This is a genomic window from Polaromonas sp. P4_F4, from assembly GCF_056401355.1.
This window is the reverse complement of the sequence record NZ_JBFUJO010000014.1, coordinates 54420-110997: the sequence shown is the minus strand read 5'-3', so window position 1 is coordinate 110997 and position 56578 is coordinate 54420. Positions and strand designations below refer to the sequence as shown.

The following is a 56578-nucleotide window of genomic DNA, read 5'->3' as shown; positions in this document are numbered from 1 at the left end:
ACCTTGCTGTGGAATGCCGACGGCGAGATCACCGAGTGCACACGCGGCAATGTGGCGCTGCTGCTGGACGGCCGCTGGGTCACGCCAGCGCTGCGGTGCGGATTGCTGGCAGGCGTAGGGCGTGCCAATGCCTTGCGTGAAGGCCGTGTGACGGAGGCCGTGGTTCGCCTGGAGGATTTGCCGCGGGTGCAGGCGCTGGCTTTTGTGAACAGCCTGCGCGGTTGGCTGGCGGCGGAACTGGAGCCGCGCACCGCCTGATGCCTGCAATACCAATCTGCTGAGATACTCGCAGCCGGACAGTGAGAGAGAATTATTTATTAACTCTCAGTGCTAGCTCTTCTAAACGTCCAATGGCACGTCGCAAGCTATTTGAACGTTGCGCCGCTCTTTTGGGAGACCATTCGTTCCTAACCATTTCGCCAAGCCGCGCGTTGTATCCAATACCTTGGCTTGCAATGGCGCCCGCGCCACTCGTTAGATCTGATCTAACCTCTCGCTTAGCAAGCTTCGCCAATTGCAACAGCCGCTGCTTAGGATCTGGCAAAGCATCCGGATCATCAGGTAGCTTTCCTTTGTTGCCGAGCAAAGACCTCATTGCTTCATGATCAGCCAATAACCACGATTCAATCTCCCGTACAGCCACACGAATCAACAAGTTTTCGGGTCGAGATTTTTGACCGAACCAGTCGTCGATCAATATGGTCGGGCACTCTTTATCATCTAAGTCAGTCAATAGAACAACTGGCTGTTGGATAGCCAACTGACACCAACTATTCATCTTTGATCGCAGATAGCCAAATCCCCCTTTCCGGAGAAGTAGGGATGCCTCCATGGGGTGTTCAATCTCCGTCAGCAAGCGAATCCCGACGGCTTCGCTAAGCTCGTCCTCGGTGGCCAGAGCCACGGATGTCATCACCATAGTCCTAGCTGACTTACTGTGTTTGGCCTTGTTTTAGGTAAAACAACCTCTGCAATTGAAAGACCAGCATTAATAGCCTTCGTTTCTGCTGCGTCAATTGAACGGGCAGTCGTGCCATTTGGGCCACTTTCTAACAGAACTATGCCCCGCCCATCGATACCCTCGTTGCTCAACAAGGCTTCGCTGTGAGTGCTCACAATAATTTGTCGACGTGACTTCTTTTCACGTTGAAAGCGATTCAACATGACGGGAATTTGTTTGACAATCGCGTCGTTTAGCGAAATTTCAGGCTCCTCAAGTAGCAATGTAGACGTGCCGTCTAACAGTGCCCACAAAAGGCCCAAAAGTCGTAACGTCCCATCAGAGAAGTGCTCTTCTGATTGCCAGCCAGCGTTCGGGCGATGGTGTGAATACAAGGCTTGAAGGTGGGGGTGCCCCAAAACGTCTTTCTCGAAGCGCAGCTCTCTAAATTGCGGAACAGCCTGAGTGAGTGCCTTACCGATTTTCACGAGTCGGGAGTCTCGCGTCCTCTGCGGTGTTTTCGCCAAGCGCTCCAAAAATCCTTGACCAAATGGATCATCTTCTAAGCGCTGGCCTCTTATTTTTTCTGCGAACTTCAACAGTTGTGGAACGAGATGCAAGTAAGTTGTGGCGCCAAAAAACTGAACAAGCTCGCGGAACCTGCTATTTGCTTGAATCTGTTCTACGTAAGTCTGCGTCAGTAGCATCGGATCTTTTCGGTCCTCAGCGTTAGGACGATCAAGTATCAGCTTTGCGCCCTGATAGACCTGTTCCTTTGAAATCAGAATCCGCTGCGCGCCTTTGCCTTCAGGCTTAAAGGCAAGCACATAGCGCCATAAGGGCGGTGTGTTGGCCTCTTCTGCCACAGTTACGTCAATCAGTACTTCCGGATCGTTACGAGCATGCAAGCAGCGCAGCTTGGTGATGCCACCTCGGTCTGCCACTGCCGTTTGCAGGCCGCCGCCTTTTGCCTTGCTGATATCTCGCAAGAATCGAAATGCATCGAGCAGGTTGGACTTGCCCGATGCATTTGGACCCAACAAATAGGTGACTTCACGTAGAGGCACATCTATGGTCCGAAAGTTGCGCCAGTTTTTAAGTTTGATATTGGTCGTCAGCATTGGAGCCCTTCAAAAACTGCACATCTTGACAATACCGTGCTGCTCAAGATTCGCGGTTAAGCTTTCTTTGGTCGTGTCGTCTGCAAAGGCACTATCACGAAAAACGCGTGTCAGGAAACTGTCTCAAGGTCGGAGTGCACTATAGCTGATGGCCGTGTAGATACCGTTCGCTGCAGTTGTGTGTTTGAGGCTTATCAGACGCAAGCTATCCGCCACCGACAGTGAAAACGCAAGACAAGCCCTGATAAGCCTGCATACGTAGTCGATGTGGCTTGCTAAATTTTCGGTAGAGTCATCACGTTGTCAGGGCGTGGCGGTATCAGAATCGTCGGCTTGGCTGACGCGGCCATCTCCGGGTAGTCCCGGCTGAAATGCAGGCCGCGGCTTTCATGCCGGGCCTGGGCCGAGCGCACGATGAGATCGGCCACCTGCACCAGGTTGCGCAGCTCCAGCAAGTCGCGCGTGACGTGGAAGTGGGCGTAAAACTCCTGGATTTCACCCTGCAGCAAGGCGATGCGGTGCATCGCGCGATCCAGCCGCTTGTTGGTGCGCACTATGCCCACGTAGTCCCACATGAAGCGGCGCAGTTCGTCCCAGTTGTGCGAGATCACCACCGACTCGTCGGCGTCGGTGACGCGGCTGTCGTCCCAGGGGGGCAGGGTCTGGGCCGGTGTGGTGCCGTTGCTGGCCAGCTCGTTTGCTATTAAATCAGTAGCTGCTCGCGCAAAAACCATGCACTCTACCAGTGAATTGCTTGCCAGGCGGTTGGCGCCATGCAGGCCCGTGCAGGCGGTTTCGCCCACGGCGTACAGGCCGGCCACAGCGGTGCGGGCAGACAAGTCGGTGATCACGCCGCCACAGGTGTAGTGCGCCGCTGGCACCACCGGAATGGGCTGCTTGGACATGTCTATACCCAGCTCCAGGCAGCGCGCATAGATATTGGGAAAGTGCTCTTGAATGAACACCAGCGGCTGGTGCGAGATGTCGAGGTAGACGCAGTCAAAGCCGCCTTTTTTCATCTCGAAGTCGATGGCGCGCGCCACCACATCGCGCGGGGCCAGCTCGGCACGGGCATCGTGCTGGGGCATGAAACGGGTGCCATCGGGCCGCAGCAGGCGGCCGCCTTCGCCGCGCACGGCTTCGCTGATCAGGAAGGATTTGGCGTGCGGGTGATACAGGCAGGTGGGGTGGAACTGGATGAACTCCATGTTGGACACCGGGCAGCCGGCGCGCCAGGCGGCGGCAATGCCGTCGCCGGTGGCGGTGTCGGGGTTGGTGGTGTAGAGATACACCTTGCCCGCACCGCCCGTGGCCAGAATGGTGTGGGGCGCCTGGAAGGTGAGCACTTCATCGGTCTCGTCGTCCAGCGCGTACAGGCCCACGCAGCGGTTGCCGCCCTCCGCGCCGCGCTGGGCGGCTGGCAGCTTGGCGGTGGTGATCAGGTCCACCAGCGTGTGGTGTTCAAACAGCGTGATGTTGGGCGACTGGCGCACCTGCTCGATCAGCGTGCGCTGCACGGCCGCGCCGGTGGCATCGGTCACATGCACGATGCGCCGCGCGCTGTGGCCGCCTTCGCGGGTGAGGTGCAGTTGGCCATCTTCTTCCGAAAACGGCACGCCCAGTTTTTGCAGCCAGGCGATCGCCTCGGGGGCCTGCTCCACCACGAACTGGGTGGCTTTGAGGTCGCACAGACCGGCGCCGGCGATCAGCGTGTCGTCCACATGGGCGGCAAAGCTGTCGTCCTTGTCCCACACCGCAGCAATGCCGCCCTGGGCCCAGCCGCTGGAGCCTTCGCGCACGGCGCGCTTGGTGAGGATGGCCACCCGGTATTGCTTGGACAGCAGCAGTGCAGAACTCAGGCCGGCGAGGCCGCTGCCAACAATCAAGACATCAAAATTGTGCGGGCTGGGTGTAGGCAGGGTGGACATGAAAAAAGAAATTAGGCGGGGGTGTAGGCCAGCCGCACGTAAACCGGTGCGAAGGCCTCGGCCTGCGTGACTTCCAGCAGGCCCTCCTTGGATAATTCGAGCAGCGCGATGAAGGTCACCACCAGCACCGGCATGCCGCGTGTGGCGTCAAACAGGTCTTCAAATTCGAGGAACTTGCGGCCCTGCAGCTTGCGCAGCACGATGCTCATGTGCTCGCGCACCGAGAGCTCTTCCCGGGAAATGACATGGTGCTGCACCAGGCGGGCGCGCTTGACAATGTCGCGCCAGGCCTCCTGCAGGTCGACCACGTTGACGTCGGGAAAGCGCGGCTGCAGCGACTGCTCCACATAGACCTGCGCACGCAGGAAGTCGCGGCCGAATTGCGGCACCTCGTTGAGCCTGTGGGCGGCCAGCTTGATCTGCTCGTACTCGAGCAGGCGGCGTACCAGCTCGGCGCGCGGGTCTTCGGCTTCCTGGCCCTCGGCCACCTTTTTGGGCGGCAACAGCATGCGCGACTTGATCTCGATCAGCATCGCGGCCATCAGCAGGTATTCGGCCGCCAGCTCCAGGTTGGTGGCGCGGATCTCGTCGACATAGGTGAGGTACTGGCGCGTGACCGCCGCCATCGGAATGTCGAGAATATTGAAGTTCTGCTTGCGGATCAGGTAAAGCAGCAAGTCCAGCGGGCCCTCGAACGCCTCGAGAAACACCTGCAGGGCATCCGGCGGGATGTACAGGTCGTGCGGCATCGCAAACAGCGGCTCGCCATAGAGCCGGGCCAGCGCCACCTGGTCGATCACTTCCGGCATGTCCGGGTCCAGGTTGGCGGGCAGGTCCTGACCGGCTGCGGACGGCAGATCCTGGGGAGAGGGCAGGGAAGGATTCTTGGACATATTGCGGCAACCGCAGCCGGGGGTGACAAGGCAGGTTTGCTATAAAAAATATAGCTGCTAAAAATAGAGCTGCTTATTCCCGGTTTTTCGGGGTCGGAAGCCTGTTTGGCAATTACTTGCCGTTGGGGTGATTGCTCGTGCCGTACACATAGGGCTGCTGCGGGACACGGGCGTCGCTGTAATCGGCCTCGTCCTGCAGGCTCAGCTTTTTGTCCCACAGCAGGGCCCGGCCGGCCCGCTGTTCGGCCTCCAGTGTGGGCTTCTTCGCCTTGAGCTGGTCAATGAACTGGGTGACTTCGGAGGTGTAGTCGGGGCGGCGAAAGAAGGACATGGGTCTAAACTGCCTAAAACATGTAGTTGACTGATTTTACCGGGGGTCTGCCTTGCGCTCATTGTTACCTGTCTCCGCGCCTGTTCCGGTGGCCTTTTCACCGGTCGGCCCGCAGGGGCCCTCGCTGCCGCCAGCCACTAAAACTTCCAGAAGGACGATTGCTTGTATGGGCCTGCTGTCATTTGTTCTCGGGCTGGCCGGCTGCGACCCGCAGCGCATTGCCGAACTGGAGGAAGGTGTGTCCACCGAGGCCGATGTCCGGGCGCGTTTCGGCGAGCCCGAAAAAATCTGGGAGGCCTCCGACATGGCCGACACACCGTTGCCGGGTGTTACTGCCGAACCCGGCGCACGGACCTTTGAATACAACCGCCAGCCCGAGGGCCAGGTCAACTACATGATCACCATAGCCGCGGACGGCAAGATGAGCGCACTGCGCCAGGTGCTGACGCCGCGGACCTTTGCCAAGGTGCTGCCCGGCATGCGCATGGAGCAGGTGCGCAAGATGCTCGGCAAGCCAATGAAGATCACGCCTTACTCGCTCAAGCAGGAAACGCATTACGACTGGCGTTATCTCAGCGATCCCAATACCCCACGGATTTTTACGGCGGTCTTTGATCCTGATTTGCGGGTCATCAGGACCGGCTCGGTGGACGACCCCAAAAAGGAGTTGGGCGGCAACAGGTAGGTTGCCGCCGGGCAAGGCACCGGCCTTGCGGCAGGCGCAAAGCCAAGGCCTGCATGGGTAAAGTGTTGTTCACAAGACTGTATACAATTTTGAATTTTGGGCTATCATGCGCCCATGAAATTCTTTGCCGCCGACCTCATTGCGAGTGCAGACCGGGTAATTCGTGTGGGCTTTCAGTGCCCGGTGCGGTCCCTGCCCGGCTGCGTACGCTTGGCGAGGATCTAGCATGCTGCCGGGCCTGGTGCTGTTTTATGTGGGCGCGGTGCTCATTCTCAATGGGCTGTGGATGCTTGGCCGCTTCGGCGATCGCGAAGTTTGGGTCATCAACCTGTTCACCGGCGCAGTGACCCTGCTGGTGGCCTTGAAGTACGCTTTCGGCGCGGACGCCGACGCCGCGTCGATCAAGGCCGCCGCGCTGTCCCTGCTTTTTTCCTTCACCTACCTGTGGGTGGCCATCAACCGCCTGAGCGGAGCTGACGGCCGTGGGCTCGGATGGTTCAGCCTGTTCGTTGCCATCACCGCCGTGCCGGTAGCGGTCGATACGCTGCGCGGAGCCGTCAGCACCGGGGAGGTCTGGCTAGGCCTGTCCTGGGCCGCCTGGGGCGTGCTGTGGCTGCTGTACTTCCTGCTGCTGGCGCTGCAAAAGCCGGTGTCTCGCCTGGTGGCCTGCGTGGCGATCAGTACAGGCGTCCTGACCGGCTGGCTGCCGGGCTATCTGCTGTTGACCGGCGCCATGGTTTGACGCCCCCATGATTGACGACAGACATCTTCCCGGAAAGGACCGCATGACCATCTCCCCTGACGACCTCACGCCCATGCAACTCGCCATCGACGCCTCGCGGGCCGCGCTCCAGGCGGGCAACAGCCCTTATGGCGCAGCTCTCGTCTCGGCAGACGGGTGGGTGCTGCATGTGGCCGGCAACACCCAGCAAACCAGCGGCGATGCCACCAACCATGCCGAAATGGTGCTGCTACGCGAGGCCGAATCGCGACTCGGCCAGGCGACGCTGCGCGGCAGCACGGTGTACGCCAGCGGCGAGCCCTGCGCCATGTGCAGCGGCGCCCTCTATTGGGCCGGCGTGGGCCGCGTGGTGTACGCCGCTTCCAACGATGTCATGGCTGGGCTGATGGGCGCTGACACGGTGCTGCCGATTCGCTGCGCTGAGGTTCTGGCCAATGCCTCGCCTGCGGTGCAGGTGGACGGCCCGGTGCTGGCCGAGGCGGCGGCAGCGGTGCTGCGCGAGGCCGCGGCGCTGCGCGTCCGCAATTCCGTGCGCAAATAAAACTTCAGCTGTTCTTCGTACCCTTGACCTTGCCGGGAGTGGGAGTGGGAGCGGGCTGCGGATTCGCCTGCGTCACGCGGCGAGCAGCGTGCGACAGCAGGTCGCGAAACCAGCGGTGCGGCGGCGAATGCTGGGAGCGCTCGTGCCAGAGCTGGTAAAAGCGCATGCGCGGAAAATCAAACGGCGGCGTAGAGATGGTCAGCGGCAGTGTGCGCGCGAAGTGGGCCGCAAAATGCCGCGACGTCGTGAACACCAGATCCGTGTTCACCAGCAGGTAGGGCGCCAGCTCGAAAAACGGCACGACGACGCAGGCATCTCGCGACACGCGCAGGCTGGTGAAATGGGTTTCGACGACACCGCGCTGCGCCTGCGAATACGGCAAGGGCACGATATGGCGCGCTGCGAGGTACTGCTCGCGGGTCAGGCCGCGGGCAGCCCGCCGGTCATGGCTGCTCATCAGGCAGACCACCTCGTCTTCGAGCAGAACCGACAGGTGCAACTGCTGCGGCGGCTGGGGCCAGTTGCCAATGACCACATCCAGGTCACCCTGCGCCAGCGCGCGCTCGTAGTCGAAGTCGGCCCCGAGCGGCTGCACCATGAGCCGGGCGCGGGGTGCTTGACGCCGAAAATTCTCGACGGCTCCGGCCAGGAAAGGCGCCGCCATGAAATCCGGCGAACCGATGCGAAAGGTCTGCGTGCTTGACGCCGGATCGAACTGATCAGCGTCGGCGCGCATCGCGTCGATTTCGCCGAGCGCACGCCGGGCGTGTTCGCGCAGCACCAGCGCCCGGTCGGTGGGCGCCATGCCGCCCTTCTCGCGCACCAGCAAGGGGTCGCCAAAAATCTCCCGCAGCTTTTTCAGCGCGATGCTGATGGTCGGTTGCGACTGGTTGAGCCGGATGGCGGTGCGCGATACGTTGCGCTCGGTCACCAGGGTCACAAGCACGCGCAGCAGGTAGCTGTCGACGGGATCGGCGGGTCTGCTCATGGATGGGTTTTCTTATGCGTCGGGCTCCATGGTATTCGGATTCCGCAATTCTGCTTATAGCAATCCTCGTGCGCGGGGCACGCCGCTTCTTCGTAGACTGGCTGCTCCTCGCAAGGCGCGTGAATTGTGCGCCTGAATGCGAAGGCGCAAGCGAAAGCCGCAGGGTCCGACCGGCCCGTGGTTCACCCCAAACGACATTGGAGACAAGCATGAGTACAGCAAGCGTCACGCTACCCCTTGCCCAAGCCCCCGCAAAGACGGAGCTGGACAATGTGTACAAGAAAATTTTCCTGCGGCTGATCCCGTTTTTGATGGTGCTGTGGATCCTCGCCTGGATAGACCGCGTCAACATCGGCTTCGTCAAGCTGACCATGCTCGACGACCTGAAATGGAGCGAAGCGGTCTACGGCCTGGGCGCCGGCATTTTCTTTCTTGGCTACTTCTTCTTTGAAGTGCCGAGCAACCTGCTGCTGCAAAAAATCGGCGCCAAAAAAACCATCATGCGCATCACCATCGGCTGGGGCCTGACCAGCATCGCGATGATGTTCGTGAAGACGCCTGAGATGTTTTACTTCCTGCGCTTCCTGCTCGGCGTATTTGAAGCGGGCTTTTACCCCGGCATCATCCTCTACCTCACGTTCTGGTTTCCGAACGACCGCCGGGCCAAGGCTTTCGGCATGTTCATGTCGGCCTCGGCGCTGGCGGGCGTGATCGGCGGGCCGCTGGCGGGCTTCATCATGACCACTTTCAACGGTGTCAACGGCTGGCAAGGCTGGCAGTGGGTGTTTCTGCTGGAAGGCATCCCCTCGGTGATTGCGGGCTTCGTGACCTGGTTCTACCTGACCGACAAGCCCGAACAAGCCGGCTGGCTGACGCAGCGCGAACGCGATCTGGTGCACGCCGACCTGGAGCGCGACGCCAAGGCCCTGGGTCATCGCGAGCACAGCATGCTGGCCTCGCTGAAGGACTCGAAGATCTGGCTGATGATCCTCATCTATTTCTGCATCATCGCGGCGAACTCGTCACTGACCTTCTACGGCCCGACGCTGGTCAAGGAAGTCGGCTTTACCAGCCCGCTGGCGGTCGGCTGGATCATGGCGGGCGCCTACCTGTGCGGCGCGGCGGGCATGATCCTGAACGGATTCCATTCCGACAAGCACCAGGAGTCACGCTACCACTGCGGCATTGCAGCGGCACTCGGGTCTGCCTCGCTGCTGGTGATTGCCATGGTGCTCAAGACCAGCCCCTTGCTGACCCTGGCGATGCTCACGCTGGCCATCGTCGGCACCATGAGCGCCATTCCGGTGTTCTGGCAAATGCCCAACCGCTTCCTGTCGGGCGCGGCGGCGGCTGGCGGTGTGGCGCTGATCAACTCGGTGGCCAACCTGGCTGGCTTCGGTGCGCCCTGGATGCTCGGCCTCATCAAGACCTCGACGGGCTCGCTGTCCTCCGGCCTGTACGTGGTGGCCGCGTTCGAGATCTGCGCGACGCTGCTGATCCTGAAGTTCGTCCCGCGCATTCACAAGACCCATGCGGCCGTCAAGGCGAGCTTTCAAAAAGCCTGATCAACAAGGAACCGCCATGACTGAAGCGACATTCGCGCTTGATCTCGACACTGTCAACACCATGGAGCAGGACGACTTCGTCGCCGCACTGGGCAGAACTTTCGAGCATTCCCCGTGGGTGACGGAAAAAGCGTGGGCCTCGCGGCCGTTTGCCAGCCTGGACGCCCTGCATGCGGCCATGATGGGTGTTGTTCGCGCTGCGCCGCGGGACGCGCAGGTCGCCTTTCTGTGCGGCCACCCCGAGCTCGCCGGCAAGGAGGCGCAGGCCGGCACCATGACCCGTGAGTCGGTGGGCGAGCAGGCCAGCGCCGGGCTGAACGCGCTAAGCCAGGGTGAGATGGGCGAGTTGCGCGAGCTCAACGCCCGTTACCGTGAGCGCCACGGCTTTCCGTTCATCGTCGCCGTGCGTCGCCACAGCAAGACCGAGATCTTCAGCCTGTTTCGAAGCCGCCTTGTACGGGAGAGCGAGCTCGAACTCAACGAAGCGCTGGCGCAAATCGCCTGCATCACGCGGCTACGGGTGGAAGCCAGGATGGCGGCATGAAAGACGAAACGATATCGCCACCGGCCGACCCGATGCCGCGGCGCGGCGTACTGCGCGCCGGGTTGCTGATAGGGGGCGCGGCGCTGGCACCGGGGTTCGCGGCGGCCGCAGACGCGCCTGCCGCGGTTCCCGCCGGCCTGACTGTCGCGCCGAGTTCGCAGGCCGGCGTGTCGCCGCGGCTGACGGTCCACGCGATCGACACCTTCCACGGCGCGACCGGCGCCGGGCTGAGGCTGGATCTCTCCCGCTTCGACGGTGACCGCTGGCAGTTGCTGAAGACTGTGCGGGCCAACGCCGGCGGTCGCCCCGCCGAACCGCTGCTGATCGGCGACGCCTACCGTAGCGGCCGCTACGAGGTGTTGCTGCATCTCGACGAGTACTTCGCACAGATGGGCGCCCAGCTGCCGCAGCCTTCGTTCCTCATGAAGGTGCCGTTGCGCTTTGCGATCCACGACGCTTCCCGGCGCGTGCACCTGGCGGCGCTGTTCTCGCCCTGGGGCTATTCGTACTACCGCGGTAGCTGAAACAACACAGGACTCAGGAGCAACCACGATGGCAGGCATTTCTACCCATGTGCTCGACAACTTCACAGGCCGCCCGGGTGCCGGCATGCGGATCGACTTCTCGGTGCGCGGGCAAGACGGCAGCTGGAAGCTGGTCAAGACCATGACGACCAACGCCGACGGCCGCACCGATCAGCCAGTGCTCGTGCCGGAGGCTGCGGCGGTCGGCGAATACGAGCTGAGTTTTCACCTCGGCGACTTTTACGAGCGCCAGGGGGCGCGCCTGGCCGACCCCGTGTTCGTCGACAGGGTCGTGCCGCTGCGTTTCGCCATCTTCGATGTGAAGCAGCACTACCATGTGCCGATGCTGTGCACCCCCTGGAGCTGTTCGACCTATCGCGGCAGCTGACAGCCTGGGCGCTCCGAGCACTGTGAGCACTGTGAGCAAGTCTCTCACCCTCAGGAGCAATCCTTTTTAACCCCCTGCGTCCCAGGCCCCTGGTTTTTTACAGCGATTCGATCTTTTCCAGAAAACCTGAGCGCGCCATCACGGTTTTTGGCTGTGCATTGAGCCCGGCGACCACCAGCGGCCGCCGCGCAGCAAATGGCCTTGTGTAACTGCTCCAGCATATTCAGCCGGATTACCAGCCCTTGCGCGGCGCTTTCCGCGACCGTCAGAATCGGATCAATCTTGGCCGCAGCGCAGTGCAAGCCCTCTCTCGTTCCCCGATCCTCAAGATGTGCGCCCTCTTCTGGACGATTTTGAAGTCCCGGATGGCGTGAATTCGACGCCATGCTCGATCAGGTACTCGCGGATGAGCCTTCGTACGACTTGGGAGGGGGTGACGTCCTGTTTTGCACACAAGCCCTCGAACGCCAGTTTCTTTGCCGGATCAATCAGGACCGTCAGTCGCGCCGTCTTTAGCTCCATTGAGGCTCCTATATTCATGCTCATGCGCCCGCATTCACCTAATCGGGTGACATGATAATGAAATTATAATTGCAATTGAATTGAATGCACACTATATTCAATTTATGCGCAACGAGGTCGATGGGCTGGCAAAGCTCGTTTTTTTTACACCGGCAAACTTTCTCCACGGCCTGACCCATCGCGTCAGAACGCGACGGAGCAATCGCCAATTGGGCGGAATGCTTGCGTGTATTGCTGGCGCTATCAATGCTGGGGGGTTTCTTGCGGTGCAGCGCTATACCTCTCACATGACCGGAATTCTGTCTGCCATCGCGGATGACCTGGTCTGGGGTCACACTGTTTTGGTTTTCGCAGGAATTGCGTCGCTTGCCTCATTTCTTTGTGGCGCCGCAACAACCGCAGTACTGATTAATTGGGCGCGGCGGCGGCAGATGCATGGCGAGTTCGCACTGTCGCTCATGCTCGAAGCGGTCCTGCTTCTGATCTTTGGCTTGCTGGGGGCCAACCTTCAGCTTTTCAGTGAACTGTTTGTGCCGTCCACCGTGCTACTGTTGTGCTTCATCATGGGACTGCAGAATGCGATCGTCACCAAAATATCCAAGGCCGAGATCAGAACTACACACATGACGGGGGTGATCACGGATCTCGGCATTGAGCTGGGACGACTGATCTACTGGAACCGCACGCGGGAAACCAATATCGAGCACTTCGTGAAGGCCGATCGCGACAAGCTGGTTATCCACGCGGCCATTCTCGGGTTGTTTTTTGTTGGGGGCGTGATCGGCGCTGTGGCGTTCAAGGCTTTGGGCTTTGCGGCAACAGTGCCCGTGGCCACCCTGCTCATGGTATTGGCCGCACCTCCGCTCCTGAAAGATTTCTGGTCACTCGGCAAGAAAATCCAAAGGGAAATGCCATGAGCCGCCGGGCCGTTCCCAAGGCGAATACCGCAGCGCGCAGCGCGGAGGTTACCCAATGAGCCGCCGGGCCGTTCCCAAGGCGAATACTGCAGCGCGTAGCGCGGAGGTTGCCCAATGAGCGCTGGGCAATCGAACAAGCCGACGGATCCCGTGAACCGGCACATCAAGCTGCTGCGGTACACGCCGCGATCGGGAGGCTTCAGCCGTGTATTCGGTGCGGTTTGGAAACGCCGCGATGAAGTTCACTGGGCGTCGCCGATTGTGCGAAGAATCGATGACGTGTTTGATCCGCAACCTTTCGTTGCCCGTTTCCCAGACGCTGCTTATGAATTTGACCACTTCGTCGCAGCTGTCGCATGGCTGGAATCGGTTTGCTACGCGGCGCGAGAACCATTTGAAGTTGCTCGTGCCTGCGAGACAGAAACTGATCTGGGGCTGAGCTGTATTCGGTATAAAGGCCCGGATCGCGGAGAAGATCTCGCCAGCCTGCTCGGAGGAGAGGGGGCCCAGGCGCAGTTGCTGGACGTCGAGTTGCTCAGGACTGCTGTCAGCCTGACGCTGGAGCACCTTGTCAAAGAGCATGCAGTGCTCAAGGGCCTTCCGCTGGAACTGATCTCCCAAGGCACCGATGAATGCGCGCGCCTTCACCTGCCTGGTGATCAAATCGTACGCATCTACTTTGATCGCGACACCCCGCCGGGTGATGTGTTGCCGAAATTGCTGGTTGAGAGCGATCGATTGGACCGCGAGGCTCCCACATCGGAAGTATCGTTCCTGGTCTTTGCCCAACTCAAGACGGCACTGCCCATCACGCCGACCACCAGAGTACTCGCGACTGGCATGAGGCTGCCACACATAGCAAACGGCCTGGTTCGGCTGGTTTGGTCTACACCGCTGTCGCCATGAAACGGCCCCGCAAGCCTCGGGGAGAAATGCAGCTGGGTAATCCCGGGTGCACCTCGCCTCAAAACGAAGCCTTGAACTTTTCCTGCAGGAGCCGTGCAGCTGATCGGCTGCGCCGCGCCTGAATGGAGGTGCACGGTCCATTCATATCCGGACTCCGTCCACCGCCATGTGCATGACCACCAGCACGACCGCCTTGGTCGTCACGGAAATTCAAGGTGACAAGTTCAGTCAACTGTTTTGCGAAACGACGCTGTTCCGCCCATTCATTCGAGCCACCCATGCCAGACCATCCTGAGTACCACCAGCATCTGCGGCCATTCGTCGACGAAACGCTGACCTCGAAGACTTTGTACTTCTCGGACTGCGACATTCAAAGCAGGATGCAGATCGGCCGGCCAGACCTGCTGTTGCTGGAGTACACGCGACTCATGATGGGGTTTTTGCTGCTGGTTCCCCGTCCCGGCAGTATCGCGATGGTGGGTCTTGGTGGTGGCTCGCTAGCGAAGTTTTGCTACCGGTACCTGCCCAAATCGCGAATTGAGGTGATTGAAATCAACCCCCATGTCATCGCCCTGCGCGATAAATTTGAGGTTCCCAAAGACGACCATCGCTTCCATGTTCATGAGGCGGATGCGGCCGACTTTGTCCGTACAGCCCAGTGCCGATACGACGTGATTCTGGTCGACGGATTCGACAGTGATGGGCTGCCAGCGTGCCTTGCCTCTCGCACCTTCTACGACAACTGCTTTGACCTGCTTGAACCCCATGGTGTTCTGGTGGCGAATTTTCATTCTCACCACCAAGACTCCGCAGTCTGCATGGATCGCCTGAAAAGAAGTTTTGAGGAACGTATGCTGACCGTCATCCATGACCACGAGCGCAGCAATACCATAGCCTTTGCATGCAGGGGCGCGCTCACAGGCACGCTATTGCACAGCCCGTTGCATTGCCCGCCGCATCTGCCCCCTGAGGCGTGGGCCCAGCTGGTGCCCGACCTGGCGAGGGTCAAGGACGCATCAGGATGGCAACCTCGAGAAACCCTGTAACAGCCGGTTCAGCAGAAAAGATGCCCAATACCTTCGAAGCCCTGCAGCATGCGGAGCCCTTCGTGATCGAGACACCGGGTACCCGGTCACTGCATTTCACCCGCCTGGAGATGCAAAGCCGGATGTTTCTCGACCAGCCGGACTGGCTGAGCCTGGAATACACGCGCTTGATGATGGGATTCCTGCTGTTCATGAGCCAGCCCGAGCATATCGCCATCATCGGGTTGGGCGGCGGCTCGCTGGCCAAGTTCTGCCACCGGTACCTGACGGAATCGCGAATCACCGCGGTTGAGGTCAATCCGCACGTCCTCTCGCTTCGCGACAAGTTCCATGTTCCACCGGATGGCGAGCGCTTCTCCGTGGTTTTGGGCGACGGGGCGGACTTCGTCAGGACAGCGGAGGACTTGCTCGATACCTTGCTTGTAGACGGCTTTGCGGCAGAGGGGATTCCGCATCAGCTGTCATCGCAGAGCTTCTACGATGACTGCTTTGCAGCATTGCGCCGCGGCGGGATCGCGGTTTTTAATCTGGACGGAGATGACAGCGATTCTGGGCAATACATCGAAAGGATCGCCCGAAGCTTTGACGCTCCCATCTTGCGAGTCAGCGCCGCTACTTGTACGAATGTCGTGGCGTTCGTGTGCAAAGGCGATCTGATGCTCAATCATTCCGTATGCACGGAAGCATTGCCGCAAGAATTCAAGTCCGATGTGCGCGCGCATCTTCTTCCGGCATTCAATCGCATTCGTCTGGCGCTGAAAGACCTGCGACGTTAGGCGTTTGTTGATCACATGGCATTCATGTACGATGTGACGCATGTAACCATCGCATTGTCATGCCGAGGATGTATGGAGCTCAAGACCGCGCGGCTAACGCTGCTCATTGATCCGAACAAGAAGGCGGCACTGGAGCGCCTTTGCGCGCAACAGGATCTGACGGTATCGCAGGTGGTGCGACAACTTATCCGCGGCTACCTCGCGCAGCATGGTGTCCAGTACACGCCGGGCAGGTTACCTGTGAACGACTCCGAGCCGGTTGATCATGTTGCCCCGGCCCTGGCAACGCCAGCCTTGACAAGCGGTAAACCACCTCCTGTGAAGCGACGTGTAGCGCGCCGGCCTGGTTCATGAGCAGCCTGCTCCCCGTCGCGCATTGGCTCATCCTCGACTGGATGCTCGTGGTCATGCTGGGCTGGCTGATCGTGGGGGCCGCAGGGGTCATGGCCCTGCATCGTCTCGTCCTGGTGTCCCGCGTGCTTTTCCCGGTCGGCGGCCTGCTCGGGCTGGCGCTTTTCGGCCTGGCTTTCGGTGCGGTGCTTGGCACGCCTGAAGTCGCCGTGCTGCCCATCGGTCTGCCGGCATTGCCATTCCATCTGCGACTGGACAATCTTTCCGCGTACTTCCTGATGGTGATCGGCGCAACATCGGCTGGCATCTCAACGTTCGCGGCAGGCTACTTCCGCAAGGGCGAAGGCACGTTGCCGGGCCTGTTGTGCCTGGAGTACCACGTGTTTCTGGTCACCATGGCGGGAGTCGTGCTGGCCGACGACGCCTACTCGTTCATGGTGATGTGGGAGACGATGGCGCTGGCGTCGTTTTTCCTGGTGACCGCGAACCACCGCATCCCGGAGGTGCGCAGCGCCGGCTACCTCTACATCACGATGGCGCGCATCGGCGCGATCGCCATCCTGCTGTGCTTCGGCGTGCTGCAGGCCAACACCGGCGACTACACCTTCGCCAACATGCGGGCGCAGGCCCCGACACCCTTATGGGCTTCGGTCGGTTTCTTGCTCGCCGTATTTGGCTTCGGCGCCAAGGCCGGCATCCTGCCCCTGCATGTATGGCTGCCGGAGGCCCATCCGGCTGCACCCTCGCCGGTGTCGGCCCTGATGAGCGGTGTCATGCTCAATACGGCCATTTACGGTCTGATGCGCGTGTCTTTCGACTTGCTGCACATGCGCATGTGGTGGTGGGGCGGGCTGCTTCTGGCCGTTGGCCTGGCCACGGCCCTGTTCGGCGTGGTCTTCGCGGCGGTGCAGACCGACATGAAGCGGTTGCTGGCCTATTCGTCGATCGAGAACATGGGCCTGCTGTTCGTCGGCATCGGCCTGACGCTGATCTTTTCGGCCTACGACATGAATCCGATGGCCGCACTGGCCCTGACGGCGACGCTCTACCACGTCGCCAGCCATGCCTGCTTCAAGAGCCTGCTCTTCCTCGGCACCGGCAGCGTCCTGCACGCCACGTCCGAGCGAAACCTCGGCAAGCTGGGCGGGCTGATCCGCACCATGCCCTGGGTCGGCTGGCTGACACTGATCGGCGTGCTGGCCAGCGCCGGCCTGCCGCCGCTCGGCGGGTTCGTATCGGAGTGGTTGCTGCTGCAGAGCTTTCTGTTCACGCCGAGCCTGCCGTTGCCGCTGCTGACCATGCTGATCCCGGTGGTCGCCGCGCTGATCGCTCTGGTGGCCGCACTGGCCGGCTACACAATGGTCAAGTTCTTTGGTGTGATCTTCCTCGGCCAGCCGCGCGAGGGCAAGCTCGCCGGTGCCCACGACGCCGGACGTTGGGAGATCGCGGGCATGGTGTGGCTGGCGCTCGGCTGCATCGCGCTCGGCCTGCTGCCGACCCAGTTCATTCAACTGATCGACCCAGTGACGCAGCAGCTCGTCGCGTCGGGTCTCGGGGCCAAGGTGGCGGCCGGCGGCTGGCTGTTGGCGCCGAACAGTCTCGAGCAGGCGAGCTACGGGCCGGTGATTTTCCTGCTCGGCATCCTGGGCAGCTTCGCACTGGCTTACCTGCTGGTGCGCTGGTTCTATCACGGTCGCGTGCGTCACGGACTGCCTTGGGCCTGCGGTTTTCCATGGGGCAACGCCCGCATGCAGGATACGGCGGAAGGCTTCGGCCAGCCGATTCGCCAGATTTTCGAGCCCTTTTTCCTGATGCAGCGCGAGCTGCCGTCGCCCTTCGACGAACAGCCGCGGTATCGCGTCAAGGTCGAGGATCACTTCTGGCGCTGGCTCTATGTACCGATTGCCCATCTGGCCAAGTACCTGGCGCGACTGATCGGCCTGATGCAGCAGGGGCGCATCGCGGTGTACCTGCTGTACAGTTTCCTGACCCTGATCGCCACGTTGCTGGCAGTGATGCGATGAGGTCATCATGAGCACAGTGCCGGGCCGGTTCCATGCAGTGCTGCGCCCCCCGGGAGCCGGGCGCGCAGTGACCTGGGGGCAGACATGACCTTCTCCGGCTTTCTGTCGCAGTTGCTCGAGATCATCCTCGCGATCTCGATGGCGCCGTTGCTGACTGGCTGGGTCAATCAGTGGCATGCCTGGCTGCAGAACAAATCCGCGCCCAGCCTCTGGCAACCGTACCGGATGCTGCACAAGCTGTTCAACAAGGAATCGATGGTGGCCGACAACGCATCGCGCCTGTTTCGCATCGCGCCTTACGTGGTGTTTGGCTGTATGGTGCTGGCATGCTCGATCATCCCCACCGTCTCCACAGACCTGCCACTGGCGACGGCGGCCGATGCGATCGCGCTGGTCGGCCTGTTTGCGCTGGCGCGCGTGTTCATCTCGCTGGCTGCAATGGACATCGGCACTGCCTTCGGCACCATGGGTGCGCGGCGCGAGATGCTGATCGGCTTCCTGGCCGAGCCGGCGCTGTTGATGGTGCTGTTCTCTGCATCGCTCATCTCAAAATCGACCTCGCTCACCACCATCGTCGAGACGCTCGCCCATCGCGAACTGGCGATCTACCCTGGCCTGGCCTTTGCCGGTGTTGCATTCACAATGGTGTCGCTGGCGGAGAACGCGCGCGTGCCGGTCGACAACCCCGCCACGCACCTGGAACTGACGATGATCCACGAGGCGCTCATCCTGGAATACTCGGGCCGCCACCTGGCGTTGATCGAGTGGGCGGCCAGCCTGAAGCTGTTCGCCTATTCCTGCATCGGTTTGGCCTTGTTTTTCCCCTGGGGTGTGGCCGAGGCTCGGGCCCCGCTGGCCATGCTGCTGGCGCTGCCCGTACTGGTGTTCAAGCTCGCGATCGGCGGCTTCCTGCTTGCCGTGCTGGAGGCGTTTTCCGCCAAGATGCGCATCTTCCGCGTACCCGAGTTCCTGGCCACCGCCTTCCTGCTGGCGGTGATCGGGATGCTGGTGCAACTGCTACTGGGGCAATGATGCGATGCCTCCAGGGTCAATTCGATCGCCGCCCCCCAGGGGGCAACCCAGTGCCCTTGATGCGGCCGGACGGGTACTGAGATGAGCGCCTTGCTGACCCAGTTCGTCAATCTGCTCGGCGCGGTGCTGCTGATGCTCGCGTTTGCGATGATCGCGCAGCGGCGCATCCTGTCGCTGATTCACCTGTTCACGATGCAGGGCGCGACGCTGGTGCTGGCGACCGGCGTGGTCGGCTACGTGACGAACCAGCCGCACCTGTACATCTCGGCCGGCGTGACTTTCGTGCTCAAGGTGCTGTTGATCCCGTACCTGCTGCACCGGGTCATCGACCGCCTCAATATTCGCTGGGACGTCGAGACGCTGATCAACATACCGACGACCATGCTGATCGGCATCGTGGTCGTGATCTTTGCATTCGACCTCGCGATGCCGATCGCGCGGCTGTCGTCGGCGCTGGCCAGCGGCACGCTGGGCATCGCACTGGCCTGCGTACTGCTGTCCTTCCTGATGATGATCACGCGCGCGAAGGCGGTGCCGCAGGTGATCGGCTTCCTGGCGATGGAAAACGGCCTGTTCTTTGCCGCCACTTCAGCCACCTACGGCATGCCTATGGTGGTGGAGCTCGGCATTGCGCTGGATGTGCTGATCGGCGTGCTGATCCTGGGTGTGTTCATGTTTCAGATCCGCGAGCAGTTCGACAGTCTGGACATCAGCCATCTCGAAAAACTCAAGGATGACTGAGTTGCTTGCCCTGGCCTTCCTCCTCGCAACCCCGCTTGTCGGCGGGCTCGCGCTGGCGCTGGTCGGCCACCACGACAACGCACGCGACGTCAATGTAGCCTTCAGCCTGGGTACCTTCATCGCCGCTTGCGTGCTCACGATACAGATCATCGACGGCGGGCCACTGCTGGTGTGGGGCAATGAGTTCTACATCGATGCGCTCAACGTGTTTCTCGTCTCGCTGACCGCGTTCGTCGGCTTCACCACCTCGATCTTCTCGCGGCCCTACATGCGCATCGAGCGCGACCACGGCAAGATGACCCCGCCGCGCCTGCGCCTTTATCACAGCATGTACCAGCTGTTCAGCTTCACGATGCTGCTGGCACTGACGACCAACAACATGGGAATTCTCTGGGTCGCGATGGAGGCCGCGACACTGACCACCGTTCTGCTGGTCAGCGTCTACCGCACCGCGGCCAGCCTGGAGGCCGCGTGGAAATACTTCATCCTGTGTGGCGTGGGTATCGCCCAGGCGCTGTTCGGCACGGTGCTGCTCTATATGGCGGCCGAGAAGGTTATCAGCGCCGAGGCCGGTGCCTTGCTCTGGACCAACCTCGATGCGGTGAAGAGTCAGCTCGACCCGAACATCATCACGCTGGCGTTCGCGTTCCTCTTCATCGGCTACGGCACCAAGGTCGGCCTGGTGCCGCTGCACAACTGGTTGCCGGACGCCCATGCCGAGGGACCTACGCCTGTGTCTGCCGTGTTGTCGGGCCTGCTGCTGAACGTGGCGCTCTATGCAATCTTGCGTTGCAAGGTGCTGACGGACGGCGCGCTGCACAGTCATCTGGCCGGCCGGCTGATGATGGGCTTCGGCCTGCTGTCGGTGGTGGCTGCGGTGTTCCTCATGATCCGGCAGAAGGACGTCAAGCGCATGTTCGCCTACTCGTCCATCGAGCACATGGGAATGATGACTTTCGCGTTCGGCATGGGCGGCCCGATCGCCAATTTCGCCGGGCTGCTGCACATGACGGTGCATTCGCTGATCAAATCCGCGATCTTTTTTGCCGTCGGCCACGCCACGCAGAAGGCTGGTACACAGGTCATGGAAAACATCCGCGGGCTGATCAAGGTCAGCCCGACGGTCGCCTGGGGCCTGATGCTCGGATCGCTGGCCATCCTGGGCATGCCGCCATTCGGGGTCTTCGCCAGCGAGTTCCTGATCGTCACGACCGCGATGCGCGAGCAGCCCTGGGCGACGCCGTTCCTGTTGATCGCTTTGGGCCTGGCATTTGCATCAGTCTTCAGCCGAATCCAGCCAATGGTGTTCGGCGAGACCAACGTCAAGCCTCTGGCGCATCCGCCAGCGCTGATCCCGGTGTTTGTTCACCTGGCGCTTGGGCTGATGCTGGGCCTGTACATCCCGCCCTATCTCAACGCCTGGTACCGGCAGGCGGCTGCCATGCTGGGAGGCTGATCATATGGCGCTGTCGAACCTCGGACTCGACCTGCGACGCCTGCCGGCACCTCTGCCGATGTGGCACGGGCAGGTCGGTCGTGACGCCTGGAGCGCCGTGGCACGCACTATCGCGGACACCGGCGGGCGACTGGTTTCGGTTTGGGGCGTGGACCGCCGGGCCGGCGGCGGCGCCATGGCGGCCTGTGCGGCCTATGCCGTATTCGAGGGGTTGGTCTGGCTCGAACTGCCGCTCGACGACGCGACACAGGGCTTTCCGGATCTGTCCTCCGCGTTCCCGTGCGCCGCCCGGATGCAGCGCGCCATGGCCGACCTGTCGGGCCTGCATGCCGACGGCAGTCGCGACGACCGCCCGTGGCTGGACCATGGCATGTGGTCGCCCGGAGGGCCCCCGCTGCAACACGATGCAGAACCGAAGGCTGCGAGCGCCGGCACGTTACCCGACGATTACCCCTTCGTGTGCGTTGAAGGCGACGGGGTGCATGAGATCGCCGTCGGCCCGGTACATGCGGGCATCATCGAGCCTGGCCACTTCCGTTTCTCGGTGGTCGGCGAGAAGGTACTTCGGCTGGAAGAGCACTTGGGCTACACGCACAAGGGCATCGAGCGCCGCTTCACCGAACTGGCGCCGATCGAAGGCCACCGGCTCGCTGGCCGCGTGTCGGGCGACTCGACGGTGGCCTACGCCTGGGCCTACTGCATGGCGCTCGAATCGGCCTGGGGCAGCGAGATACCGGCAAGGGCGACCTGGCTGCGTGCGCTGATGCTGGAGCGCGAGCGCGTGGCCAACCACCTGGGTGACCTCGGCGCCCTGGGTAACGACGCGGCGCTGGCCTTCGGTTTGGCACAGTTTTCGCGCCTGCGTGAGGACTGGCAGCGCTTGTCCAAAGAGGCCTTCGGCCACCGCTTCATGATGGACGCGGTGATACCTGGAGGCGTCGCGGTCGACCTTGTGCCGCCGATGCTGGATCGCCTGCGCAAGCAGTGCGACGACATCGAACGGGACGTGCGCGCGCTGAAGGTCGTGTACGACGAACATGCGGGCCTGCAAGACCGCTTGCTCACCACCGGGCGGGTGACGCCTCAACTCGCCGCCCAACTTGGCCTCACGGGTCTGGCAGGGCGTGCCAGCGGTCAGACGGCCGACCTGCGCTGCGACCACGAATGGGCTCCCTACGACCGGTTCGAGGTCGCGATGGCCACGCACCGTAACGGCGATGTCGCCGCGCGCGTGACGGTGCGCTTCGAAGAGACGTTCGAGTCGCTGAGACTCATCCGCGCCATTTGCGCCGGCTTGCCGGGCGATCCTGCGCATGTCGACCTGCGGCCACCGGCTATGCCATCCCTGGGTGCGGGCTGGGTGGAGGGCTGGCGCGGCGAGGTTCTCGTCGCGCTCGAGTTGGGGGGTGATGGCCGGATCGTGCGCTGCCACTGTCACGACCCGTCGTGGCAGAACTGGCCGGTGCTCGAGCATGCCATCATCGGCAACATCGTTCCGGACTTTCCGCTGATTAACAAGTCCTTCAATCTCAGCTATTCGGGGCACGACCTCTAGAGATCCCTGACATGTGGCACATCCTCAAACAAATCACTCGCACCGGCATCATCACCGAACCGGCTCCGGGCATTGACGACGCCCAACGCGCCGCGATCGAGCGCATCCACCGCGATATTCTGCTTATCCTCGGTCAGGCGCTGACCATCCGCGAGGTCGATGCCGGCTCGTGCAATGGTTGCGAGCTGGAAATCCACGCGCTCAACAACCCTTACTACAACATCGAAGGACTGGGCATCAAGTTCGTCGCCAGCCCACGCCACGCCGACATGCTGCTGGTGACCGGCCCGGTATCGCGCCACATGGACGAGGCGCTGCGGCGCACCTATGACGCGACGCCAGAGCCGAAACTCGTGGTCGCGGTGGGGGACTGCGGCTGCACGGGTGGTATTTTCGGCGAGAGCTACGCGAGTTGTGGCCGCGTCGCGAACGTGATTCCTGTTGATGTCGCCGTGCCTGGCTGCCCACCGCCGCCCATCGAGATTCTGCGGGGGATCCTGACCGCGGTGCGGCAGCGCCGACCCGGTCCGGCGGGAGCTAGCCAGGCAGGCCGCTGACGGGTTCCTGTCGTGATCAATGAAAAAGCCGCGTTGACGCCAGCGTGAAATGCGGTTGGAAAGCGCAGACGCCATCAAAAAACCGAACACTGATCCGCATCGCGCGATGCAAGCGCCATCGTCGCCACGGGTCAAGTCGGGTTTTAAAAAAATGGTCGGAAGTTGACCCTTTGGCGCGCACAGACGCCCACGTCGGCACGGGCGGTGAAGATCAGCAGCTTGACCAGGCCGCAGCGCCCAGGCTGCCGTGCACCATGAAAAATGAAGGCGTCGGCGGGCCGGCCCGTGGGGACCGCCGAGCCGCCCAGCGCGGAGATCATGCGCCCGCAAGGATGGCCATCCAGCTCCCGGCTTCGGGCTTGAGTCCCGAGACCATGGCAAACGCCATGGTCAGAACAACGGGAAAACAACGGGAAGACAGGACAAAAAAGATAGTCTATTCCGTGACATATGCCGGTAGTCAGAAATGTAAATTATTGTTACATTGTTGATGTAGCCTGGATTGAGGCTGTGCGAATCAGGGGCTCTTCGTGACGCCTGTTTGTTGTTTCCGGTGGGGGTGCCCAGGCCTCCTTCGTTTTCAACAAGGCATCGTATTGACCATGTTGTCTGGGTTGTCTGGGGGTAAGCAGTTGCATCGCTTTTTGCGCTCATCGCTGGCAAGGGTCCTGCGGCTGGCAGGCTGTCTGGCCGGACTGCTGCTGGTCCACGGGCAGGTTTTTGCCCAGGAGACTGCGGGCCTTCAAGCGGTGGAGCCGCGACCCGTGCACGCGCAAATCGCTGCCACCGGCATGTCAGGCCTCCACAAAGAAGCGCTGGTGCTGCTCGATACTGCTGGCGACCTGACGGTCGATCAGGTCCATGCGCGGTTTGAGGCGGGCGAGGGGCAAACTGTCGGTATCGGGCAGATCATGCCCACCGGTGGCGGCCGCATACTCTGGTACTGGCTCCAGCTGCCTTCCGTGGCCGCGCCTACCCGGGTCGTGCTGGAAGTGCCGTATCCCGGCATGGACAACGTGGAGCTGTACCGTCTGGCGTCGCACGCGGGCGGCGGCGGCGAATGGCAACTGCAGCGTTCGGGTGACCTGATCCCCGTCATGTCCTGGCCCCTGCGGCATCTACACCCGGCCTTCGAGCTGCTGCTGCTGCCGGGCGAAAGCCGGCCTACCTACCTGCGCGTGGCGCACAGCTACCCCATCAACGTGTACTGGACCCTGTCGGACGCTCGCAGTTTTCAGGAAAACAGCGAAGACTGGCATCTGCTGCTGGGCATTTACATCGGCCTGGTGTTGCTGATTGTCATGATGAGCGGCGTCCATGCGGTGTCCTGGCGCGATTCGATCCATCTCTTTTTTGCCGGCTATGTGCTGGTGGTGGCGTTGGGCCAGCTGTCCCTGACGGGGCTGGGCGGAGAGTATTTGTGGCCGGGCTCGGCCTGGTGGAACGACCGCGCGCCGGTGGCGCTGACACTGCTGGGCGCGGCTTTGCTGCATCTGCTCCTGCGCCAGCTCGTGGTGGAGCGGGATGTTTCCTCCTGGCTGTCCAGGTGGTTGCTGGTCATGGGGGGGCTCGGTGCCATGGTCGCGCTGGGCTTTGTGTTGGCCGGCCGCAAGCCCTATTTTGTCTTCCCGCCGCCTTACTACCTGGTCAGCCTGCTCAGCTACCTGGGTGTGGCGGGCTGGTATGCGCGGCGCAGGCCCCGCGTCGGCCTGTGGGTGCTGGCGGCCATCATCTGTCTGGCGGGCGGGTCCATCTTCCCGCTGCTGACCCGGCTCAGCGTCGTACCCCTCAGTGCCGCCAGCCAGTATGGCGCGCAGATTGGCACTGCCCTTGAAATCCTGCTGCTGCTGATTGCCCTGTATTTCCGCAGCAACGAGCGGCGGGACAACCAGGCGCGTGTGGGCGCGCTCGGCCGCGTGGATCCGCTGACCGGCGTTGCCAGCCATCGGGTCCTGCTGCGGCGGCTGGAGCAGCTGATTCTTCGCCAGCAGCGCCACCCGGGTGCGGGGGCGGTCCTGCGCATCCGCGTCGGCAACGCCATTGACATTCGCCAGGAATACGGCATGGAGGCCGCGCAGAGCGCGGTGGTGCATGCCGGCGCCTGTATCACGGCCGTGGCCCAGGAAGGCGACACCGTGGCACGGCATCGCGATGGCGATTTCGTGCTGATCCTGCCGGGCAATGTCACGCGTGAGCAACTGACCGCCATCGGACAGCGTCTGATCGCCCGCGGGCTGACCGAGAGCCCCAGCCTGCCGCCCAGGACGGTGCTGCGGCTCAAGGTCGCCGTGGCGCAGGCACCCTTCAAGACGAGTGACCCCGCGCTGCTGCTGCAGGCACTGGGGGCTGTGCTGGCGGAGCTTGCAGGGCACGCCGGCACGGCACTGCGGTTTGTCAGCGGGCCGGATGCCTCACGCGCCGCGCCGAAGCAAACGCCCGGGACACCGCCGGATCAGCGGATGCGCAAGCCCGGTGACGCGCCGGACAAGGGCTCCAGCACGTAAATGCCGGGCTGGGCCTTTTCATCGGCATGGCTGGCGGCCAGCACCATGCCTTCGCTGACACCAAACTTCATTTTGCGCGGCGCCAGGTTGGCCACCACCACCGTGTGCTTGCCAATCAGCTGGTCGGGCGTATAGGCCGAGGCGATGCCGCTGAAGACGTTGCGCATCTTGCCTTCGCCCACATCCAGCGTCAGGCGCAACAGCTTGGTGGAGCCTTCCACGGCTTCGCAGTTGACGATCTTCGCAATGCGCAGGTCCACCTTTGCAAAATCGTCAATCGTGATCGGGGCCGCCAGCGCTTCGCCGCCGGGGGTGAGCTGCTCAGGCTCGGGAGCGGCAGCCGGTGGCTCGAACAGCGCGTCCAGCTGCTTCACGTCGACGCGCTGCATCAGGTGCTGGTACTCGCCGATCAGGTGGCCGCTACCGAGGCTGGCTCCCGCATCCCGGAAGGTCAGCGAACCGGTTTTCAGGAAGCCTTCAACCTGGGCGCCCAGTGCGGGCAGCACCGGCTTGAGGTAGATGGTCAGCAGGCGAAAAGCCTCAATGCAGACCGTGCACACGTCGAGCAGCCGCACTTCCATGCCTTGCTGCTTGGCCAGTTCCCAGGGCTTGTTCTGGTCCACATAGCCGTTCACGCGATCGGCCAGCTGCATGACCTCGCGCAGGGCCTTGCCATATTCGCGTTCGGCATAGAGCTCCTGGATCGCCGGTGCGGCAGCCCGCAGCACTTCGAGCAGGGCGTCGCCGTCCGCTGATGGCTCGCCAAGCCGGCCGTCAAACCGCTTGCTGATAAAGCCGGCCGCACGGCTGGCAATGTTGATGTACTTGCCGACCAGGTCGGCATTGACGCGTGCCATGAAGTCTTCCGGGTTGAAGTCGATGTCTTCATTGCGGGCATTGAGCTTGGCGGCGAGGTAGTAGCGCAGCCATTCGGGATTCATGCCCAGGTTGAGGTACTTGAGCGGGTCCAGCCCGGTGCCGCGGCTTTTGCTCATTTTTTCGCCGTTGTTGACGGTCAGAAAGCCGTGCACAAAAACGTTGTCCGGCGTCTTGCGGCCGCTGAAATGCAGCATGGCCGGCCAGAACAGGGTGTGGAAGGTGATGATGTCCTTGCCAATGAAGTGGTACTGTTCCAGCCCCGGGTCGGCCATGTAGGCGTCGTAGTCCAGCCCTTTTTTGTCCAGCAGGTTTTTCAGCGAGGCCAGGTAACCGACCGGGGCGTCCAGCCACACGTAGAAATACTTGCCCGGTGCATCCGGAATCTCGATGCCGAAATAGGGTGCGTCGCGGCTGATGTCCCAGTCGTCCAGGCCTTCGCTGGTGGTGCCGTCGGCGTTTTGGCGTGGCGAAAACCACTCCTTGACCTTGTTGGCGACTTCCGTTTGCAGCATGCCGTCCTGGGTCCAGCGCTCCAGAAAAGCCACGCAGCGCGGATCGGAGAGTTTGAAGAAAAAATGCTCCGAACTCTTGAGCACGGGCGTGGCGCCCGACAGGGCCGAGTACGGGTTGATCAGGTCGGTCGGCGCATAGACCGCGCCGCATACCTCGCAGTTGTCGCCGTACTGGTCTTTCGCGCCACATTTGGGGCACTGGCCCTTGATGAAGCGGTCGGGCAGGAACATGTTCTTGTCGGGGTCGAAGAACTGCTCGATGGTTTTGGTTTCGATCAGCCCGGCCTTTTTGAGGTCCAGGTAGATCTGCTGCGCCAGCTGGTGGTTTTCCGGCCCATCCGTCGAATGCCAGTTGTCAAAGCTGATGTGAAAACCGTCGAGGTAAGGCTTGCGGCCCGCGGCGATGTCGGCCACGAACTGCTGGGGTGTTTTGCCCGCTTTTTCGGCGGCGATCATGATGGGCGCGCCATGCGCGTCGTCGGCGCCGACAAAGTTCACCTCATGGCCCTGCATTCTCTGGTAACGCACCCAGATGTCGGCCTGGATGTATTCCATGATGTGGCCAATGTGGAAATTCCCGTTGGCGTAGGGAAGTGCAGTGGTGACGAAAAGGCGGCGCTGGGACATGGTGGGTGCTTTGGTAGGGCTAACCCATGATTTTAAGTCGCCTGACGGCGTTTGCCGTTCTCACCCCGTGACTGGGTATTTTCCGGGGCGTTTCGGTCCAGTGCGCCACGCCGGGTTGCGTGCAGCCTTCGCCCATGCCTTGCCGGCGCTTGATGTAGATCAAGCATGGAGTTGGCCGCCCGTTGCCCGGCCGCAGAAGACGTGCCTATACTGGATTGCGTTCTGGCTGCGGGTCCGTGGCGATGGGTCTGCCGCCGGGCGGGAATCAGCTTTCTAGCGGCCCGGCGGCGAGCCTGAGCAAGTCGAGGTGAGCGATGAACCCTGCAATCGGGCTGCCCTGCGGGCAGCTGCCACGTCAACAGTCTGCCGGCACTTGCCGCGGGGGCTTCCCGCGCAGCCAGGCCATCGGGTGAAATGCCATGACTGCGCCAGTTCATGATCGGCCGGCCCTTCCGGAAGGGGTGATTGCGCTGGTTCCCATGCGCAATGTCGTGCTGTTTCCGCATGTGCTGGTGCCCATCACCGTCGGTCGCGCCAAATCGGTTGCGGCGGTGCAGCATGCGCACCAGACTGGCGCCGGGCTGGGCATCGTGCTGCAGCGGGACGCAGCGATTGACGACCCGGGCCGCGACGCGCTGTACGACGTGGGAACCATCGCCAAGGTGCTGCAGCACGTTGACGCCGACGAGCAGCTGCAGCACGCCGTCTGCCAGGGCGTGGAGCGCTTTCGCATCGAGGCACTGGTCGAGGGCTACCCGTTTCTGGCCGCCCGTGTGCAGCCCATCCCGGAGCCGGCCGTGATTTCCACGCAAGCTGAAGCGCTGGGGCTGCAATTGCGTGACCGCGCAGTGGAAATTCTGGCACTGCTGCCGGGTGCGCCGGCCGAACTGGCCCACACGCTGCAGTCCGTGCGCTCGCCATCGCACCTGGCGGACATCGTCGCGAGCCTGCTGGATGCCGAGCTGGTCGAAAAGCAGATGCTGCTCGAGACGGAGAGCCCGGAAGACCGGCTGCCGAAGGTATTGCAGATGCTGGAGCACCGCATCGAGGTGCTGCGCCTGTCGCAGGAGATCGGCGAGCGCACCAAGGAACAGATTGACCTTCACCAGCGCAAATATCTGCTGCGTGAGCAACTCAAGGCCATCCAGAAAGAGCTCGGTGAGAGCGGGGACGAGGACGAGGATATCGTGCGCCTCGAAGAGCTCATTGCGAAAGCCGGCATGCCGGACGATGTGCAGGCCCAGGCGCGCAAGGAGCTCGGGCGCCTGCAACGCATGCCGGATGCGTCCGGCGAGTATTCGATGCTGCGCACCTACCTGGAGTGGATGACCGAACTGCCGTGGGCGGCCCCGCCGGCCAACCCGATCGATCTGGGCGAGGCGCGCCGGATCCTCGAAGCCGACCACTACGGGCTGCACCGCATCAAGCAGCGCATTGTCGAGTTTCTGGCGGTGCAAAAGCTCAACCCGCAGGGGCGCGCGCCCATCCTGTGTTTCGTCGGGCCACCCGGTGTGGGCAAGACCTCGCTCGGCCAGAGCATTGCACGCGCGCTGGGGCGGCCGTTCGTGCGGATGTCGCTGGGTGGCGTGCATGACGAAGCCGAGATTCGCGGCCATCGCCGCACCTACATCGGCGCCATGCCGGGCCTGATCGTGCAGAGCCTGCGCAAGGCCGGCGCACGCCACTGCGTAATGATGCTGGACGAGGTTGACAAGCTGTCTCTCAGTGCCCACGGCGACCCGTCGGCCGCGCTGCTCGAGGTGCTGGACCCGGAGCAGAACGCCACCTTCCGCGACAATTACCTGGGGGTGCCCTTTGATCTGAGCCGCGTGGTCTTCATCGCCACGGCGAACGTGATCGACCAGGTGCCCGTGCCGATGCGCGACCGCATGGAGGTGATCGACCTGCCGGGCTACACGCAGGAAGAAAAGCTGCAGATTGCGCAGCGTTACCTGGTGCAGCGCCAGCGCGAGGCCAACGGCTTGCGCGACGGCCAGTGCGAACTGACGCCCGCGGCGCTGCAGTCCATTGTGGCCGACTACACGCGTGAGGCCGGGGTGCGCCAGCTCGAGCGCGAGATCGGGCGCGTCATGCGCCATGCAGCGGTGCAGATCGCCGATGGTTCGACGCCGCAGGTGTGTGTCGATGCGGCCGACCTGGACGCGCTCCTCGGCGCCACGAAGTTCGAACACGAAACCGTGTTGCGCAGCAGCGTGCCGGGTGTGGCCACCGGGCTGGCCTGGACGCCGGCCGGGGGGGACATCCTGTTCATCGAGGCAACCCGTGTGGCCGGCTCGGGCCGCCTGATCCTGACCGGTCAGCTTGGCGATGTGATGAAGGAAAGCGCCCAGGCGGCCCTGACGCTGGTGAAGTCCTGCGCCGCCATGCTGCACCTGCCGGCAGACGCCTTCGACGACATCGACGTGCACGTGCATGTGCCGGCGGGGGCGATCCCCAAGGACGGACCCAGCGCAGGGGTGGCGATGTTCATCGCTCTGGCCTCCCTGTTCGCCAACCGCGTGGTACGCCACGATGTGGCCATGACCGGCGAAATCAGCCTTCGCGGCCTGGTGCTGCCGGTCGGCGGTGTCAAGGAAAAAGTGCTGGCCGCGCAGCGTGCCGGCGTGCACACCGTGCTGCTGCCGCAGCGCAACGAGAAGGACCTGCGCGATGTGCCCGAGGCAAGCCGCCAGGACCTGACTTTCGTCTGGCTGAACAATGTGGACGACGCCATTCGCGCGGCACTGGGCGACGCCGTCATCAGGGGCGCCGGGTTCGAGCTGGTTTGAGGGCGGCGCCATGCCCTGGACCGCACAGCGCGCCCCGCGCGCCCGGGTGACGCGACGGCGGCGAAGCGGGGACAATGGACTAATTCTGTAGGACTCTTGAGTCCCCGGTCTTGACCGCAGAACGTGCGCTATCGCTGTCGACACCGCCGGGACGGAAGGAGGCGATGATGACACGCACGGCAAAAACCAGGCTGAAATCCAAGCTGAAAACCAGGGCAATGGCCAAGGTCAAGGCCAGGGTAAGGGCCAAGGCAGGCACTCCGCGCTGGGACGATGCGCCTGAAGAGGGTATGGAACCCGATGCCGACAATGGATGGGACCGGATTGTGGCCCGCCCGGACGGCTACCACTGGCTGACACCTGACGGCAAGCAGGAGTTCGGCCCGTTCGAGACGGTCGAACTGGCGCGGGAGGACATGGATGCCGCCGACGAGCGAGCGCTGGCGCCGGCCATCACCTTGTCAGAGGCCGAGCGCGAGATCGGCATTGCCGAATGGCTGGACCCCGAGACCGGTGAGCCGGCCGAGGGTCCAAGTCCGCCTTGTCCGGAAGAGGAATGAGCGCGTGAATGACCGCGCCGCCCGGTCGGCGGCGCATGCCATGCTCAAGGCTGCGCGCGCTGGCGACTGCTGGCATGGGGCAGTCGATCACGCCGATGACACCAATCAGTTCAGGGGCGGGCCTTCTGCTTCTGGTAGGTGCCGACCAGTTCGGCCCGGGCCAGCACGTGGCCCTGCATGGCGTGCTCGACAGCCGCCTTGGCTGGTTGGTGAAGCGCGGGCAGTGTCGTGTCGAGGGCGTAGAGCTTGAAAAAATAGCGATGCCGCCCGATCGGTGGGCAAGGCCCGCCATAGCCCGGGCGGCTCCAGTCGTTGAGGCCTGCGCGCGTGCCGGCGGGCAGCGGATCGCCGCCCTCGGGCAAACCGGGCGCGGCCGGCGGAATATCGATGAGTACCCAGTGCACCCAGGTTCGCTGCGGTGCAGCCGGATCGGGCGCATCGGGATCATCAACAATCAGCACCAGACTGCGGGCAGTGTCCGGAACACCGGTCCAGCGCAGCGCTGGCGCGATGTCCTCACCCTCGCAGGTATGGCGTTGCGGGATATCGCCCTGGGGCGTGAAAGCGGTCGAGGTCAGTTCCATGAACCATCTCCTGAGAAGACTGAGAAGAAGGGAGGGGTGCCAGGTCGACAGGCATGAAATATCCCCAGGCCAAACACCGGACGGCGGGCCGGGAAGCCATCTTTCCACCGCCACCACTGCCATCCCGTGACACATTCTGGTCCTGTTCCAGCCTGCGTGGATTGAGCAAGATCAAGACACCGGCCTGCCGATGCCTTGTCAGGTCATGGCTTCTCCGCGCTGGCGATGCGCCCTCATCCGCATTGCCTTAGACTTCTCTTCAAGCCCGGGAGCCTGTCGGGTTGGGGCACCGTCGGCTGCAAATCGGCCAGAGTGGTCCATTTTTACCGTCGTTTTGTCCCGAGCCCCGGCTGGGGCCGGAAAACTCGGCAATCGCCCTCGCTGGGGGCTTTTTCCAATTGGCTGTCCCATGCCCGACAATCTCCCGACCGCCAGGCAGCGCGCCCCAGCGCTCCCGGCCTGCCCCCAATTCAATCGGAGATTTCCCAGATGGCTGTAGAACAATCGGCAATTTTGAACGCGCTGCAAGGCGTGCTTGACCCCAACACCGGCAAGGATTTTGTCAGCGCAAAAGCGCTCAAAAACCTGCAGATCACCGACGGCGACGTGTCCTTTGACGTGGAGTTGGGTTATCCAGCCAAGAGCCAGATGGCGGCTATCCGCAAGATGCTGATCGCGGCGACCAAGGGGGTGGCCGGCGTGAACAACGTATCGGTCAATATCGCGGTCAAGATCGCCGCCCACAGCGTGCAACGCGGCGTGCAGCTGCTGCCCAATGTGAAGAACATCATTGCCGTGGCCTCCGGCAAGGGCGGCGTGGGCAAGAGCACCACCGCCGTTAACCTCGCGCTGGCCCTGGCCGCTGAAGGCGCCAGCGTGGGCCTGCTCGACGCCGACATTTACGGCCCCAGCCAGCCCATGATGATGGGCATCGAAGGCCGGCCCGAGAGTGTGGATGGCAAGAATATGGAGCCGATGGAAAACTACGGCATTCAGGTCATGTCCATCGGTTTCCTGGTGGCGCAGGACGAGGCCATGATCTGGCGCGGCCCCATGGCCACCCAGGCGCTGGAGCAGCTGCTGCGCCAGACCAACTGGAAGGACCTCGATTACCTGATCGTCGACCTGCCGCCCGGCACCGGCGACATCCAGCTCACGCTCTCCCAGCGGGTGCCCATGACGGGTGCCGTGATCGTCACGACGCCGCAGGACATCGCACTGCTGGACGCCAAAAAAGGCATCAAGATGTTTGAGAAGGTGGGTGTGCCCATCCTGGGCATCGTGGAAAACATGGCGGTGCATGTGTGCAGCCAGTGCGGCCACGCCGAGCACATCTTTGGCGAGGACGGCGGCAAGAAACTGGCGGCCGACTACCACATGGACTATCTCGGCGCGCTGCCGCTGGATATCAACATCCGCCTGCAGGCCGACAACGGCAGGCCCACGGTCGTGGCAGACCCCGACGGCGACGTGGCCGCCATTTACAAGGCGGTGGCGCGCAAAATGGCCATCACCGTGGCGGCCAAGGCGAAAGATTTTTCGGCCAAATTTCCGACCATCACGATTTCAAAAAATACCTGAAAAAATACCTGAGCTCCCGTCAGGCGAACCGGCGGGCGTCCCGGCGCCCGCTGACGATGCCTGCTGTCGGCGCCTGACAAGCCCCAACGCGCATTGTTGGTTTAGGGATTCATGGAGTCCGCCGTACACTGCGGCCATGGCTGATTTCCTGATGCAGTCCCCTGAGACGGGGGACGCTGTTCACCGTCCAACCCTGCTGGTGGCGGTGGTCATGTGCCGGGAGCGCATTGACAACCGCTGGCAGCCCTGGCGCTGGGTGCTGGCCGATGTGGTGCCGCAGGAGGAGGCCTTCGGCAACCAACCCCGCTTGCTGCTCAAGGACGACCGCGAGGAGCGCTGGTTGCACCCGGGCTTCAGGGTGGAGCTGTTTTTGGGCGATGCCGAGGGTTATTACCTGAATGTGACCGCACCCCATCCCTGCTTCTGGGTGGTGTGGCGCATGGAGGAAGAGGCGGGTCTTGCAGATGAGCCGGTGGCCGTACCGCAGACCGTTACCTTGAGCTACCACGACGCCGGGCGCTGGCTGGACGCGCAGGAAACCGTCGAACAGGTTCCCGCACCGCCCGACGTGGTGCAGTGGCTGCAGGAGTTTGTGGACCGGCATCATGTGCTGGAACCCAAGCGGCGCCAGCGTCCGCAAAGCTTTCAGTCCTTGCAGGATCGTTTTGGCAATCCCGCGCGGGTGAGTACTGACAAGAAACCGGACGGGCCCGGCCATGGCTGAAGAGCGCGGGGGATTCCTGGGCCGGTGGGCTCGCCGCAAGTCTGACGCCCTGCAGGGCAAGCCGCTCGAAGAGCCTGCGCCGGCGGTGGCCCCGGGGGGTAACGCCGGCGCCATTGTGCCTCCGCCAGACGGGACGCAATCCGCACCGGCTGCGGCGCCACCTTCCGCTCCCGATGCCATCGTGCCCGCGGAAAAAGAGCTGTCACTCAATGACGTGCGGTTTTTGACCAAGGACTCCGATTTCAAACCCTTCATGGCCGAGGGGGTGGGGCCTGAAGTCAGGAACGCGGCCATGAAAAAGCTGTTTGCCGATCCGCACTTCAATGTGATGGATGGACTGGACACCTACATAGATGACTATTCCATCTCCGAGCCGATACCCGAGTCCATGCTTCGGCAGATGGCCAGTGCGAAATTCCTCAAGCTGTTTGATGACGAGGAGGATGACAAGGATGACAAGGCGGAGAAGGATGACCAGGATGACCCGGAAAAAATCCAGGCGGCTGTAGCGCGGGAAAATGCGAATAACCCTGATGGTGAAACCGTGGCACAGTCATCAGAAACCGCGGGCATGATAACGCCAGACCCTGTCAACCCCGACAACCGCAGCCAAGCCGGGTCATTGCCTGACGCCGGCGCCAGCCAACGCCCAGAAGACCATGCCCACACTGATTTGCGACTGCAACCAGACCATGCCCCTCCAGCCCCAGGCGGTGGGCGCGGCACTCAATGAAGATCTGACGCGGCATTCGACCTTGTGCCGGCGCGAGGCCGGCGCGTTCCAGAAGGCGGTCCAGTCAGGTGATGACGTCGTGGTGGCCTGCACCCAGGAAAAGCGCCTCTTTGCGGCGCTGGGCGAGCAGACCGCGGGGGCGACCTCGGTGGTCAGGTTCGTCAATATTCGTGAAACCGGCGGCTGGAGCAAGGACGCTTCGACCGCCAGCCCCAAGATCGCCGCGCTGCTCGCCGTCGCGCACCTGCCTGAGGCAGAACCCGTCTCGACCGTCACCTACAAAAGCGCCGGCCGCCTGCTGATTGTCGGCCCGCTGGACCAGGCCGAGCAGGTGGCTGCGCTGGTCGCCGATGCGCTGGACGTGACGATTTTTTCGCAAGGTGTCGCTGACCCGGCGCCGGGCGGCTTTCCCGCTCAGGAGCGCAAGTACCCGGTCATCAGCGGTACCGGCCTGAGCCTCAAGGGCTGGCTGGGCGCTTTTGAAGCGAAATGGACAAAAGACAATCCGATTGACCTCGACCTGTGTACCCGCTGCAATGCCTGCATCGCGGTGTGCCCCGAAGGCGCCATCGACCTGAGCTACCAGGTGGACAGCAGCAAATGCACCTCGCACCGGGACTGCGTGGCCGTCTGCAAGGCCGCCGGCGCGATCGACTTCAACCGCGAAGCGCAGGCAGTCACCGAGGCGTTTGATCTCGTGCTGGATCTGGGGCGCCAACCCCTGATCGCGCTGCACGCGCCACCCCAGGGCTACTTTGCATGCGATGCCTCGGCCGGGCTGGTCTCGCCCGGTTTGCTGGCCACGGTGGTCAAGCTGCGTGACCTGGTGGGCGAGTTTGAAAAGCCCAAATTCTTTGCCTACAAGCAAAAGCTGTGCGCCCACAGCCGCAATGAAACCGTCGGCTGCAATGCCTGCATCGACATCTGCTCGGCCGGCGCGGTCAGCAGCCAGAAAGAGCGCCAGCAGATCGTCGTCAATCCCAATCTGTGCATAGGCTGCGGCGCCTGCACCACCGTCTGCCCAACCGGCGCGCTCACTTATGCCTATCCCCGCGCCAGCGAGCAGGGTGTCCGCCTCAAGACCCTTCTTGCCACCTATGCCCGGGCCGGCGGTGCGCACCCGGTGCTGCTGTTCCACAGCCAGGGCGCCGGCCAGCAGGCCATCGAGGCGCTGGGTCGCGCCGCCCGGTTGCAAAAAAACGTGCAGGGCGTGCCGGCCAACGTCATTCCGCAGGCCTTGTGGCATACCGCCAGCCTGGGGCTGGACGTCTGGTTGAGCGCCCTCGCGTTTGGCGCCGAACAGGTGGCCGTGCTGGTCACCGATGAAGAGGCGCCGGCCTACCTGGAGGGCTTGGCGGACCAGATGCGGGTGGCGCAGGCCATCCTCGGCGGCCTGGGCTATGCGGGCGTTCATTTTCAGCTGGTGCGCACCCAGCCGGGCGTCCATGCCCGGGCGCTCGCCGGCCTCGATGCCAGCCTGCAAACCCTGGCGCAGGCCAGGCCCATGGTGCCCGCGGTCACTGCCCGCTTTGCGGTAGTCCAGGAAAAACGCAGTACGCTGGACATGGCGCTGGACCACCTGATTGCCCACGCGCCTGCCACTGTGCCTGAAGCGATTGAGCTTCCCCGCTCAGGCTCGCCATTTGGAAGCCTTGTTGTCAACACCGACACCTGCACCCTGTGCCTGAGCTGCGTGAGTGCCTGCCCGGCCAGCGCGCTGCAGGACAACCCCGAACGTCCGCAACTCAAATTCATTGAAAAGAACTGCGTGCAGTGTGGTTTATGCGCGGTTACCTGCCCGGAAGACGCCATCACGCTGCAGCCGCGGCTTTTGCTGACGCCCCAGCGCAAGGAGGCGCGCGTGCTCAACGAGACGCAGCCCTACCAATGCATACGCTGCGGCAAGCCCTTTGGCACGCTCAAGGCCATCGAGTCCATGCTGGGCAAGCTGGCGGGCCACGCCATGTTTCAGGGCGCGGCTGCGGACCGCCTCAAGATGTGCGGCGACTGCCGGGTCATCGACATCTACTCTGCAGACAACGAACTCAAGATCACCGATATCCGCTAGGCGGGCACACACACGACGACACACACATGATGCAAGCGCAACTCGTATCCTCCGGCCTGGACGAAGAAACCGCACGCGCGGAGGTCTATGGGCTGCTCGCGGCGCTGTACTACGCGGCGCCGTCTGCCGAATTGCACGGCAACATCCGCGTCGCCGTCACCGAAGCACCGGCGGCGGGGGCCGTGCTCGAGAGTTCCTGGCAAGAGCTGGTCGCCGTGGCGCGCGAGCAAAGCCTGGCAGACATCGGGCAGGAATACGATACCCTCTTTGGGGGTGTGGGCAAACCCGAGCTGTATCTCTTTGGATCCCATTACCTCAGTGGCTTCCTGAACGAAAGGCCGCTGGCGGCCCTTCGTACCGACATCGCCGCACTGGGATTGGCGCGTGACGAGGCCATGCCGGAAACAGAAGACCATGTGGCCTACCTGTGCGAGGTCATGCGCTACCTGATTGCCGGTGACGACGTGGAGGTGGCCAACCTGACGCGCCAGCGCGAATTTTTTGCACGGCATGTCCAGCCCTGGGTGCCCCTGATGTGCGACGCGATCATGCAGCACCCCAAGGCCCGGTTTTACCGGGCACTCGCGACCTTCACCCAGGCCTTCATCAGTGTCGAATCACAAGGGTTTGACATGCTCGCCTGAAGGGCATTGGCATGTCCCGCAACGGCCTCCAGGCCATCCGTCCCCATCCGTTCCATGTCCGCCTCAAATTGAGACACCGGCCGTCTCCAGGGGGGCACAGGGACGATAAGAAAGCTTATCGTTTTCCCCTAATCTCCATGTTTGGATGATGCAAATTGTTGTGGCGCTCCACGCTCTGACGTACAGTGTGTATGCAAACCGTTGCATACATGCCAGCAGCCTCCTTGGAGACAAAGATGCAGGACAGCCAGCCAAAGCCCTCGCGCCGGGGCTTCTTCTTCGGTGCAGCCGCCACGGGCGCAGCAGCCGCAGCCATCGTGGCCTTGCCGGGCGCACAGCTACCGCAAGCCGCGCCCCAGGAGGCCAAGCCGGCACCTGAAAAAGGCGGTGGTTACAGCCTGTCAGAGCACGTCAAGCGTTACTACAAAACCACGCGCATCTAATTTCATCCTGTTTTCCTTTTCACGGAGAGCTTCATGCTGCTCACGAAAAAACCTCACGCAACCCCAGGCAATCTGGCGCATCGTGCCGGTTCGGCGCGTTTTGTCGAAAGCCTCTCGCGCGGCCTGTCCAATGCCATCCCCACCATGGACCGGCGCGCCTTCCTGCGCCGCTCGGGCGTGGGTGTGGGGGTCGGCCTGGCAGCCACGCAGCTGACACTGGTTAAAAAGGCCGGGGCGGCAACGCCGGGCGCCACGGATGGCAGCGGAAAAATCGAAGTCAAGCGCACCGTGTGCACCCACTGCTCGGTAGGCTGTGCGATTGATGCCGTGGTTGAAAACGGCATCTGGGTTCGCCAGGAGCCGGTGTTTGATTCACCGATCAACCTGGGGGCCCACTGTGCCAAGGGCGCTGCGGTGCGCGAGCACGGGCATGGCGAATACCGCCTGCGTTACCCGATGAAGCTGGTGAATGGCAAGTACGAGCGCATCAGCTGGGACACCGCCCTCAATGAAATCACGGCCCGGATGGTGGAGCTGCGCAAGGCCAGCGGGCCCGACAGCGTCTACTTCATCGGGTCCTCCAAGCACAACAATGAGCAAGCCTACCTGCTGCGCAAGTGGGTGAGTTTGTGGGGCAGCAACAACTGTGACCACCAGGCCCGTATCTGCCACTCCACCACGGTGGCCGGCGTCGCCAACACCTGGGGCTACGGCGCGATGACGAACTCCTACAACGACATGCAGAACAGCAAGTGCGCGTTGTACATCGGCTCCAATGCGGCCGAGGCGCATCCAGTCAGCCTGCTGCACATGCTGCACGCCAAGGAGACCGGCTGCAAGATGATCGTGGTCGACCCGCGCTTTACGCGCACGGCGGCCAAGGCAGACGAATACATCCGCATCCGCTCGGGCTCGGACATCCCGTTCCTGTTCGGCATGCTGTACCACATCTTCAAGAACGGCTGGGAAGACACGAAGTACATCAATGATCGCGTCTACGGCATGGACAAGGTCAAGGAGGATGTGATGGCCAAGTGGACGCCCGACAAGGTGGAGGAAGCCTGCGGCGTGCCGGAAGCGCGCGTCTACATGGCCGCTGAAGCGATGGCCAAAAACCGGCCGTCCACCATCGTCTGGTGCATGGGCCAGACCCAGCACACCATTGGCAATGCCATCGTTCGCGCCTCCTGCATTTTGCAGCTGGCACTGGGCAATGTCGGCGTATCCGGCGGCGGCACCAATATTTTCCGCGGCCACGACAATGTGCAGGGCGCCACCGATGTGGGGCCCAATCCCGACTCCCTGCCGGGCTACTATGGCCTGGCGGAAGGATCGTGGAAGCACTTTTCCAAGATATGGGGTGTTGACTTCGAATGGATCAAGGGGCGTTATGCCTCGCCCGCCATGATGGGCAAGCCCGGCATCACCGTCTCCCGCTGGATCGACGGCGTGATGGAGAAAAACGAACTCATTGACCAGGAATCCAACCTGCGCGGGGTGTTCTTCTGGGGCCATGCGCCCAACTCCCAGACCCGTGGCCTGGAGATGAAGCGCGCCATGGACAAGCTGGATTTGCTGGTCGTCATTGACCCTTATCCTTCAGCCACCGCGGCCATGGCGGCGATGCCGGGCAAGGCTGAAGACCTCAATCCAAACCGCGCGGTGTACCTGCTGCCAGCGGCAACCCAGTTTGAGACCAGCGGCTCGGTGACGGCCTCCAACCGTTCCCTGCAGTGGCGCGAGAAAGTGATTGAGCCGCTGTGGGAAAGCCGCACCGATCACATGATCATGCACCAGTTCGCCGAGAAGCTGGGCTTTGCCAAAGAGCTCTCCAAGAACTACAAGATGCAAAAGGTCAAGGGCATGGACGAGCCCATGCCGGAAGACATTCTGCGCGAGATCAACAAGACCTGCTGGACCATTGGGTACACCGGGCAGAGCCCCGAGCGCCTGAAGGCGCACATGCGCAACATGCATCTGTTTGACGTCAAGACCCTCAAGTCCAGGGGCGGCATCGACAAGGAAACCGGCTATGACACGGCGGGGGATTATTTCGGCCTGCCGTGGCCCTGCTACGGTACGCCGGAACTCAAACACCCCGGCTCCGCCAATCTCTATGACACCTCCAAACATGTCATGGAGGGTGGCGGTAATTTTCGCGCCAACTTCGGCGTGGAAAAGGACGGCGTCAACCTGCTGGCCGAAGACGGCTCGCACTCGCTGGGCGCCGACATCACCACCGGTTATCCGGAGTTCGACCACTTGCTGCTCAAGAAACTCGGCTGGTGGGATGAGCTGACTGAGGCTGAAAAAGCCGCAGCCGAAGGCAAGAACTGGAAAACGGATTCATCGGGCGGCATCATCCGCGTGACCATGAAAAACCATGGCTGCCACGTGTTTGGCAATGCGAAGGCCCGTGCGGTGGTCTGGAATTTCCCGGATGCGATTCCGCAGCACCGCGAACCGCTCTACGGCATTCGCCCCGATCTGGTGGCCAAGTACCCGACGCATGACGACAAGAAAGCCTTCTGGCGCATGCCGACGCTGTACAAGACCATCCAGCAGAAAAACATTGCCGACAAGGTGCACGAGAAATTCCCGCTGATCCTGACCTCCGGCCGGCTGGTTGAATACGAGGGTGGCGGCGAAGAAACCCGCTCCAATCCCTGGCTGGCCGAGTTGCAGCAGGAGATGTTCGTCGAAATCAATCCAAAAATCGCTGCGGATAGAGGCATTCGCAATGGTGAGCGTGCCTGGGTCAGCACGCCGACCGGTGCTCGCCTGAATGTGCAGGCCCTGGTGACGGAGCGGGTGGGGCCGGACACCGTCTTCATGCCGTACCACTTCTCCGGGCGCTGGCAGGGGGCTGACATGCTGGCCTACTACCCCAGTGGCGCGCACCCGGTCGTGCGTGGCGAGGCGGCCAACACCGCCACCACCTATGGCTACGACAGCGTGACGATGATGCAGGAAACCAAGACGACGATCTGCAACGTCGAGAGAGCTTGAATATGGCCCCCACGCTTTTCACTACGTGTAATACGCTGCCCCCCGAGGGGGCTGCTGCGCCTGCGGCCCGGCAAAGCCGGTTCCGCGGCCCCTGCTTGGGCGGAGCCTCCGCGCCAGCTTTCGCGGCCCCTTGCTGGGGCAGAGCCCCACGCCAGCTTCCGATCGAAATATTTTTTCTGGAGACGCCATGGCACGCATGAAATTTGTCTGTGACGCCGAGCGCTGCATTGAATGCAACGGCTGCGTCACCGCCTGCAAGAACGAGAACGAAGTGCCGTGGGGTGTCAACCGCCGACGCGTGGTGACGCTCAACGACGGCGTTCCCGGCGAAAAGTCCATTTCGGTCGCCTGCATGCATTGCAGCGACGCGCCGTGCATGGCCGTTTGCCCGGTCAATTGTTTTTACCGCACCGATGAAGGTGTGGTGCTGCACGACAAGGATGTCTGCATCGGCTGCGGTTACTGCTCCTATGCCTGCCCATTCGGCGCGCCGCAGTTTCCGGCGGCCGGCACCTTTGGTGTGCGTGGCAAGATGGACAAATGCACCTTTTGCGCAGGCGGTCCGGAGGTCAATGGCAGCCAGGCCGAATTTGAAAAATATGGCCGCAACCGCCTGGCCGAAGGCAAATTGCCGGCCTGCGCCGAGATGTGCTCTACCAAGGCCCTGCTGGCCGGTGACGGCGATGTGATCGCTGACATCTTCCGCAACCGGGTGGTGCAGCGCGGCAAAGGTGCCGAGGTCTGGGGCTGGGGAACAGCGTACGGTTCGAAACAGGCCGGCCAGCCGCCCGCGGGAGGCAAATCATGACGCGCTTTTTCATCCTTCTCTCAACCCTTGCTGCCGTGGCAGGATTGTCAGCCTGTGGCGAAAAACCGCAATCCATGGGTGGCGTGAAAAGCGATGTCGCGCCGTTTCAGGGGGTTGAGAACCAGTTTGCGGCACCGGGGTGGAAGCGCGGCGACAAGACCAGCTGGGAGCAGGGGCTGAAAGCCCGTGCACAGAACACCCAGAATGAATATTCCAAGGCAAAGTGAGCGGAGGCTCTATGGAACTGGAACGCGCGCGATCGGCGGTATTTTTCATGGCGTTTGCCTGGGCCGGACTGACCGGGGCGCAGACGCCTGCGCCCCAGCCACCCCAGGCCTCGGGCGTTGTTACTCCCGCTCCAGCAGCGCCGGCCGCATCAGCTGCGCCCGGGGCATCCGGCGGGATTCAGGGCCAGAACATTTTTGACGTCAAACCCGACGCGAGTGCCGATCCAAACTATGCCAAGCAGACCAACGCGGAGCGCGCCAAAGTCCAGCCCGGCAACAATGCGCCCATGTGGCGCCAGGTCGGCCAGGGCGTCACCGGCTACAGCAGCCTGCCCAAAAGTGAAGCGCCGGAAGCCGGCAACCTGATTCAGCCTTTTGTGCAATACCCCGGCTCGCGCCTGACCAATGCGGGTGAAGCCTGGCGGCAGGTGCGCAATAACTGGCTGATTCCGTATGGCGGCGCGCTGCTGCTGATCGTCGTGCTGGCCATCGCGATTTTTTACTTCAGCAAGGGCACCATCAAGACGCACGGTGCGGAGACAGGCCGAAAGATTGAGCGTTTCACGCCGTTTGAGCGCGCGGCACACTGGTCCAACGCCACGGCATTTGTCATTTTGGCCGTGTCCGGTGTGGTGATGGCCTTCGGCAAGTTTTTTCTGCTGCCGGTCCTGGGCAGCACCCTGTTTGGCTGGCTGACCTACGCACTTAAAAACCTGCACAACTTTGCAGGCCCCGTGTTTGCCGTGTCCCTGCTCATTGTGTTTGTGACCTTCCTGCGCGATAACTGGCCGCAAAAAGGCGATCTGAACTGGCTGCTCAAGGGAGGTGGCTTGATCTCCGGTGCGGAACCGGCGTCCAACCGGTTCAACGCCGGTGAGAAAGTGATTTTCTGGGGCGGTGTGTTTTTCCTGGGTGTGGTGGTGGTGTCATCGGGCCTGGTCCTCGACAAGCTGCTGCCGGGCCTGGTGTACGAGCGCGCGACCATGCAGATCGCGCACATGGTGCATGCGGTGGCCACCGTGCTCATGATGTGCATGTTCCTCGGTCACATCTACATTGGCACCCTCGGCATGCAGGGCGCCTTCAAGGCCATGGGAACCGGCTATGTGGATGAGACCTGGGCGAAGGAGCATCACGAGTACTGGTATGACGACGTGAAGGCGGGCAAGATCCCCCGCCAGCGCAGTGAGCCTGCGCCACCTGGCCAGACAGTACAGGTTTAAAGCAGTGAGGACAGCGAGGACGCCATGAAAAAACTGATTCGACTTTTGACCTGGAGCCTGCTGGCAGGTGTGCCTGCGCTCGCGCTGGCCAAGCTGCCGCCCCTGAACGACGAAGCCAAGGCCAAAGCCGCCGAGGCGGCTGCCAAGACCGCGTGGACGGGCAAGGTCGAGGCCTACCAGCTGTGCAAGGCGCAGGACAAAGTGGCGGCCAGCTATTACAAATCCGCGAAGGCGGCAGGCAAGGAAACCAAGCCGCCCGCGGCAGCGCCGGCCTGCGCGGATCCCGGCGCCTTTACCTATGCGGCGCCAGAAGCGGCCAAGCCCATCGAAGCCTCGGGCGCGCATTCTCCGGCCCCTACCGCAACCAGCCCTCCCAGCACCAAGCAGCCCGATGCGGTGGTGAACCCGGCCAAAAAGTCCTGAAACCTCATACCCCTGAAAGGCCGGCCCGCGAGGGACCGGCTTTTTTGTTGTAGTCTTCATTCATGTACCCGCCGCCGCCCCTGCTTTTGCCCCGCCTGACGCTTGCCCAGGCGCCCCTGACCTGCGAGATCGACGCGGTCAATGAATATGGCGAGCATCTAAAGGTCTCCATTCCCGCCGAGCGTTCGCTGACGGTGTATGTCGACAAACGCGAACTGGTCACGCTCATGACGCTGGGCGCGCATCCTGAATGGCTGGTGCTCGGCTACCTGCGCAACCAGCGGCTGGTCAAGTCGGTGCAGGACATCGAATCCATCACCGTCGACTGGGAGGTGGGCGCCGCAGCCGTCAAAACCCGCCACGGCATTGAGGACATCGAGGAAAAAACAGCCCGGCGCGTGGTCACCACCGGCTGCGGCCAGGGCAGTGTATTTGGCGGCCTGATGGACGAGGTGGACCAGATCGAGCTGCCCGCGGACGCGCACATCACGCAAAGCCAGCTCTATGAGCTGGTCAACACCATCCGCCTGAAGGAGACTACCTACAAGTCCGCTGGTTCAGTCCACGCCTGCGCCTTGTTCCAGGTGGCGGACGACCGCGCCGGCATGCTGCTGTTCGTGGAAGATGTCGGGCGGCACAATGCCATCGATACGATCGCCGGCTGGATGTGGATGCAAGATGTGGCCCCCACGCTTTTCGCTGCGCGTAATGCGCTGCCCCCCGAGGGGGCGCTGCGCCTGCGGCCCGGCAAAGCCGGTTCCGCGGCCCCGGCTGGAGAAGAGGGGGACTCCACGCTCGGCACTTCACCCACCGCTCTCGGCCTGGAAGGCCTGGTGTTTTATACGACCGGCCGCCTCACCAGCGAGATGGTCATCAAGTCGGCCCAGATGGGCGTGCCTATCGTGGTGTCCCGCAGCGGTATCACCCAGATGGGGCACCAGGTGGCGCAGTCGGTCGGCCTGTGCGCCATTGGCCGTGCGACCAACAAGCGCTTTATCTGCTATGCCACGCCCGAGCGGCTGCATCTGCAGCCCGAACTGGCCGGACCCAACCTGCGGACGCCGGTGGCCGAATCCTGAACGTGGCGTGGCATGATGCCGCCATGAGTGAGCAACCCATCCAGTCCACGCTGCCGGGTATTCCGGACGTTCCCGCTTCCTCCAGCAGACCAAGGCCTGATTCATCCGGCTACCTGTCCGTCAGCCGCTGGCTGAAGGAAGGTCTGCGTGCGGCCTTTTTTTTGACCCCCCGGGTCGCCGGACAGGTGCCTGCACCGTGGCAGGCGTTCCTGTTGACGCTGCTGGTTTTGCTGGTGGAAGTGGCCGCGCCGCGCATGGAGATCGATGGGCCTGCCCGCTTCAGTGTGCAGGCCTGGTTGTCGGGCTGGTGGACGCTGGCTGCTTTTATCGGACTGGCCTGGTGGGCCTTTCCGGCGAAGCCCAGGCCGGACGTCTCCGCAGCGGCGGACAGCCCCCGCCTGGCCGGCGTCGCCACCTGCGTTGTGCTGTGGCTGATCGCGTCCCTCCCCAACACCTTGCTGTATGAGGGCCTGACCGCAGCCATTGTCCATGGCTGGGTCAAGGGCCGGGTGTTCTCGGCGCCCTGGCTGTATTGGGCGTTTTACCTCGTGTTCACCGCATGGTCGTTGGGTATCAGCTTCTTTCTGATTGTGCGTTTCGCGGGCTGGACCTGGCGTGCGGCGGTGTTTGCGCTGGCCCTCATCGCGACCACGGGCCTGACGTTGTGGCAATTCGAGGCCCGTGCGTGGGAGCCGGACTATGCGCGCAAAGCTGCGGTGGAAGACGACAAGCCCAGGCTGCACCTGACCCAGCAAACCCTGGAGATGCAGCAGGCCTTGTGGCAGCGCACCCTCGCCGCCATCGCGCCCGAACGCCCCGGGGTGGCCGACGTCTACGGGCTCGTGTTTGCCCCCTATGCCTCCGAAGATGTTTTCCTGCGCGAAAGCACCCTGGTGAGCCGCGTCCTGGCCGAGCGCTTTGACGCCGGCGGCCGCGTGATTCACCTGTTGAACCACGGCAGCACTGCCGCGACCCATCCCTGGGCCACCCCGCTTAATCTGCAGCGGGCCATTGAAGCGCTGGCGCAGCGCATGGACCGGGACAAGGACGTGCTGGTCGTCTACCTCACGTCCCACGGCGCCCGCGATTTCAAGCTCGCCGCCTCGCACTGGCCGCTGGAGGTCGAAGCACTGAGCCCCAGCGTGTTGCGGGAGGCGCTGGACAAGGCCGGCATCCGCAACCGCGTGATTGCGGTCTCGGCCTGCTACTCCGGCGGCTGGGTGGACGTGCTGGCCAACGACAACACGCTGGTCATGACGGCAGCGGACGCCACCCACACCTCGTACGGTTGCGGCCGCCTGTCCGAGCTCACCTTTTTTGGCCGGGCGATGTTTGACGAGCAGCTGCGCAAGACCCATTCCTTTGAGCAGGCCTTTGCCCGTGCCGTCCCGTTGATCAAACAGCGCGAGATCGACGCCGGCAAGGAGGACGGATTTTCCAACCCCCAGATCAGAGTGGGCGCCAACATCGGCCCGGTGCTGCGTGCGCTGGAGCAGCGGCTCGATGCGTTGCCGCAGGCCAATGCGCCGGCCGGCGCCTCATCCCGGGCCGATACCGAGAAAGCCCGGCCTTGAACTGGGGGCGCACGCTTTGAGGTAAGGTTGCCACATGCACTTTTTGTTTCTGAAGCTCGGCTGGAGATCGCTGCTGCGCGATTTGCGGGCCGGTGAGTTGCGCCTGCTGATTGTGGCCGTCACGCTGGCCGTGGCTGCGCTGACCGCGGTGGGGTTTTTTGCCGACCGGCTCAAGGGCGGATTGCAGCGTGACGCGGGGCGATTGCTGGGCGGGGATGCGGTGGTCCGCAGTGATGATGTGACCCCGGCCGCCTTTATCGCCAAAGCCCGGGCGCTGGGCCTGCAGTCCGTGTCCACCGTGACCTTTCCCACCATGGGCCGGGCCCCCGATGAAGAGGGCGGGCAGGCCAAGCTGGTGGCATTCAAGGGCGTGCCGGAAGGCTACCCCTTGCGTGGCGCCATGAAAGTTTCGGACAGCCTGGAAGGCGCTGGACGGGACACCCGCGACATCCCCGCCCCCGGCACCGCCTGGGCCGATGCCTCGCTGCTTGACGCCCTGGGCCTGCAACTGGGCCAGACCCTGTTGATGGGCGAGTCCAGCTTCAAGCTGACCCGCATCATCGTGCAGGAACCGGACCGCGGCGCGGGCTTCATCAGCTTTTCGCCGCGCGTCATGGTCAACCAGGCCGATGTGGCCGCCACGGGCCTGATCCAGCCCGCCAGCCGCACCAATTACCGCTTCGCTGTCGCGGGGGACGACAAGGCCGTCAAGGCCTACGTGAAATGGGCAAGCGAGGAGATCAAGAAGCCGGCGGAGCAGTCCGGCATTCGCGGCGTGCGCCTGGAGTCGCTGGAAAGCGGCAGCCCCGAGATGCGCCAGACGCTGGACCGTGCCGAGAAATTCCTGAATCTGGTCGCGCTGCTGGCGGCCTTGCTGAGCGCCGTGGCAGTGGCCATCGTGGCGCGCGGCTTTGCCGCCAAGCACCTGGACGACTGCGCCATGCTGCGGGTGCTGGGCCAGTCGCAGCGCACCATTGCCCTGGCCTATGGTTTTGAGTTTGCGCTGACCGGCCTCGCAGCCAGTGCGCTCGGCGTGATGATTGGGTTTGCGGTGCACTACGGGTTTGTGGTGCTGCTGGCGGGCCTGGTGGAAACGGCATTGCCCGCGCCGACCTTCTGGCCCGTGGCTTTTGGCATGGGCATGGGCCTCACGCTGCTGCTTGCTTTTGGTTTGCCGCCGGTGCTGCAGCTGGCACAGGTGCCGCCGCTGCGCGTGATTCGCCGCGATGTCGGCAACCTGAAGCCGGCGTCCATGGCCGTGCTGGGTGTGGGCGTGGCCGGTTTTGCTGCGCTGCTGGTGGCCGCCAGCAGTGACCTCAAGCTCGGGCTGATCGCAGTCGGCGGTTTTCTGGGGGCTGTGCTGGTGTTTGCGCTGGCCAGCTATGCCGCCATCAAGTTGCTGCGCGTCAGCGTGAACGAGGCCACCGCGCCGCGCTGGCTGATGCTGGCCACCCGGCAGCTGTCGGCGCGACCGGTGTATGCGGTGGTGCAGACCAGCGCGCTGGCCGTGGGTTTGCTGGCGCTGATGCTGCTGGTGCTGCTGCGCACTGACCTGATCAGCAGCTGGCGCAAGGCTACGCCGCCTGATGCGCCCAACCGCTTTGTGATCAACGTGCAGCCCGAGCAGGGCGATGCCTTCCAGCAGGCCCTGCGCGATGGCGGCGTCAAAAAGTTTGACTGGTACCCCATGATTCGCGGCCGTCTGGTGGCGGTGAATGGCAAGGCCGTGACGCCCGATGACTTTGAGGACGACCGCGCCAGGCGCCTGGTCGACCGCGAGTTCAATTTGTCCAACAGCGCTGTGATGCCCACGCACAACCAGCTGACGGGCGGGCGGTGGACGGCAGGCGAAAAAGACGCCATCAGCGTGGAGGAGGGCCTGGCCAAAACGCTGGGCCTGAAGCTCGGCGACGCCCTGCGCTTTGACATTGGCGGCCAGCTCAGCGAGGCGAAGATCACCAGCCTGCGCAAAGTCGACTGGAGCTCGATGCGGGTCAACTTTTTTGTGATGTACCCGGTGGCGCAGTTGCCGGCCGATGTGCCGGTGTCCTTCATCAGCGCCTTCCGCGCGCCCGAGCCGGTCCTTGCGGTGAACGGTCAGCCCCGTCCCCAGAGTTTTGACAATACCCTGGTCAAGGCGTTTCCCAATATCACCAATGTCGACATGAGCAGCACGCTGGCCCAGGTGCAGCGCGTGCTCGACCAGGTGATACGTGCCGTGGAATTCCTGTTTGGCTTTACGCTGGCGGCCGGCGTGGTGGTGCTGTTTGCTGCCATCACGGCCACGCGTGAAGAGCGCGCCCGCGAGTTCGCCATCATGCGCGCGGTGGGCGCGCGCGCCTCGCTGCTGCGGCAGGTGCAGCGCGCCGAGCTGGCGGGCGTCGGCCTGCTCGCCGGCTTCCTGGCTTCGCTCGTCGCGCTGGCGGTGGGCTGGGGGCTGGCGCGCTTTGTGTTTGAATTCAGCTGGACCGGTTCCTGGACGGTGCCGGTCTTCGGCAGCCTGGCCGGCGCGGCCCTGGCGCTTGCGGCGGGGTGGTGGGGACTGCGTTCGGTGCTGAACACGCCGGTGGTCGAAACCTTGCGCAAAGCCACCTGACTGGCATGAGTTCTTGCACACCTTCCCGTCAGCTCTCACCCCAACCCTCTCCCAGAGGGCGAGGGGGCAAGATAATCCAGAGAGCAGGCCAGAATTTTTTTACGCCCTCTCCCTCTGGGAGAGGGTGGGGGTGAGGGCTCTACGTTAAGCACGCAGATCTCTCAACCAGCCACTTATCCAAGCACCCGCATGCAGATCGAAGAGAAACCCCCCGGCAACCCGCCGTTTGAAACCCCGTTCGCCTGGATAGGCGGCGAGGAGCGCGTCAAGGCCGTGGTCGAGCGCTTTTATGACCTGATGGACCTGGAGCCGGGCTACGCGGCCCTGCGTGCGGCGCACGGCAGCACGCTGGACAATGCCCGGCAGCGCCTGTTCTGGTTTTTGTGCGGCTGGTTGGGCGGGCCGCAGCATTACACCGATCGCTTTGGCCATCCGCGCCTGCGCATGCGTCACATGCCGCAGCAAACCGGCGGCGGCGCCATCGGCTCTATCGGCATCCTCGAGCGCGACCAGTGGCTGGCCTGCATGGACCAGGCCATGCGCGAGACCGGCGTGGACGACGCCCTGCGTACCCGGCTCAATGCCTCGTTTTTCCAGACGGCTGACTGGATGCGAAATCGTGGCGAGTGAAGTCTGTTAGCCCCCACGCTTTTCACTGCGTGTAATACGCTGCCCCCCGAGGGGGCCGCTGCGCCTGCGGTCTGGCGAAGCCAGTCCCGCGGCCCCTGCTGGAGGGAAGAGCCCCCACGGTTGCTCGCTGCGTGTAGCTCTCGAGGCCTTGCAGGCCGCGGCTCGCGGGACGCTGCGCCTCTGTCGCCTGTCCAAACCTAGTGTGGCGGGAACGGATATGAAGCCCATCTACCTTGCCCTTTCGGGTGGAGGAATGCGCGCCATGGTCTTTCACTGCGGCGTGTTGAAGTCCCTGGCGGAGCATGGGGCGCTGGAACACGTGAGCAAGGTCTCCACCGTGTCCGGCGGAAGCCTGCTGGTGGGCCTGCTCCTGCAGCTCAATGGCATGCGCTGGCCGACCAGCGGCGAGTACCTCGAGGCGCTGTTGCCGGAGCTGAAGGAGGTGCTGACCACCACGGATTTGCAGAAGGCCGCGATGCGGGCCATGCTGCGCCCGGCCAACTGGCGCTTTGCCCTGTCCCGCGCCAATGTGCTGGCTTCGGCCATTGGCAGCACCTGGGGTGTTGATGCCCTTCTCGATGAACTTCCTGCATCGCCGGTCTGGTCGATCAATGCCACCACCGCCGAAACCGGCAAGCGCGCCTGCATTGAAGGCGGCCAGTTGCGCGACTGGACGCTGGGGTCCACCCCGCTGAAGCGGTTTCCGCTGCGCGACGCCATGGCCGTGTCGGCGGCCTTTCCCGGGTTGATAGGCCCTTACGTCCTGCGAGCCGACAGCTTCGACTGGGACCTTCCGATGTATGCGTCGGGTGATGAGGCCCGGCCGGCGGAAGACCGCTTCGCCAGAATTCATCTTTACGACGGCGGGGTCTATGACAACCTCGGGCTTGAGCCGTTTTTTGATGCCGGCTTCGGCCCGAAGCCGAAAGTTGACGGCGTGATCATTTCGTCCGACGCAGGCGCGCCCTTGCCCAAAGGCTTCGATATGGGGCGGCTGAACCTGTTCCGGCTCAAGCGCGTGGCCGACATCATGTCTGACCAGACCCGGGCGCTGCGTGCGAGAGGGCTGATGGCCTATGCGTGGAAAGAAAGCGGGCGCGCCGCTTATTTGCGGCTTGGCGCCACCGCCCAGGACATCGCCAGGCGATCGGGCGCCGCATGCCCCGCCGGCAACTGGCTCGACAGGGAGAGCGTAAAGACTGCAGCCGCGTACCCGACCTCGCTGAAAAAGGTGCCACTGCAGACCTACGAACTCCTCTTCAGGCACGGCTACGAATCCGCCGCCATCGGGCGTGCCGTGTTCGGGTTGTGACAGTCTGCCTCAGCCCTGCGCCAGCAACACCACCAGCGCCCCGGCGCCGCCTTCGGCCGGCCGGGCCTGCACGAAGGCCAGCACTTCCTGCTTCTGGATCAGCCAGCTCTGCACTTTGCCCTTGAGTACCGGCGTCTTGCCCGGCGAGCCCAGCCCCTTGCCGTGCACCACGCGCACGCAGCGCCAGCCGGTTTTGTGGGCGTCCTTGATGAACTGGGCCAGCGCCTCGCGGGCGTCCTCGCGCCGCAGGCCGTGCAGGTCGAGCTGGCCCTGGATGCTCCAGCCGCCGCGGCGCAGCTTGCGCACCACGTCCGGCCCCATGCCGGGCCGGCGAAAGCTCAGGGCCTCGTCGGTATCCAGCAGGCTTTCCACATCAAACTCGTCCGAGATGGCTTCGCGCATCACGGCCAGCTCGTCGCGCTGCTGCTGCACCGCAATGGGCGCGGGCTGCGCCGGCGGCAGGCTGGCCCGGTGGCCCGGATTGCCGGGCAGGTGCCTGGCCGGCAAGGCCTTGACGGGGCCGACGGCGCGTGAAAAGAGTTCCTTTTCGGCTTTGGCTTTTGCCGCGGCGGCCAGGCGCGCAGCCTGCTGTTCAGCGGCCTGCCGGGCGCGCGTTGCGATTTCCAGCTTGACGGCCTTGAGATCCTTCAGGTCCTTCAGGCGTTTAGGGGTGGGGGTGTTCATGATGCGTGGATGGCTTGATGCTAGAGCAAACCCAGCTCGGCCATCGACACCGCCTGGGTACTTGTCACCACAAAATGGTCGAGCACGCGCACATCCACCAGCGCCAGCGCGGACTTGAGGGTTTGCGTCAGCGCCTCGTCGGCGCGCGAGGGCGTGGCGGCGCCGCTGGGGTGGTTGTGCGCCAGCACCACGCTGGCGGCGTTCAGCGCCAGTGCCCGCACCACGACTTCGCGCGGGTAGACGCTGGTTTGCGTCAGCGTGCCGCGAAACAGCTCTTCCAGGGCAATCAGGCGGTGCTGGCTGTCCAGAAACAGCACGGCAAAGATCTCGTGCGGCCGGCTCCCCAGCTGCAGCTGCAAATAGTCACGCACGGCCTGCGGTGTGGAAAACAGCGCCTTTTCCTTCAGTTCTTCGGCCAGCGCACGGCGGGCCAGTTCCAGCACCGCAACCAGCTCGGCCCGTTTGGCCGGGCCCAGGCCCTTGATGCATTTGAGCGCTTCGGGCCCGGTGTGCAGCAGCCCGGCGACGCCGCCGAAGGTGTCCACCAGTTCCTGGCCCATTTGCAGCGCATTCTTGCCGGGCAGGCCGGTGCGCAGCAGCAGCGCCAGCAGTTCGGCATCGCTGAGGGCGCCGGGGCCGCGCGCCAGCAGTTTTTCTCGGGGGCGGGCGTCCTCGGGCAGGTCTTTCAGCAGCATGGGGGAAGGGGTCCGATCAGGGAGAGGGAGCGGGGCAAATCCGGCTTTTCTCCCGGACATGGCTTACTTTCTACAATAGAGGCAGTTTACAAACAGTTGTTGGCCGCCCCCGCCGGCCCAGAGAGTTTTATGCCCCCCGTGGAAACCACCGCTCCCGCACTTGTCCAGCCAGGCTCTTTCCTGACCCTGCATTACCGCATGGCCGGCCCGGACGGCGCCGACATCATCAATACCTTTGGCGGCAAGCCGGCCACGCTGAGCCTGGGCACCGGCGAGTTGTCGCCCGCCATCGAGCAGCGCCTGCTGGGCCTGCCTGAGGGCACGCGTACCACGTTCGAACTGGCCGCCGGTGCGGCCTTTGGCGAGCGCAACCCCACCCTGGTGCAATGGGTGGCGCGCAAGCTGCTCAATGAGCTGGGCGATCCCGACGAGCAGTACAAGGTCGGCGATGTGGTGCAGTTCCCCACGCCGGACGGCATGGGCCAATACGCCGGCGCCGTTCAGCAGGTCAAGGAAGGCGGCGATGCCGTGCAGTTTGACTTCAACCACCCGCTGGCCGGCCAGCCGGTGGTGTTTGAAGTGCAAGTGATTGGCGTTTTATGAATACCGCAGACAAACGGCTTGACGAAATCCTGCTCGCCGAGCCGCGCGGCTTTTGCGCCGGTGTCGACCGGGCCATTGAAATCGTCGAGCGGGCGCTGACCAAGTTTGGCGCACCGATCTACGTGCGCCATGAAATCGTGCACAACACCTATGTGGTCAACGAGCTCAAGGCCAAGGGCGCGATCTTTATTGAAGAGCTGTCCGACGTGCCGCCGGGCGCCACGCTGGTGTTCAGCGCCCATGGCGTGAGCAAGGCCATCCAGGACGAGGCGCGCGCCCGCGGCTTCCAGATTTTTGACGCCACCTGTCCGCTGGTGACCAAGGTGCACGTCGAAGTGGCCAAGCTGCACAAGGAAGGTTACGAGTTCATCATGATCGGCCACAAGGGCCACCCCGAGGTGGAGGGCACGATGGGCCAGCTCGACAGCGGCATCCACCTGGTGGAAGACGTGGCCGACGTGGCACGCATCACCCCCTCGCAAACCGAGCGGCTGGCCGTGGTGACGCAAACCACGCTGAGCGTGGATGACGCAGCCGAGATCAGCGCGGCCGTGAAGGCGCGCTTTCCGCAGGTGCGCGAGCCCAAGCAGCAGGACATTTGCTACGCCACGCAAAACCGGCAGGACGCCGTCAAGGTGCTGAGCCCGCAGGTGGACATCCTCATCGTGGTTGGCAGCCCGACCAGTTCGAACAGCAACCGTCTGCGCGAGCTGGCCGCCAAGCTGGGCACTGAGGCCTACATGGTGGACGACGCCAGCGAGCTGCAGGAGTCATGGTTCGAGGGCAAGAGCCGCGTCGGTCTGACGGCCGGCGCCTCGGCCCCGGAGATACTCGTCAAGCAGGTGATAGATCGCATCCGGGCGCTGGGCGCGGTCTCCGTGCGCAAGATGGACGGGATAGAGGAAACCATCAAGTTTCCGCTGCCCAAGGGCCTGAAGGTCGATGCCCAGGGCCATATGCTGGACGTCGGCGACAGCCAACTCCATCAACTGACCTGACGCCGGCCATGACCAGCCGCTATCAAATCGAGAACTGCCTGGGCGTGTTCAATCAGGCTTACAGTCACTTTATTCGTCAAACCCCGTTGTGGAAACTGCCGGGCAAGGCGGTGGGTGTGGCCTGCGCTGAAGTCTGGCTCAAGCTGGAGCATTTGCAGACGGGCGGCAGTTTCAAGGCGCGTGGCATGCTGAACCGCCTGCTGTCCAATCCTATACCGCCCAGCGGCGTGATCGTGGCGTCGGGTGGCAATGCAGGCATTGCCACTGCGGCAGCCGCCAAAGAGCTGGGTGTGCACTGCGAGGTGTTTGTGCCTGAAGTGTCCAGCCCGGCCAAGCGCGCCCGTCTCGCCGCGCTGGGCGCCCGGGTCGTGGTCACGGGCGCGGCTTACGCCGACGCGCTGCAGGCCTGCCTGGCGCGCCAGCGGGAAACCGGCGCGCTGCTCACGCACGCCTATGACCAGCCCGAAGTGCTGACAGGGGCCGGCACGATGGCGCTGGAGATCGAGCAGCAGGGCGGCGTGCCGGACTCCGTGCTGGTCAGCGTCGGCGGCGGTGGCCTGATTGGCGGTGTGGCCAGCTGGTTTGAACAGCGCAGCCGTGTCGTGGCGCTGGAGCCTGAACTGGCCCCCACGCTGTTCAAGGCCCGCGAGGCCGGCGAGCCGGTGGACGTCGCCGTCAGCGGCATTGCAGCCGATTCTCTGGGCGCCAAACGCATTGGCGGGCTGGCGTGGGACGCGACCCAGGCCCATGTGCGTGATGCGCTGCTGCTCAGCGACGAATCCATCCGGGCGGCGCAGTCTTGGCTCTGGAACGAATTGAAACTGGCCGTTGAACCCGCCGCCGCGTTGCCGCTGGCCGCGTTGCACAGCGGCCGCTACGCGCCGCGCGCTGATGAAAAGCTCTGCCTCATCATTTGCGGCGCCAACCTGGACCCGGCGTCGCTTGTCTGAAATTAAATTGGCGCAAAAGGGGCTTCTGGTGTGGTGTTGCACGCTATCCGGCACCTAAAACCGCGTCTTTTCGTCCATGGCGGCGTTGCAAATCCGCGCAATAGCGGGGCTATTGCTGTGGTTTGCGCCTTGCCCTGACCAAAAATCCATCGGTTTTATTGGCGCCGTCAAGCATGCAACACCACACTAGAAATTCGATCTTCGGGATGCAGGGCAAGGCGCACGGAGCCGCAGGACACCGGAATGCACTTGAGTGCATGAGGATTCCGAGCACCGAGCACCGCGCAACGCTGCCATGCGCCCGGGAATCGGATTTATAGAAGTCCCGAAATACAATCCCCCCATGCTAGACATCAACCTGCTCCGCAAAGACCTGCCCTCGGCCATCGCCCGCCTGGAGATGCGCAAGAGCCCGCAAGCTTTCCTTAATGTGCAAGCGTTCCAGGCCCTGGAGGCCGAACGCAAAGCCCTGCAAATCCGTACGGAAGAGCTGCAAAGCCAGCGCAACACCCTGTCCAAACAGATCGGCCAGCTCAAGTCCAAAGGCGAAGACGCCAGCGCCGTCATGGCACAGGTGAGTGCTTCCAAGGCCGAACTGGAGTCCTCCGCAGCCCGGCTCGACCAGATCCAGACCGAGCTGCAGGGCCTGCTGCTGGCGGTGCCCAATTTGCCGCACGAATCGGTGCCGCTGGGTGCCGACGAGCAGGGCAATGTGGAAGTGCGCAAATGGAGCCCGATCGAAGGCCCGGGCGGCGAGCCGCCGGCCTTCGCATTCGAGGTCAAGGACCATGTGGACGTGGGGCAGCCACTGGGGCTGGACTTCGAGTTGGGCACCAAGCTCACGGGCTCCCGCTTCACCGTGATGAAAGGCCAGCTGGCCCGCCTGCACCGCGCGCTGGCCCAGTTCATGCTCGACGTGCAGACGCTGGAGCACGGCTACACCGAGTGCTACACGCCGTACATCGTCAATGGCGACTCCCTGCGCGGTACGGGCCAACTGCCCAAGTTCGAGGGGGATTTGTTTCGCGTGGAAGCTGGCTTGGGTTTGGCGACTGTTCATGATGAGCAGATCGCGGAGTTGACCAAGCGCTCTTTGTATTTGATTCCCACGTCGGAAGTGCCGCTCACCAACTTCGTGCGCGACGAGATCGTGCCCGAGGCGCAACTGCCACTGAAATTCACCGCCCACACACCGTGCTTTCGCTCCGAAGCCGGCAGCTATGGCCGCGACACCCGCGGCATGATCCGCCAGCACCAGTTCGACAAGGTGGAAATGGTGCAGATCGTGCATCCGGAGAAAAGCTACGAAGCGCTGGAAGACATGACCGGCCACGCCGAGATGATTTTGCAAAAGCTTGGTCTGCCTTATCGCGTCATGTTGCTGTGCACCGGCGACATGGGGTTTGGCGCCAGCAAGACCTACGACCTCGAGGTGTGGCTGCCCGCCCAGAGCACCTACCGCGAGATCAGTTCGATCTCCAACTGCGAAGCCTTCCAGGCGCGCAGGCTGCAGGCCCGCTTCAAGAACGCGCAAGGCAAAAACGAGTTCGTGCACACCCTGAACGGTTCCGGCCTCGCCGTCGGCCGCACCCTGGTGGCCGTGCTGGAAAATTACCAGCACGCCGACGGCACCGTCGAGGTGCCGTTGGTGTTGCAGCCCTATATGGGCGGCGTGACGGTGCTTGCACCGTCGGCTGGGTAATTTCGGTGAAGGCTAAGCTTCGCGCAGCGAAGTTAAGCGAAGCGGCCGCAACCAAAATTACCAGCACCTGAACCTGTGAGAGGCGGCACCGTCGAGGTGCCGTTGGTGTTGCAGCCCTATATGGGCGGCGTGAAGGTGCTGGCACCCTGACCGTTTGCCGCAGGAAGCAGGTATAGCCCCTCGGGGGCAGCGCAGTACGCGAAGCGACAAGCATGGGGCCCTGCCAGAGCCTGCTAGAATTGCGGCTCGACACAGGAGAGGTGGCAGAGTGGCCGAATGTACCTGACTCGAAATCAGGCGTACCGCAAGGTACCGTGGGTTCGAATCCCACCCTCTCCGCCAGA

Annotated in this window: 53 protein-coding genes, 1 tRNA gene and 1 pseudogene (1 of these 55 running past the window's edge); 43 read left to right on the top strand and 12 right to left on the bottom strand. The window is 63.1% G+C overall.

Annotation, left to right across the window (positions count from 1 at the left end):
- Nucleotides 1–258 carry the final stretch of an aminodeoxychorismate synthase component I gene (pabB, locus tag AC1DUR_RS15800; RefSeq protein ID WP_477719917.1) on the top strand. 1524 nt of this gene lie to the left of the window's left edge, so 258 of the gene's 1782 nt are visible here — the last part of the coding sequence; its start codon lies beyond the left edge, outside the window; the stop codon is at nt 256–258.
- Nucleotides 259–310: 52 nt separating this feature from the next.
- On the opposite strand, the gene AC1DUR_RS15795 is transcribed toward pabB, so the two are convergent.
- The 5 genes from AC1DUR_RS15795 to AC1DUR_RS15775 form a co-directional block, all read right to left on the bottom strand.
- Complete coding sequence (locus tag AC1DUR_RS15795) at nt 311–913, bottom strand: hypothetical protein (protein WP_477719916.1); 603 nt, start codon at nt 911–913, stop codon at nt 311–313.
- On the bottom strand, nt 913–2061 hold the full coding sequence (locus AC1DUR_RS15790; protein WP_477719915.1) for an AAA family ATPase: 1149 nt from the start codon (nt 2059–2061) through the stop codon (nt 913–915). The genes AC1DUR_RS15795 and AC1DUR_RS15790 overlap by 1 nt, the downstream gene beginning before the upstream one ends.
- 275 nt (nt 2062–2336) lie before the next feature.
- Nucleotides 2337–3989 carry an L-aspartate oxidase gene (gene nadB, locus AC1DUR_RS15785; RefSeq protein WP_477719914.1) on the bottom strand — a complete coding sequence of 551 codons (1653 nt, stop codon included), beginning with the start codon at nt 3987–3989 and terminating at the stop codon, nt 2337–2339.
- An 11-nt stretch (nt 3990–4000) separates the two neighbouring features.
- Nucleotides 4001–4882: a segregation and condensation protein A gene (locus tag AC1DUR_RS15780; RefSeq protein ID WP_477719913.1), complete on the bottom strand. Its 882-nt coding sequence runs from the start codon at nt 4880–4882 to the stop codon at nt 4001–4003.
- 112 nt (nt 4883–4994) lie between these two features.
- The gene (locus AC1DUR_RS15775) at nt 4995–5213 is read right to left on the bottom strand and encodes a DUF3460 family protein (protein WP_011481865.1); all 219 of its coding nucleotides are present in this window, start codon (nt 5211–5213) and stop codon (nt 4995–4997) included.
- Between the two features lie 166 nt (nt 5214–5379).
- On the opposite strand from AC1DUR_RS15775, the gene AC1DUR_RS15770 reads away from it, so the two are divergent.
- The 3 genes from AC1DUR_RS15770 to AC1DUR_RS15760 all read left to right on the top strand — a co-directional run bounded on the left by AC1DUR_RS15770 (nt 5380) and on the right by AC1DUR_RS15760 (nt 7181).
- Nucleotides 5380–5898, top strand: coding sequence for an outer membrane protein assembly factor BamE (locus AC1DUR_RS15770; protein ID WP_477719912.1), 519 nt, complete (start codon nt 5380–5382; stop codon nt 5896–5898).
- A gap of 226 nt (nt 5899–6124) precedes the next feature.
- The gene (locus AC1DUR_RS15765) at nt 6125–6640 is read left to right on the top strand and encodes an AmiS/UreI family transporter (protein ID WP_477719911.1); all 516 of its coding nucleotides are present in this window, start codon (nt 6125–6127) and stop codon (nt 6638–6640) included.
- 43 nt (nt 6641–6683) lie between these two features.
- A complete protein-coding gene (locus AC1DUR_RS15760; RefSeq protein WP_477719910.1) occupies nt 6684–7181 on the top strand; it encodes a nucleoside deaminase in 498 nt (165 codons plus the stop codon).
- 4 nt (nt 7182–7185) lie between these two features.
- Here AC1DUR_RS15760 and AC1DUR_RS15755 read toward each other — a convergent pair whose 3' ends face one another.
- Nucleotides 7186–8169, bottom strand: coding sequence for a LysR family transcriptional regulator (locus AC1DUR_RS15755; RefSeq protein ID WP_477719909.1), 984 nt, complete (start codon nt 8167–8169; stop codon nt 7186–7188).
- Nucleotides 8170–8378: 209 nt separating this feature from the next.
- Here AC1DUR_RS15755 and AC1DUR_RS15750 point away from each other — a divergent pair, with 209 nt between their 5' ends.
- The 4 genes from AC1DUR_RS15750 to uraH are packed head-to-tail and all read left to right on the top strand — an operon-like array spanning nt 8379 to nt 11190.
- Entirely contained in the window at nt 8379–9734 is a 1356-nt protein-coding gene (locus AC1DUR_RS15750) for an MFS transporter (protein WP_477719908.1), read from the top strand.
- A gap of 16 nt (nt 9735–9750) precedes the next feature.
- A complete protein-coding gene (gene uraD / locus AC1DUR_RS15745; RefSeq protein WP_477719907.1) occupies nt 9751–10278 on the top strand; it encodes a 2-oxo-4-hydroxy-4-carboxy-5-ureidoimidazoline decarboxylase in 528 nt (175 codons plus the stop codon).
- Entirely contained in the window at nt 10275–10802 is a 528-nt protein-coding gene (locus tag AC1DUR_RS15740; RefSeq protein ID WP_477719906.1) for a hydroxyisourate hydrolase, read from the top strand. Before uraD ends, AC1DUR_RS15740 begins: the two co-directional genes overlap by 4 nt.
- A 28-nt stretch (nt 10803–10830) precedes the next feature.
- Nucleotides 10831–11190: a hydroxyisourate hydrolase gene (gene uraH, locus AC1DUR_RS15735; RefSeq protein ID WP_477719905.1), complete on the top strand. Its 360-nt coding sequence runs from the start codon at nt 10831–10833 to the stop codon at nt 11188–11190.
- A gap of 50 nt (nt 11191–11240) precedes the next feature.
- Here uraH and AC1DUR_RS15730 read toward each other — a convergent pair whose 3' ends face one another.
- Complete coding sequence (locus tag AC1DUR_RS15730; protein ID WP_477719949.1) at nt 11241–11576, bottom strand: hypothetical protein; 336 nt, start codon at nt 11574–11576, stop codon at nt 11241–11243.
- Nucleotides 11515–11712, bottom strand: coding sequence for a CopG family transcriptional regulator (locus tag AC1DUR_RS15725; RefSeq protein WP_477719904.1), 198 nt, complete (start codon nt 11710–11712; stop codon nt 11515–11517). Before AC1DUR_RS15725 ends, AC1DUR_RS15730 begins: the two co-directional genes overlap by 62 nt.
- Before the next feature lie 104 nt (nt 11713–11816).
- Here AC1DUR_RS15725 and AC1DUR_RS15720 point away from each other — a divergent pair, with 104 nt between their 5' ends.
- The 12 genes and pseudogenes from AC1DUR_RS15720 (at nt 11817) to AC1DUR_RS15665 (ending at nt 25577) form a co-directional block, all read left to right on the top strand.
- Nucleotides 11817–12629, top strand: a complete 813-nt coding sequence (locus AC1DUR_RS15720) for a YoaK family protein (RefSeq protein ID WP_477719947.1) — start codon at nt 11817–11819, stop codon at nt 12627–12629.
- A gap of 114 nt (nt 12630–12743) precedes the next feature.
- A complete protein-coding gene (locus tag AC1DUR_RS15715) occupies nt 12744–13535 on the top strand; it encodes a hypothetical protein (protein ID WP_477719903.1) in 792 nt (263 codons plus the stop codon).
- A gap of 278 nt (nt 13536–13813) precedes the next feature.
- Nucleotides 13814–14581 (top strand): fused MFS/spermidine synthase, encoded by a 768-nt coding sequence (locus tag AC1DUR_RS15710; RefSeq protein WP_477719902.1) that lies wholly within the window; start codon nt 13814–13816, stop codon nt 14579–14581.
- Between the two features lie 20 nt (nt 14582–14601).
- Complete coding sequence (locus AC1DUR_RS15705) at nt 14602–15357, top strand: spermine/spermidine synthase domain-containing protein (RefSeq protein WP_477719901.1); 756 nt, start codon at nt 14602–14604, stop codon at nt 15355–15357.
- Between the two features lie 72 nt (nt 15358–15429).
- Nucleotides 15430–15579, top strand: a pseudogene (locus tag AC1DUR_RS15700) (ribbon-helix-helix protein, CopG family); the annotation flags it as partial.
- Nucleotides 15580–15707: 128 nt separating this feature from the next.
- Nucleotides 15708–17732: a hydrogenase 4 subunit B gene (gene hyfB / locus AC1DUR_RS15695; RefSeq protein ID WP_477719900.1), complete on the top strand. Its 2025-nt coding sequence runs from the start codon at nt 15708–15710 to the stop codon at nt 17730–17732.
- 84 nt (nt 17733–17816) lie between these two features.
- Nucleotides 17817–18764 (top strand): respiratory chain complex I subunit 1 family protein, encoded by a 948-nt coding sequence (locus tag AC1DUR_RS15690; RefSeq protein WP_477719899.1) that lies wholly within the window; start codon nt 17817–17819, stop codon nt 18762–18764.
- 81 nt (nt 18765–18845) lie between these two features.
- The gene (locus AC1DUR_RS15685) at nt 18846–19505 is read left to right on the top strand and encodes a formate hydrogenlyase (RefSeq protein WP_011481876.1); all 660 of its coding nucleotides are present in this window, start codon (nt 18846–18848) and stop codon (nt 19503–19505) included.
- A complete protein-coding gene (locus AC1DUR_RS15680; RefSeq protein ID WP_477719898.1) occupies nt 19498–20961 on the top strand; it encodes a hydrogenase 4 subunit F in 1464 nt (487 codons plus the stop codon). Before AC1DUR_RS15685 ends, AC1DUR_RS15680 begins: the two co-directional genes overlap by 8 nt.
- A gap of 4 nt (nt 20962–20965) precedes the next feature.
- Nucleotides 20966–22516 carry a hydrogenase large subunit gene (locus AC1DUR_RS15675; RefSeq protein ID WP_477719897.1) on the top strand — a complete coding sequence of 517 codons (1551 nt, stop codon included), beginning with the start codon at nt 20966–20968 and terminating at the stop codon, nt 22514–22516.
- 11 nt (nt 22517–22527) lie between these two features.
- Nucleotides 22528–23073 carry an NADH-quinone oxidoreductase subunit B family protein gene (locus tag AC1DUR_RS15670; protein ID WP_477719896.1) on the top strand — a complete coding sequence of 182 codons (546 nt, stop codon included), beginning with the start codon at nt 22528–22530 and terminating at the stop codon, nt 23071–23073.
- Between the two features lie 764 nt (nt 23074–23837).
- Nucleotides 23838–25577 (top strand): sensor domain-containing diguanylate cyclase, encoded by a 1740-nt coding sequence (locus AC1DUR_RS15665; protein WP_477719895.1) that lies wholly within the window; start codon nt 23838–23840, stop codon nt 25575–25577.
- On the opposite strand, the gene metG is transcribed toward AC1DUR_RS15665, so the two are convergent.
- The gene (gene metG / locus AC1DUR_RS15660) at nt 25526–27595 is read right to left on the bottom strand and encodes a methionine--tRNA ligase (protein ID WP_477719894.1); all 2070 of its coding nucleotides are present in this window, start codon (nt 27593–27595) and stop codon (nt 25526–25528) included. The genes AC1DUR_RS15665 and metG overlap by 52 nt on opposite strands.
- A gap of 419 nt (nt 27596–28014) precedes the next feature.
- On the opposite strand from metG, the gene lon reads away from it, so the two are divergent.
- On the top strand, nt 28015–30384 hold the full coding sequence (gene lon / locus AC1DUR_RS15655) for an endopeptidase La (RefSeq protein ID WP_477719893.1): 2370 nt from the start codon (nt 28015–28017) through the stop codon (nt 30382–30384).
- 167 nt (nt 30385–30551) lie between these two features.
- A complete protein-coding gene (locus AC1DUR_RS15650) occupies nt 30552–30944 on the top strand; it encodes a hypothetical protein (protein WP_477719892.1) in 393 nt (130 codons plus the stop codon).
- 110 nt (nt 30945–31054) lie between these two features.
- Here AC1DUR_RS15650 and AC1DUR_RS15645 read toward each other — a convergent pair whose 3' ends face one another.
- Nucleotides 31055–31528 (bottom strand): YbhB/YbcL family Raf kinase inhibitor-like protein, encoded by a 474-nt coding sequence (locus AC1DUR_RS15645; protein ID WP_477719891.1) that lies wholly within the window; start codon nt 31526–31528, stop codon nt 31055–31057.
- Nucleotides 31529–32017: 489 nt separating this feature from the next.
- Here AC1DUR_RS15645 and apbC point away from each other — a divergent pair, with 489 nt between their 5' ends.
- The 16 genes from apbC (at nt 32018) to AC1DUR_RS15565 (ending at nt 50602) form a co-directional block, all read left to right on the top strand.
- Complete coding sequence (gene apbC, locus AC1DUR_RS15640) at nt 32018–33109, top strand: iron-sulfur cluster carrier protein ApbC (protein ID WP_477719890.1); 1092 nt, start codon at nt 32018–32020, stop codon at nt 33107–33109.
- A gap of 136 nt (nt 33110–33245) precedes the next feature.
- Nucleotides 33246–33833, top strand: coding sequence for a DUF3305 domain-containing protein (locus AC1DUR_RS15635; RefSeq protein ID WP_477721750.1), 588 nt, complete (start codon nt 33246–33248; stop codon nt 33831–33833).
- The gene (locus AC1DUR_RS15630; RefSeq protein ID WP_477719888.1) at nt 33826–34566 is read left to right on the top strand and encodes a DUF3306 domain-containing protein; all 741 of its coding nucleotides are present in this window, start codon (nt 33826–33828) and stop codon (nt 34564–34566) included. Before AC1DUR_RS15635 ends, AC1DUR_RS15630 begins: the two co-directional genes overlap by 8 nt.
- Nucleotides 34493–36634, top strand: coding sequence for a 4Fe-4S binding protein (locus AC1DUR_RS15625; RefSeq protein WP_477719887.1), 2142 nt, complete (start codon nt 34493–34495; stop codon nt 36632–36634). The genes AC1DUR_RS15630 and AC1DUR_RS15625 overlap by 74 nt, the downstream gene beginning before the upstream one ends.
- A 26-nt stretch (nt 36635–36660) precedes the next feature.
- Nucleotides 36661–37278, top strand: coding sequence for a TorD/DmsD family molecular chaperone (locus AC1DUR_RS15620; RefSeq protein ID WP_477719886.1), 618 nt, complete (start codon nt 36661–36663; stop codon nt 37276–37278).
- 236 nt (nt 37279–37514) lie between these two features.
- Nucleotides 37515–37721, top strand: a complete 207-nt coding sequence (locus AC1DUR_RS15615; protein WP_477719885.1) for a formate dehydrogenase — start codon at nt 37515–37517, stop codon at nt 37719–37721.
- A gap of 33 nt (nt 37722–37754) precedes the next feature.
- Nucleotides 37755–40730, top strand: coding sequence for a formate dehydrogenase subunit alpha (locus AC1DUR_RS15610; RefSeq protein ID WP_477719884.1), 2976 nt, complete (start codon nt 37755–37757; stop codon nt 40728–40730).
- Between the two features lie 187 nt (nt 40731–40917).
- Nucleotides 40918–41538 (top strand): formate dehydrogenase FDH3 subunit beta, encoded by a 621-nt coding sequence (gene fdh3B, locus AC1DUR_RS15605; RefSeq protein WP_477719883.1) that lies wholly within the window; start codon nt 40918–40920, stop codon nt 41536–41538.
- Nucleotides 41535–41765: a hypothetical protein gene (locus tag AC1DUR_RS15600; RefSeq protein WP_477719882.1), complete on the top strand. Its 231-nt coding sequence runs from the start codon at nt 41535–41537 to the stop codon at nt 41763–41765. The genes fdh3B and AC1DUR_RS15600 overlap by 4 nt, the downstream gene beginning before the upstream one ends.
- Nucleotides 41766–41812: 47 nt before the next feature.
- Nucleotides 41813–42988, top strand: coding sequence for a formate dehydrogenase subunit gamma (locus AC1DUR_RS15595; RefSeq protein WP_477719946.1), 1176 nt, complete (start codon nt 41813–41815; stop codon nt 42986–42988).
- 24 nt (nt 42989–43012) lie between these two features.
- Nucleotides 43013–43411, top strand: coding sequence for a hypothetical protein (locus AC1DUR_RS15590; RefSeq protein WP_477719881.1), 399 nt, complete (start codon nt 43013–43015; stop codon nt 43409–43411).
- 62 nt (nt 43412–43473) lie between these two features.
- Nucleotides 43474–44490: a formate dehydrogenase accessory sulfurtransferase FdhD gene (locus AC1DUR_RS15585; protein ID WP_477719880.1), complete on the top strand. Its 1017-nt coding sequence runs from the start codon at nt 43474–43476 to the stop codon at nt 44488–44490.
- Nucleotides 44491–44513: 23 nt separating this feature from the next.
- Nucleotides 44514–46064 carry a C13 family peptidase gene (locus tag AC1DUR_RS15580; RefSeq protein ID WP_477719879.1) on the top strand — a complete coding sequence of 517 codons (1551 nt, stop codon included), beginning with the start codon at nt 44514–44516 and terminating at the stop codon, nt 46062–46064.
- 34 nt (nt 46065–46098) lie between these two features.
- Nucleotides 46099–48660 carry an ABC transporter permease gene (locus AC1DUR_RS15575; protein ID WP_477721749.1) on the top strand — a complete coding sequence of 854 codons (2562 nt, stop codon included), beginning with the start codon at nt 46099–46101 and terminating at the stop codon, nt 48658–48660.
- A gap of 189 nt (nt 48661–48849) precedes the next feature.
- The gene (locus tag AC1DUR_RS15570) at nt 48850–49290 is read left to right on the top strand and encodes a group II truncated hemoglobin (protein ID WP_477721748.1); all 441 of its coding nucleotides are present in this window, start codon (nt 48850–48852) and stop codon (nt 49288–49290) included.
- Between the two features lie 217 nt (nt 49291–49507).
- A complete protein-coding gene (locus AC1DUR_RS15565) occupies nt 49508–50602 on the top strand; it encodes a patatin-like phospholipase family protein (protein ID WP_477721747.1) in 1095 nt (364 codons plus the stop codon).
- Between the two features lie 9 nt (nt 50603–50611).
- Here the strand turns inward: AC1DUR_RS15565 and AC1DUR_RS15560 are convergent, their stop codons facing one another.
- Entirely contained in the window at nt 50612–51286 is a 675-nt protein-coding gene (locus tag AC1DUR_RS15560; protein WP_477721746.1) for a Smr/MutS family protein, read from the bottom strand.
- A gap of 20 nt (nt 51287–51306) precedes the next feature.
- A complete protein-coding gene (gene radC / locus AC1DUR_RS15555) occupies nt 51307–51981 on the bottom strand; it encodes a RadC family protein (protein ID WP_477721745.1) in 675 nt (224 codons plus the stop codon).
- A gap of 129 nt (nt 51982–52110) precedes the next feature.
- On the opposite strand from radC, the gene AC1DUR_RS15550 reads away from it, so the two are divergent.
- The 5 genes from AC1DUR_RS15550 (at nt 52111) to AC1DUR_RS15530 (ending at nt 56576) form a co-directional block, all read left to right on the top strand.
- Nucleotides 52111–52584, top strand: coding sequence for an FKBP-type peptidyl-prolyl cis-trans isomerase (locus AC1DUR_RS15550; protein ID WP_011481908.1), 474 nt, complete (start codon nt 52111–52113; stop codon nt 52582–52584).
- Nucleotides 52581–53582 carry a 4-hydroxy-3-methylbut-2-enyl diphosphate reductase gene (gene ispH, locus AC1DUR_RS15545; protein ID WP_477721744.1) on the top strand — a complete coding sequence of 334 codons (1002 nt, stop codon included), beginning with the start codon at nt 52581–52583 and terminating at the stop codon, nt 53580–53582. The genes AC1DUR_RS15550 and ispH overlap by 4 nt, the downstream gene beginning before the upstream one ends.
- Nucleotides 53583–53590: 8 nt before the next feature.
- Nucleotides 53591–54532, top strand: coding sequence for a threonine/serine dehydratase (locus AC1DUR_RS15540; RefSeq protein ID WP_477719871.1), 942 nt, complete (start codon nt 53591–53593; stop codon nt 54530–54532).
- Nucleotides 54533–54875: 343 nt separating this feature from the next.
- On the top strand, nt 54876–56234 hold the full coding sequence (gene serS / locus AC1DUR_RS15535) for a serine--tRNA ligase (protein WP_477719870.1): 1359 nt from the start codon (nt 54876–54878) through the stop codon (nt 56232–56234).
- A gap of 254 nt (nt 56235–56488) precedes the next feature.
- A tRNA-Ser gene (locus AC1DUR_RS15530) sits at nt 56489–56576 on the top strand.
- Nucleotides 56577–56578 lie beyond the last annotated feature (2 nt).

Coding starts and splice junctions, on each gene's coding strand:
- AC1DUR_RS15585 (WP_477719880.1), top strand. CDS start 43,474: ATGTACCCGCCGCCGCCCCTGCTTTTGCCCCGCCTGACGCTTGCCCAG.
- AC1DUR_RS15540 (WP_477719871.1), top strand. CDS start 53,591: ATGACCAGCCGCTATCAAATCGAGAACTGCCTGGGCGTGTTCAATCAG.
- AC1DUR_RS15680 (WP_477719898.1), top strand. CDS start 19,498: ATGACTGAGTTGCTTGCCCTGGCCTTCCTCCTCGCAACCCCGCTTGTC.
- AC1DUR_RS15590 (WP_477719881.1), top strand. CDS start 43,013: ATGAAAAAACTGATTCGACTTTTGACCTGGAGCCTGCTGGCAGGTGTG.
- AC1DUR_RS15595 (WP_477719946.1), top strand. CDS start 41,813: ATGGCGTTTGCCTGGGCCGGACTGACCGGGGCGCAGACGCCTGCGCCC.
- AC1DUR_RS15565 (WP_477721747.1), top strand. CDS start 49,508: ATGAAGCCCATCTACCTTGCCCTTTCGGGTGGAGGAATGCGCGCCATG.
- AC1DUR_RS15650 (WP_477719892.1), top strand. CDS start 30,552: ATGACACGCACGGCAAAAACCAGGCTGAAATCCAAGCTGAAAACCAGG.
- AC1DUR_RS15630 (WP_477719888.1), top strand. CDS start 33,826: ATGGCTGAAGAGCGCGGGGGATTCCTGGGCCGGTGGGCTCGCCGCAAG.
- AC1DUR_RS15720 (WP_477719947.1), top strand. CDS start 11,817: ATGCGCAACGAGGTCGATGGGCTGGCAAAGCTCGTTTTTTTTACACCG.
- AC1DUR_RS15780 (WP_477719913.1), bottom strand. CDS start 4,882: ATGTCCAAGAATCCTTCCCTGCCCTCTCCCCAGGATCTGCCGTCCGCA.
- AC1DUR_RS15675 (WP_477719897.1), top strand. CDS start 20,966: ATGGCGCTGTCGAACCTCGGACTCGACCTGCGACGCCTGCCGGCACCT.
- ispH (WP_477721744.1), top strand. CDS start 52,581: ATGAATACCGCAGACAAACGGCTTGACGAAATCCTGCTCGCCGAGCCG.
- AC1DUR_RS15725 (WP_477719904.1), bottom strand. CDS start 11,712: ATGGAGCTAAAGACGGCGCGACTGACGGTCCTGATTGATCCGGCAAAG.
- hyfB (WP_477719900.1), top strand. CDS start 15,708: ATGAGCAGCCTGCTCCCCGTCGCGCATTGGCTCATCCTCGACTGGATG.
- metG (WP_477719894.1), bottom strand. CDS start 27,595: ATGTCCCAGCGCCGCCTTTTCGTCACCACTGCACTTCCCTACGCCAAC.
- AC1DUR_RS15750 (WP_477719908.1), top strand. CDS start 8,379: ATGAGTACAGCAAGCGTCACGCTACCCCTTGCCCAAGCCCCCGCAAAG.
- AC1DUR_RS15670 (WP_477719896.1), top strand. CDS start 22,528: ATGTGGCACATCCTCAAACAAATCACTCGCACCGGCATCATCACCGAA.
- AC1DUR_RS15575 (WP_477721749.1), top strand. CDS start 46,099: ATGCACTTTTTGTTTCTGAAGCTCGGCTGGAGATCGCTGCTGCGCGAT.
- AC1DUR_RS15740 (WP_477719906.1), top strand. CDS start 10,275: ATGAAAGACGAAACGATATCGCCACCGGCCGACCCGATGCCGCGGCGC.
- AC1DUR_RS15755 (WP_477719909.1), bottom strand. CDS start 8,169: ATGAGCAGACCCGCCGATCCCGTCGACAGCTACCTGCTGCGCGTGCTT.
- uraD (WP_477719907.1), top strand. CDS start 9,751: ATGACTGAAGCGACATTCGCGCTTGATCTCGACACTGTCAACACCATG.
- apbC (WP_477719890.1), top strand. CDS start 32,018: ATGGCTGTAGAACAATCGGCAATTTTGAACGCGCTGCAAGGCGTGCTT.
- AC1DUR_RS15690 (WP_477719899.1), top strand. CDS start 17,817: ATGACCTTCTCCGGCTTTCTGTCGCAGTTGCTCGAGATCATCCTCGCG.
- AC1DUR_RS15770 (WP_477719912.1), top strand. CDS start 5,380: ATGGGCCTGCTGTCATTTGTTCTCGGGCTGGCCGGCTGCGACCCGCAG.
- AC1DUR_RS15560 (WP_477721746.1), bottom strand. CDS start 51,286: ATGAACACCCCCACCCCTAAACGCCTGAAGGACCTGAAGGATCTCAAG.
- serS (WP_477719870.1), top strand. CDS start 54,876: ATGCTAGACATCAACCTGCTCCGCAAAGACCTGCCCTCGGCCATCGCC.
- nadB (WP_477719914.1), bottom strand. CDS start 3,989: ATGTCCACCCTGCCTACACCCAGCCCGCACAATTTTGATGTCTTGATT.
- AC1DUR_RS15730 (WP_477719949.1), bottom strand. CDS start 11,576: ATGGCGTCGAATTCACGCCATCCGGGACTTCAAAATCGTCCAGAAGAG.
- AC1DUR_RS15625 (WP_477719887.1), top strand. CDS start 34,493: ATGCCCACACTGATTTGCGACTGCAACCAGACCATGCCCCTCCAGCCC.
- AC1DUR_RS15645 (WP_477719891.1), bottom strand. CDS start 31,528: ATGGAACTGACCTCGACCGCTTTCACGCCCCAGGGCGATATCCCGCAA.
- AC1DUR_RS15710 (WP_477719902.1), top strand. CDS start 13,814: ATGCCAGACCATCCTGAGTACCACCAGCATCTGCGGCCATTCGTCGAC.
- AC1DUR_RS15620 (WP_477719886.1), top strand. CDS start 36,661: ATGATGCAAGCGCAACTCGTATCCTCCGGCCTGGACGAAGAAACCGCA.
- AC1DUR_RS15790 (WP_477719915.1), bottom strand. CDS start 2,061: ATGCTGACGACCAATATCAAACTTAAAAACTGGCGCAACTTTCGGACC.
- AC1DUR_RS15600 (WP_477719882.1), top strand. CDS start 41,535: ATGACGCGCTTTTTCATCCTTCTCTCAACCCTTGCTGCCGTGGCAGGA.
- AC1DUR_RS15685 (WP_011481876.1), top strand. CDS start 18,846: ATGAGCGCCTTGCTGACCCAGTTCGTCAATCTGCTCGGCGCGGTGCTG.
- AC1DUR_RS15570 (WP_477721748.1), top strand. CDS start 48,850: ATGCAGATCGAAGAGAAACCCCCCGGCAACCCGCCGTTTGAAACCCCG.
- AC1DUR_RS15775 (WP_011481865.1), bottom strand. CDS start 5,213: ATGTCCTTCTTTCGCCGCCCCGACTACACCTCCGAAGTCACCCAGTTC.
- AC1DUR_RS15580 (WP_477719879.1), top strand. CDS start 44,514: ATGAGTGAGCAACCCATCCAGTCCACGCTGCCGGGTATTCCGGACGTT.
- AC1DUR_RS15705 (WP_477719901.1), top strand. CDS start 14,602: ATGCCCAATACCTTCGAAGCCCTGCAGCATGCGGAGCCCTTCGTGATC.
- AC1DUR_RS15550 (WP_011481908.1), top strand. CDS start 52,111: ATGCCCCCCGTGGAAACCACCGCTCCCGCACTTGTCCAGCCAGGCTCT.
- fdh3B (WP_477719883.1), top strand. CDS start 40,918: ATGGCACGCATGAAATTTGTCTGTGACGCCGAGCGCTGCATTGAATGC.
- AC1DUR_RS15760 (WP_477719910.1), top strand. CDS start 6,684: ATGACCATCTCCCCTGACGACCTCACGCCCATGCAACTCGCCATCGAC.
- AC1DUR_RS15765 (WP_477719911.1), top strand. CDS start 6,125: ATGCTGCCGGGCCTGGTGCTGTTTTATGTGGGCGCGGTGCTCATTCTC.
- lon (WP_477719893.1), top strand. CDS start 28,015: ATGACTGCGCCAGTTCATGATCGGCCGGCCCTTCCGGAAGGGGTGATT.
- AC1DUR_RS15615 (WP_477719885.1), top strand. CDS start 37,515: ATGCAGGACAGCCAGCCAAAGCCCTCGCGCCGGGGCTTCTTCTTCGGT.
- AC1DUR_RS15610 (WP_477719884.1), top strand. CDS start 37,755: ATGCTGCTCACGAAAAAACCTCACGCAACCCCAGGCAATCTGGCGCAT.
- radC (WP_477721745.1), bottom strand. CDS start 51,981: ATGCTGCTGAAAGACCTGCCCGAGGACGCCCGCCCCCGAGAAAAACTG.
- uraH (WP_477719905.1), top strand. CDS start 10,831: ATGGCAGGCATTTCTACCCATGTGCTCGACAACTTCACAGGCCGCCCG.
- AC1DUR_RS15635 (WP_477721750.1), top strand. CDS start 33,246: ATGGCTGATTTCCTGATGCAGTCCCCTGAGACGGGGGACGCTGTTCAC.
- AC1DUR_RS15795 (WP_477719916.1), bottom strand. CDS start 913: ATGACATCCGTGGCTCTGGCCACCGAGGACGAGCTTAGCGAAGCCGTC.
- AC1DUR_RS15715 (WP_477719903.1), top strand. CDS start 12,744: ATGAGCGCTGGGCAATCGAACAAGCCGACGGATCCCGTGAACCGGCAC.